This is a genomic window from Sorangium sp. So ce363 (assembly GCF_051520435.1).
Taxonomy (GTDB): domain Bacteria; phylum Myxococcota_A; class Polyangia; order Polyangiales; family Polyangiaceae; genus Sorangium; species Sorangium cellulosum_B.
In genome coordinates this window covers 4,184,559-4,242,229 of sequence record NZ_CP150333.1, presented here as the reverse complement: position 1 = coordinate 4,242,229, position 57,671 = coordinate 4,184,559, and the positions used below count along the sequence as shown (strand labels likewise).

Here is a 57,671-nt window from a genome sequence, read left to right as displayed (position 1 = left end):
ATCCGTTCGTGGCTCGAGCTCATGCCGCGCACCGAATTCGGTGCCGACGCCGTGCTGCGAGGCAGCCAGCTCACGGCGAGCTGGGTCCCCGGGCGCGTCGCGGCGGATCTCGACTTCGTTCTCATGGGCGACTGGAGCCTCGACCGCGCCACGCGCGTCGTGAATCAGCTCCTGGGTTCGAGCGAGCTGCCGGCTGAAGGCGTCGTCGCTGACCTCTGCGTCAAAGCGTGGGGCATCTGGCTCGAAACGCCCTGGCCTGGCCTGCGGCTCGAGCTTTCACGCGGGGAACGAAGGCTACAGGTCGACTTCGGTTGGGGCGAGGTGCTCGGCGTCGCTCCGCGCCCTTTCGAGCTAGAAGGTTTCACGCTGCCGGCCGTCGCACCCGAGGTGATGTTCGCCTGGAAGGTTCACTCGCTGGTGGAGCTCGGTCCGCGTGGTCGCTGGCACCCGAAGACGCTCATCGATCTGGTGCTCTTGGCTCGGCACTGCACGCTCGATCCCGTGGCCACCAAGCGTTGCGTCGAGAGCGCCTTCGCCAGCCGCGAAATGAGCCTCAGCGCGCTCGACGCTTTCTTCACGGCCGAGGATTGGGGGTCCGGCCGCAGCAGCCGTCACAAGTGGAAGAAGTACGTGGCAACGGCGCCGTGGGTCACCTTCTCGCGCGCCGACGCCATCAGCGAAGCGCGCGAGGTAGTGCGGTCGTTCCTGCACCCCGTCAGCTGACGAAGCCGCGCCCCCCGTGTCAGGGAAGGTGTCGCCGAGGGACCACGCGCAGCGACATCTCGCGAGCTCCCCGGCTCGCCTCCAGCAGGTGGATATCGCTTTCCCTTGCGTCTCTTGCGCTCTTGCGGTGTCCTCTCCATGGATCACGTCGTTGGTGGCGGGGGATCGCATTGGAGGACGAGCATGGAGAGCTTCTCGCGATGGTCAATGGGGGTGTCTGGGCTCGGGATGGTCGTGGCCCTGACGGGAGCCGCCGGCTGTTTCGGCATGGCCGAGGGGGAGGACGCAGCGCTGGCCGAGCCGATCGCGGCGGGGGCGCAAGCGCTGACCGGGTGGCAGTGCGCGGCGTGCGTCAGCGGTGAAACCACGCACTCCGTGTCGCTGAGCCAGGGCAGCGCGCTCGGCTGCGCGAACGGCGAGGCCTACCGCTGCGAGCTCATCCCCTGGGCCACGCGGGCGTCCTTCGCGCATTGCGGCGCCTCCGTCGCCTGTCCGCCCGGCTGGTACGTGAGCGGCTCTCAGAGCGGGCCGAGCTACTGCGCCGGGATCTACGACCGGATCTCGTGCGGTGCGGTGCCGTACCCGAGCGGGACCTACGCGACGTGCGACCCGATCTGCTACCCCGGCTTCACCGAGACGGTGGTGAATGCCGGCGTGCCGAGCTGTGATTACCAGGACAAGCGCACCTGCGTGAAGTGAGCGGCGGCGCCACCTCCCGCCGGCAGCCCGAGCAGGCGACCGATCGCCTCGTGAACGACCCGGGCCCCCACCTCATCCCCGAGGGCGACGGCGCGGCTCAAGGTGCTGGCGAGCGAGGCGACCACCGCGGCCCGACGCGACGTCTCGGTCCGCCTCCGCGGAATCGTCCCGCCAGGGATTGCTGACGCGCGGACCAGGGCGGCCGCGAAGCGGGATGCTGGGAAAAAATCTACAATCGCCGGCGCGCGCGAGGGCCCATGGTGAGCGCATGACCCGACACGACCCCCACGCTTTTCTTCTCTCCGACACCTACGTGCAGCTCCTCGACGGCGGCGCCGCGAAGCTGGTCCCTGTGGACGCCGAGTTCTGGGCGAAAATCGGCGAGCGCAAGGAGCTGCACGCCGGCCGCATGGTGGGCCTCTTTCACATGGATGAGAGCCCCGATCACCGCGAGGTCCACCCCCGTGGCGACGAGGTCCTGATCCTGCTCTCCGGCTCGGTCGACGTCGTGCTGGAAGACGAGGGCGGCGAGCGCGTGATCGAGCTGCGCGATCAGGGCACGTGCATCGTCCCTCGCGGCGTCTGGCACGGGCAGATCGTGCGCGCGCCGAGCGTGATGATCTTCATCACGCCCGGCGAGGGTACCCAGCACCGCGCGTGCTGATCGCACGCGCTCCGCTCGTCGTGGGCGTTGCGCCCATCCTTGGATGTGACTATGGCGTTCGCCGAGCTGAACGACTTCGCATGACCCACGATGCTCCGCCTGGAGCGGTGAGCGACCGCTTCGACATGTTCACGCGCGCAGAGCGCCCGGATCTCGGCGCCCTGATGGATGTCGTCGTCGCGCAGGCATGGGCCGCGACGCCGTTCATCTACTCCAACGACGTCGAGGACGCCTATCTGGAGATCCTACGGGAGGCCCCCGCGTTCACGTTCTGCCTCGTCGAGAGGGCGACGGGGCGCCTGGCCGCCGTCGGCAACGCCGCTCCGATCGCCGTGCGGAGCGACGATCTGGCGGCGCCGCCCGACAGCGGCTGGAGGTGGCAGGTCCTCCGTGCGAAGGCGGTCCGCGACGGCGAGCCGCCAACGCACCTGGGCGCCTTCACCGCCTCGGTGTCGCCGCTGTTCCGCGGCCAGGGCGTGAGCGCGCTCGTTCTCGCCGGCTTCAAGGCGCTGGCGCGGCGATCGGGCCTCGCCGGCGTGCTCGCCCCGGTGCGCCCCCCGTCCAAGGCATCCTGCCCAGGCATCGACATCGAGGAGTTCCTCGATCGCGCCCGCGAGGACGGCTTGCCCACCGACCCGTGGGTCCGAACGCATGTCCGCGTTGGGGGCCGGATCGCCGGGACTCCCCGTTGCGCCCTCGTGGTCGACCTGGAGCTCGATTTCTGGGAGGTCTGGCTCGGCAGGCCTATCCTGCCTTCCGAGCGGTCTTTCGAGATCCCCGGCGGCCTTGCCCCCGTGTACGTCCAGGGTCGGCGCGGACGTTATGAAGAGCCAGCCGTCTGGATCGTTCACTCGCTCTGACCCAGAGCTGCTGGACCCGACTGGCGATGTGGATTTCGGGCCCTATGGCCGCCCAGCACAGGCCTCGTCGCTGTCCCATCGGGGGAGTACCAGCCGCTCGGCGGTCGCAACCGTGCCTCGCGCGTCGGTCACCACCCCCCTGATCCGGAGCGGTTGGCCGATGGCACAAGCTGGCTCACGGAGCACGGCCGGCCATCCGATGAACTCGCACCGGCCGTCCTCGAGCTCCTCGAGCGCGATCCTCCCCCGGCTGGTCGTCGCCGAGGACGGATCGTCGATCACGGTCGTCGTAACCTCGAGCTGGGCGCCTTCGGGCTCCAGGCCGAGCGTCCTGACGCTCGTCCACACGTGCCAGCCGCCCTGAGCGCCGTGGGCGAGCTCGACCTCCTGGCCGTCGGCCAGCGGCTCGAACTGCCACTCGCCGGTGCCGAGCTCGGCGATGCCCTGCGCCGGCGACTCGTCCCCGCCAGCGCAGCCGGGAGCGAACGCGAGGAGCACGGCGAAACCCGCGGCGGAGGTCGAGCTGGCCACGGCGTGGACTCCTACGAGCGCCGGCGGCGGCGCGCGGCCGCCAGCAGCCCGAGAAGCGCGCCGCTGAGACCGACGGCGCTGCCCGCATGGCCGCCGGCGTTGCAGCCTCCAGAGGCGGCCGCGACGGCGGGCGGCGGCACATCGACCGGTCGGCCACCCGGCAGCGAATCGGGCAGCTGCGGGACGCGCCGGTCGTAGAAGGACGCGGGGACGGGCTCGTCGGGAAGCACGCAGGTCGACGTGCGGCTGCCGTCGGCGTCGATCGTGCCTACCGCCACATAACCGGTCGAGCAGCGGCAGGTCGGCGTCATGTTCATCGGCACGCACTCGCCGTTCGCGCCGCAATCGAACGTCGCACAAGGATCCGCGAGCGGCGGCGCGTCAGGAAGTGCGCGGTCACCCGGGTTGAGGAACGACATGCGGAGGTCCTGGCAGGTCACCGTCGGCCGACCCGACGGATCGAACGTGGTGCGGGCGGTCGTCCCGGGCACACACGCGCAGGCGGCGACGGGCTGGGTGCCGTCTGCGCCCTCGACGACGCGGCACAGGCCGCCTGCGCCGCACGCCGCGAAGTCGCACGGCGACGCGGCGCCGGCAGCCTCGGCGCCCGGCGCGACGCACAGGTCGCGGTCATCGACGTAGCGCGGGAGCAGGCGGGTGTTCGACACCACGGGACCGTCGGTGCGCCGGAAGATCGGATCGACGGTCATCTCCTCGGGCGACAGGCGCGTATAGAGCCGGGTGATGGTCGCGTTGCCCTCCAGCAACGGCAGCAGCGCGTCGCGCGCGGCCAGCTGATCCTCGTCCGAGGTCATCGTGTTGCGGACCTGCTCGGCGATGTCGGTCGTCGGTCCGCTCATCTCCGTGACGAAGCCTCGGCCGCCGGCCTCGTCGACGCCGCGCGCGACGAGCGCCGTCCAGTTCGTCTGCACCGGCCACTGGTTCGCGCTCCAGACGATCTGGTTGTCGTCGATCTCGACGTCCGGCCAGTTGGCCGGCCCATAACGCCGGTCGCCGAGGATCATCACGGTGATGCCCATCTCCGGCTCGGCCGCGATCGCCGTCAGCCGGATCGGGATCGACGGCGACCCCGACGGAAGCGTGAAGCGGAACGGCTGGATGTCGGTGACCTCGGCGTCCGGCTGGAGCCGCAGCGCGAGGAACTTCATCCCCTCGCTCGTATAGATGCGGATGTACGGCACCATCGCGTCGTTGACGCGGAAGTTGTTGTCGCGAAGCCAGCCGACGAGCGCCGTGGGATCGGTCGACTCGACCACGGCCACGTCGTACGGCCCGACCTCTTCCCGGATGTGCACCGTGACGTCGCCGTCGTCGGTGCCGCCCGCGGTGGGCCCGCCCCCCGCGGACTCGGGGAAGGCGGGGTAGCAGTTCGGGTCGTCGGGCCACTGGAACTGCGGGCCCGTCGCTGAATCGAGGGCGGTGAGCGCAAGCTGCGGGAACACAGCGAGGCTCTCCACCGCCGGCACCTCGGCGAGCGGAACCACCCAGGCGAAGTCCGGCGCCGCGCCCGCATACTGGATCTGCGTCACCATCGTGACCGAGCCGTCCTGGTTCGTCGCGAACAAGATCCGCTCCGCGGTCTGGTCCACCGGCTGTCGTCCGCAAAAGAATCCGCCGCACGCCTCAGCGGGTCGTGGCGCAGTCATCAGCGCCGCCGCCGCCATCACCGTAGCCACCCATAGCTTGCGCATGGTCTACATCCTCCTCGCCCGACCGATCGGGCGAACGCCCCCAGGCAAACACAGTGCCATGCACAAGAAAAGGCGATTCCTGGGTACGACCACGCCGCCCTCGCGGAGCCCGCTTTCGAGAGCGCATCCGCTCGCCCTTCGGGGCCGCCTTCGGAGATAGCGTCGATTCATGACAAGCGTACTCGCGATCATCAGCGCCGCCGCGCTCGCCGGCCTGGAGAAGCAACACGGGGCGTGCGAGCCAGGGAGCGTCCTGCCCCTCGATCGCTACCTGAGCCGACACCGCGCCCTCGAGCCCCTCTCCGAGGGAGGCACGCTCTACCTGGCCACGGTGCGCCAGCCCGGAGAGCGCCTCTGGCTCGTGGCCGCGCTCCGCTTCCCCCAGGCAGAGGCCGAGATGTGGACGGCGGAGGCGAACGTCGCTCCCATCACCGACATCACCGATCTGGTCGGCAGCCTGCGCTTCTCGAGCGGCAAGGGCCTGACGGCGGCGCCCGGGAAGCTCGCGATGTCGCTCCAGACGCCCCGCGCCCTGACCGAGGACGACCAGGTCTTGCTCGAAGCGCGCGTCAGCCCGAGCGCGCGCGCTGCGTACGAGGCCGCCAAGCGAGACGCGCTGCCGCCCAGGAAGGCCGCGAAGCCCGCGGTGAAGCCCGCCAAGAAGGGCCAGCCAGACGCCATCGCCGCGCCGGCCCCCGTGGACGACCTCGATCTCGTCGCCGCGCTCGCGAACATCGACGACTGGCGGCGCCTGTCGAAGGGCGGCAAGGAACGCGTGCTCGCCGAGCTCGTGGAGCGCCTCGCCGCGGAGGCTTCCGGACCGAGCTTCGAGCTCGCGGCGCCGCACGTGGGCAGCGACGGCCTCGGCGTCCTGCGCGACACCGAGACGGGGCACGAGCTCGTGGTCGTGCCCGGCGGCGTCGCGCGCGTGGGCTTCGCGCCCGACGACATGCTCACCTGCTGGGCCGCGGCCGACCTCGGCGACGTCGACGAAGCGGCGTTCCAGGACGGCTTCCGCTCGGCGCGGCCCCCGCGCTGGTTCCGCCTTCCGCCGTTCCTTGTCGCGCGCCGCGGCGCTCCGTGCGCGGAGGACGAGCGCGACGATTATCTCGCCGCGGCCGCCCGGCGTGGCTACCGCGAGATCCGTGAGGTGGAATGGGAATGGTGCGCCCAGGAGGGCGGCGCCGTCTCGTTCGTGGGGATGGCGCGGGGTGCGCCCGACTTCTCGCCGAACCAGGAGCCCGCGCCCCTCGATCCCACCGGCCTCGGGCTCCACGATTTCATCGACGAGCCTTGCCGCATGGCCGACGCCTTTCACCCGACCTGGGACGCCGCGCTCGAGACGGGCGACTTCCCGCCGGGCCCGGGCGACGCCCCGCGCGCCCTCCGGCTCGCGCACACCCAGTGGCAGTCCCGCGAGGAGCTGATCGCCTGGCACCGCGCGGCGCGAGCCTGCGAGTCGGAGCACACGCAGGGCACCCTCCGCCTCGTGCGCGACTTGCCCTGCAAGGACGCGGCGCTCGACCTGCTCGCCCGGGTCGCTCTGCCCACCGAGGCGCCCATCGCTCGCCTGATCGAGGCGATCGGCGGCAAAACGCCCGACAGAAAGCGCGCGCTCCGCGTCCTCGACGTTCTCGCCACCGACCCTGCCGGTGCGCCCGAAGCTCCCGCGCTCCTCGCCCACCTCGTGAAGGGCGACCCGGCGTGGGATCCGAAGGTGCACCTCCACGCTCTCCGGCTCGGCGTCCGGCTGGCCGAGGACCGGGGAGCGCGCGAGGAGCGCCCCGGAGCGCGCGCCGCCGCGCGCGCGGCCCTCGCCAGCCACGAGCCCACGCTCGCAGCGCGGCTCCGGGACGCGGCGCCGAACGTCCGCGCGCACGCCCTCTACGCCCTCTCCCCCATCGCGCCGTCGAGCGCGACGCGGGCGGCCGTGCTCGAGCTCGCACAGCGCGAGAAGCAGGAGCCGACGCGCATGGCCGCCTTCCTCTGCCTCGGCGCGTGGTTGGCGCGCGAGCAGGACACCGAAGCGCACGAGCTGCTCGCGGGCGCCGTGAAGGGACGCTCGGCTCCCCTCGCCTCCGTCGCCGCGCTCGCGCTCGCGCTCGGCGCCCCGCTCGAGCGACTGCCCGAAGGAGGGCTCCTGCGCCTCTGCCAGGCGCTCGGCCTGAAGTCCAAGGCGGCCGACGCCCTGCCCTTCTGGGATGGAAACCTCCGTGAGCGAGCCTTCGCGATCCTCCGGAACGCGAGCGAGGCCACCCGCGAGGAGGCCGCGCGCTCCCTGCTCGCGCCGCTCGAGGGCCCGGACGCCCCCTCCGCGAGGATCGTGGCGCTCGGGCTGGCGCTCCTGTTCCCGCGTCGGCCGAACGAGCGCGAGACGGTCCGCCCCGAGGCGCTCTCCCCCATGGCGCGGCGCCTGCTCGAGCTCACCGCCGAGCGCGAGGTCGACGCCCCCGTCGACTTCGGATCCTACGCGGTGCCCCCGTCCCTCGCCCTGCGCCGCGCGCTGATCGGCCTCGGCCCCCGGCTCCCGAGCGATCGGCTGGTGCGCCTCCGCTTCGGCGAGGAGGACGTGGAGCTCCCTCTCTGGCGGGCCAGCGAGCGCATCGACGCCGAGGACGACGACCGGGCCAGGGAAGCCCTGAAGAAGCTCGTCGCCGGCCTCTCGCCGCTCGAACGGCTCGCGCTCTGCCTCGACCCCCGCCGGCTCCGCGACCTCGACCTTCCCGGCTCGAACCAAGGCCAGCGGAAGCTCATCGCCGACGCGGAGGCCCAGGACAGAGGTGCGACCGTGGCGCTCGCGCAGGCCGAGCTCGCGCGCCTCGACGACCTGCGCGCGCGCGGCGCCGAGGTCACGTACTCGACCGTGCTCCGGCTCTTCGCCTGCCTCGTCGAGCCTGGAAAAGAGCTTGATCCGAGCCTCCTCGGCCACCTCGATCTCACGCTGAAGGAGTCCGAGTCGCTGCCCGAGGAGGTGTGGCGCACGCTGCCACGGGCCGCAGCGCACGAGCTGCTCGAGCGCACCGCCACGGCCTTCCTCGACGAAGAGCTCGCCGATTTGCAGACCCTGCGCACCAGGTCGCGCGGCGAGAAGGTCGTCGACGCGGCGCTCCTGCTCAAGAGCTTGCGCGGGCTCAAGCTCGGCCTCCTGCTCATGGCCCCCTTCGGTGCACGCTGGAAGGCCGAGGAGATCGAGCCCACGCTCGGCGCCTGGCCGGAGGCGAAATCGTTCGTGGCCACCTTCAACGCCGATTACGCCAAGGTGAGCAGCGTGCGCGCCGCCGTCGACTTCATCATCGCTCAGCGCCCGAACCTGGGAGTTTGAGCGACGGCCGCGCTCCGCCTCCGCGGGCGATGTGGCGCAATGCACTGGAAACGGGGACGAGGAGCCGCCCAGCGTGTCGTGGACGGGCTCCTCAGATGCTTGGATGAGTTGCGGATCCAGCATCACCATTCCGGTCGGGAGCGGTTCGCCCGGGTTGAGCAACTGGGTTGGCGCCGCGCGCCGCCGCGTTGGCATGGAGCGCGCTCGGCCCCCTTCGGACACCGCAGGAATAGCGCTCTTCTCGGCCTGGAGAACAGCGCCCTCACTGGTACGCGTGTTGCCAACACCGCCCGTGATGTGGCAAATGAGGACTCTCCATCTCACATGGTTGACGCTCGCCGCCGTGGCGTGCGGCACGGAGCCGGTGGCGGTAGACCCCCGGACAACCTCGCAGCTGGTCCTCGACGGAGGGCTCAGCGGGGAGCGCCCGCAGGTCATCGTCCTCGTCGTCGATGACGCGGACACGGCCGAAGCGGCGCAGCTCCGTGAGCGCGTCGCCCAGAGCGTGCGCGCGAGCCTCCTCGCCGTGATCGAATCGCGGTGGGGAACCTGCGGCAGCGCGGATCCGGCCCAGTGGCACCCCGGCGAACTCCGGGTGGTCGTCGCGCGGCCGAGCGCGCCCGACGCTGCCGCGCTCGTCACCTCGAGGGAAATCCCCGCGCTCGCGTGGACCACGCAGACCTCGCACGAGGAAGAGATCGAGCCGGTGATGGCAGGCGTGACAGAGGCGCTGGGACAGCGGCTCGCCGAGCCTGGGGAGGAGTACCACCCGCTACGGACGGCCAGGCGCGCGCTGGAGCTCGTCACGGGCGCGCGCCCCCCCGTGGGGGAGACGGAGGTAGCCCTCGTCAGGTCGCTGCCCCAGGACAGGATCGCGAGGCTGCTCGTCGCGAGCACGCGCGACGACGAGGGGCCCGGGCTCGTCGCCGACGAGGTACCCAGCCAGACAGCGCTGTCGATGACCCTGGACACGGAGGTGGTCGGGCCTTTCACCACGCCCGATTGGACCTGTCACGCCATCGACGAAGGCAGCGGGCGACTCGCGGCGTGGAGCGAGCTCGTGCGAGCGGAGCCGATCGCCTCGAGCTGCGACGATCAGCACACGTGGGACATGCTCCTTCACCCGGGCTTTGCCGATTGCGGCTTCATCTGCCAGGCCCACCCGCTCGCCGTGGACGCCGGAGGCGTGGTCGCTTGCAAGGTCATGATCGATCAGGCCGATCTCGAGCGCTGCGATGCCGCGCGAGGTCGGCGCGATCCAGGCGGGCAGCCCACGCTCGTCGAGCACCACGGCGCAGAGCTGCGCCGCTGCGAGGTCGTGCAGCTCGCCGGCGCCGACCTGGAGAGCTGCCGGCATTCGCTCGATTGTCCAGGATGCCCGAGCGGCTTCTGCGCGACCGAGGTGCCGGAGCTCGTGTCGCAGTGGCGCTGCATGCCCTCGGAGCACCCATGGCCGCTCCGGTTCATCGGCGGCGCGATCGAAGGCCGTCGAGGGTGGCTCAACATCACCTGCAGTACCGAAGCAGAGGAATGAGAGACGACATCGCGCGGTCGCCGTGCCCGGTCGTCGATACCTCGTTCCGAAGCTGACAAATCCTCTCATTTTGTTGACATCATAGCGAAGAAGAAATTGAACAGGGAGGCGAGGAGGCAAGGAGATTGGTGGGATTCCACTCCCCGTCTCCCCGCCTCCCTGTGAATTCTCCCGGAAAGGAACCAGCAGGGTCGGGTTCAGTCGAGGAGGGTCCAGGTGGCCTTGGCGGTGCAACCGTAGGCGTCGAGCGCGCCGGGGTGCGAGAGGGGGACGAGCTTGGTCTGGCCCTTGGCGAGCGGCCCGGTCACCGAGCGGGTGTAGGGCCCAGGATCGCCGTAGTAGTGCGTGACGGTGAAGGTGATCTTCGCATCCTCCGGAACGCCAAAGAGCGAGGTGTTCTTGATCGCCGCGTTCGGGTTGAAGATGCTGGGATAGGTGATCGAGCACGAGAGGTTCACGGTCTTCGTCACCGTGCCGCCGCCGTCGTCCCCCCCGGGGCCGATGATCGCCTCTGCGCCCTCACCCACGACCTCGGCGGCGTCGCTCGCGCCCTCATCGGCGCTGTCGCCGTCGAGCGGCTCGGCGATGCAGGCGACGAGCGAGAAGGACGAGATGAGCGAGCAGAGGAGCAGGTTCTTGATGTTCATGGTGGTGTGTCCTTGGGTCGGGGTTCACGCTCACGAGATCGCGTGTCGGCGGCCTCTGGCGAGTTCGAGTCGCCTGGGTGGCCCTCGTCGCTGTCTCGCGGCGTCGCATCCCGATAGAGCAATCGGCAGGCCAGGTTGTCGAGGCGCTTCGAGCCGCCCCCGGCGCGCCCAGGATCCACTGGAAAGACGGCCTCTTTCGGGGTTTTCGCGCTCCACCGCGCGGCGCCGGGGGGGCGCCCGCGCGGCGCGGTGGAGGTCAGAGCCCCCACGCCGACGGCGCGAGCCTCCACCACGTGTCCTCTCAGGTGCTCTCTGGCCCGGGAGGACGCGGCCGGCTCAGGCTATGTGCTCGTTCGACGGGTCGGCGCCACCCACGCCGCCCGCGTCCCGCAGGCTGTGAAGGGAGCGCGGCGCCTTCGATGCACGAGCCCGAGGAGTCGAGCGCCCGTCCGTCGCGATCCGGCGGCCTCCTTGACGGCGATCGGCGCCCCATGGGATCGTCGGACATGCAGACCGAAGCGCGTTTTTCCGAGGCGCGCAGCGTGCAGCGCGGTCCTCGACGTCCAGGTGGTCCTGCCGCAGGCGGGGCGCCTCGGTGAAGCTCAAGGAGCGTTGATGCTGGCACCGGGCGATCATCCCCGCTCTTTCTTCTCGGACCCTCCGAGGGGTCACGCCGCGTGCGTGGGGGTCCTGGTTGGCCCCTGCATCGCACTCGCCATCCTCGCGGGCAAGCACGTGGCCGTCCCCTGGTTCGTGGTGGAGGCGGGCTTGTTCGTCGTGCTCCTCTGCGTCGCCGCCGCGACCCGCAGCCCTGCGCTGCGCGTCTCTCTTCCCCTCTTCGTCCTTCCGCTCGCGTACCTTTTCTTCCGCGTGACCCGGGATGCGATGACGTGCCCCGACATCCCCCCTTCCTGGCACGTATGGCGAGAGTGGCTGCCGGGCATCGGGAGCGTGTTCGGGCTCATGTCCGCCCTCGTCGGCGCCCTCGGCGTGGTGTTCTTCGCTGCCATGGCGAGCACCATGGTCCGCGTGCCGCCGCGCGCTCTCCACGCGGCGAGCGTCGCCGTCCTCGCGCTGGCCACGGGCCTCATTGCCATATCGACCGCTCACGCCGTACGAGAGCCCGATCCGGAGGATCACATCACGTCCCTTCCGAGCATCGGGGTCGTCCCGCCCGTCGAGGGGGAGCCCTCGATGATCGCCGAGGGCCCGTCGGACCCGTCCGGACCGCCCCTCGTGACGCGCATCCACGACGTGACCATCGGCCGGCTGGGCGTGCGCCGGTTGTGCCCGAGCCTGTCCGAGAGGTGTTTTCTCGATGTGGAGGAGGCCGGGAGGCCTTTCGACGCTCACCTCGTGACGTGGCTGTCTCAGCGGGGCATTTACACGATGGTCGACCCCGAGGCGTGCTGGCAGCAGCCGGGTTGGATCAACCCCCGCGATTCTCTCGTCATCCGCCAGGCGTCGCCGCTCGTTCGCGAAGCGTCTCTGTTCGCCAAGCACCGCGAGCGGGGCGAGCTGCTCGTGCTCGACGGAGCGATCCTCGATGTCCATCGCGGCGGCGAAGCAGGTCCGGCCGTCGTCACGGCGCCGCGGTTCTTTGCGACGGCCGTGTCCATGCGCCTCATCGCCGACATGCTCGGCGCGCACCGGCGCGCGATCGCCGTCGCGACCTGCGGGACGCTGCTCTCCGCGGCGCTGCTCGGGTATCGCCGGCGCGCCCGCCGCGCCCTCGCGCGGATCGCGGGGGCGAGGGTCGCGGTGATCGAGCAGAACGGCTGGCTCGACTTCGCGGACGGCTCGCCTCCCGTGCGCGCCGCAGACCGCGGCTTGCCGCCCGGACCGGTCGTGGTCCTCGGACCGACGTCCGCAGGCACGTACCGCGGAGGGGCTCTCTCCGGCGCCGAGATCGTCGCCGGAGAGCAGGCAGGGCTGCTCGAGCGAGGGCGCGCACGGATCGCCCAGATCGACGTCCTCGTCTTCTTCGTCGCGGTGCTCACGCCGCTGCCGCTGCTGACCCTCGCGGTCACGCTGAGCCTCTGGTAGCGGCCGGCGCCCTGCCCGCCGTTGCGCGCCCCATGCGGGTGCTAGGGTGGCGCTCATGTCGAACGCGCTCCGAGCGACGCTCCTGAGCCTCTTCGGCAGCCTCGCCCCCGGCTGTGCCTCGCCGGGCCAGCTCGCCGCGACGGCGGCGCCCTCGGCGCCCGCCGATCTCGTGATCACCGCCGGCGTCGTCCGGACCATGGACCCCGGGAACCCGCGCGCCGAGGCGGTCGCCGTGCGCGGCGAGCGGATCGTCTTCGTGGGCAGCGCGGCCGACGCGAAGGCCTTCGTCGGGCCGGGGACGCGCGTCGAGGAGCTGCCGGGGCGCGCGGTCGTGCCCGGCCTCGTCGACGGGCATGCCCACCTCTACGGGCTCGGGGTCGCGCTGGAGACGCTGAGCGTGCGCGGCGCGAAGAGCGCCGAGGCGGCGGCGGCGCTCGTGGCCGAGGCGGCGAAGGCCCGCCCGAAGGCCGAGTGGATCACCGGGCGCGGCTGGGACCAGAACCTCTGGCCGGGCGCCGCGTTCCCCACGCACGCCCCGCTCGACGCGGCGGCGCCGGAGCACCCGGTGGCGTTGCGCCGCGTCGACGGGCACGCGCTCTGGGCGAACGCGGCGGCGATGCGCGCGGCCGGGGTCGGCCGAGGCACGCAGGATCCGCCGGGCGGGCGCGTCCTGCGCGACGCCGCGGGCGAGCCGACGGGCGTCTTCATCGACAACGCGATGGGCCTCATCGAGGCCAAGGTCCCGGCCGACCCGCCCCCCGTGCGCGAGCGGCGCATCCTGCGCGCGGCCGAGGAGGCGCTCTCGTCCGGGCTCACGGGCGTGCACGAGATGGGCATCGACGACGAGACCGCGGCCGTCTACCGCGCGCTCGCCGCCGCCGGGCGGCTTCCGATCCGCGTTTACGCGTACCTCGCGGGCGATGGGAACCTCGATGGGCTGAAGGCGCGCGCGCCCGACGTGGACCCGACAGGCACGGCGATGTTCGTGCTGCGCGGGGTCAAGCTCTTCGCGGACGGCGCGCTCGGCTCGCGCGGCGCGGCGCTGCTCGCGCCGTACGCGGACGAGCCCTCGACGAGCGGGCTCCTGCTGATGGATCGCGAGGGGCTCGCGCGCGCGGCGCGGCTCGTCGCGGACGCGGGCTTCCAGCTCGCTGTGCACGCGATCGGCGACCGCGCCAACCGCGCCGTGCTCGACGCGTTCGAGGCGCTCGGCCCCGGGCGGGCGGCGGCGCTGCGGTTCCGGGTGGAGCACGCGCAGATCCTCTCGCCCGACGATCTGCCGCGCTTCGCGGCGCTCGGGGTGATCGCCTCGATGCAGCCGACCCACGCGACGAGCGACATGCCGTGGGCGCCCGCGCGGCTCGGCGCCCATCGCCTGAAGGGCGCGTATGCCTGGCGGTCGCTCCTGTCGTCGGGCGCCCGCCTCGTGTTCGGCTCGGATTTCCCGGTGGAGGACGCCTCACCGCTGCTCGGCATCCATGCCGCCGTGACCCGGCAGGATCTCTCGGGCCACCCCCCGGGCGGGTGGATGCCCGAGGAGCGGCTCGACCTCGACGAGGCGCTCCTGGCCTTCACCGAGGCGCCCGCGTACGCGGCCTTCGCCGAGGGCCAGCGGGGCCGGATCGCGCCTGGCTACGTGGCCGATCTGACCGTCCTCGGCCGCGATCTCTCGCCCGATCGCTCGCTCGTCGACACGCCGATCGACATGGTGGTCGTGGGCGGCCGCGTGGCGCGCGCGCCGGCGCCGCGGTGAGCGGCGCGCGTCGCGCTTCGTCCGGACCGCCATGAGACCTCACGGCCGACGCATGCAAACGACGAACGAAAGGAGGGATGAGCACCTATGCTTGCACGCTACCAGATCGTCCGCGGGCGCCGTCGGGAGGACGATCCGCTGCCAGAAGGCAAGCGGTACGACACGCGCAAACACACGCACCACGTCCTGAGGCCCACCCCGGAGATCGTCGAAGAGTTCCTGTCGGATCCCTCGCAAGCTGGCTTCAAGAGGTTTCGCGCCGCCTACTTTGCGGTACTCGACAAGCGGTTTACGGAGCAACGGGAGCACTTCGACGCGCTGGCGCGGGAGGCCCGGCAAGGCGACGTGTTCCTCGGCTGCAACTGCCCCACGGCGCGCCAGCCCGACGTCCGGCACTGCCACACGTGGCTGGCGCTGGAGTACTTCGCCCGCAAGTACCCGGACCTGGACGTGAGGCTCGATGCGCGGTGAGCGGCGTTCACCCATGCCCACGGCGAGCGGGGCCGCTCGCGCGCCGCGCTTTCGCCGAGAGCGGCGAGGGACCCGCGGCTCAGCGCCGCATCCGTGAGCAGCAGTCGTCCGCCTCGGGAGCGGCAACCGCGGGCCGCGCGCCGCTCGAGTCGGACAGGTCCTCCTGCTCGTCGGGGTAGCGGATGCGCTCGTCGCCGGCCTTGGCGCCCAGCCCGGTGCTGCGCCCCTTGGGCTCTTCCCATTCCTCCTGGCGCCCGAGCGCGGTCAGATCGAGGAAATAGTACGAGCCGCCCGTCGACTCGGTGCCGCGCCCGTAGGTCGAGTAGGTGTGGTACACGCGCTCGCCGTCGCGCAGGAAGCAGCTCAGCCCGTGCAGGTCGAAGGGCTGCTTGCCCCCCAGATAATAAGCGGAGCCAGCCTGCTCGTGCTCGGCGGGTGTTCGGTAGTTGTACTCCACGGGCGCGACCGACTCGTCCAGCGTGACGTGGTAGTCGTGGTTGAAGCGGCTGCCCGCCGACGAGTACCAGGGCACGGGCCAGCCCATACGCGCCTTGAACGGCGCGATCTTCTCCCAGGGAGCGCGCGAGATGAACGCGAACGTGGTGCCGACGTTGTGCCAGTGCCGCAGGTGGCCCTTCGAGATCTGATCGGCGTAGCCCGAGCAGCTCGGGCAGCCGCGATCCTTGGGTGTGCCGTCGTCCTCGAACAGCCACATGAAATGATAAACGATGAGCTGCTGCCGGCCCTCGAACAGATCGAGCAGGCGCAGCTTGCCGTGGGCGCCCGAGAACTCGTACGGCGCGGTCACCTCGACCATCGGCAGGCGCCGGCGATCCGCGTTGAGCCGATCGCGCGCTCTCGTGAGCTCCTTCTCGCGGGCGAGCAGCGCCTTGCGCGCCTCCAACCACTCGGCGCGCGACACGACGCGGGGCAGTTCGATCCGGGTCATGGGGACATCTCCATTGTCATCGGGAATGGGCCTCGCCCGATGCGGGCGCTGCCGCGGAACGGGTTCGGAAGGTCGACTGCTGAAGCGCGCGGAACTCATCGCTGCATCCGACAAAAAAACGTCGCCGGCCGCCGCCATGCCTATGGCATGAGCATTGCTTAACCACACCGACAGCGGCCCAGGCGGGCGCTTCGGGGGGCGAGCGCGGTAGCGCCGGCCGACCCCGAGGGGGTGGTCACGAGGGCCTTGGTCGGACGGACACCGCGCGGCGTGCCCCCGCCTGGCGCCGTCCGTCGCAACATTGGCGCCCGACGCCGCTGCCCCAGCGGCGCGGCGAGCCCATCCTTGCGTCGATCCCGGCGAGGCGCCGCGCGCCCCCGGGATCGAGCCCCCGCCGAGGTACGCCATGAGCCAGTTGCCCCGAGGCCCGCGCAGCCGACTTCTTACGACCTACAAGTTCCTCACCCGTCCGTTCGAGTTCCTCACGCATTGCGCCGCCACCTACGGCGATGTCTTCAACGTCCCCGTGGTCAGCGGCGACGTCGTGATCGCCGGAGGCCCCAGGACGGTGCAGGACGTGATGACGGCGCCGCCCGAGACCTTCCTTCCCTTCGCCACCAAGGCGATCGCGCCGCTCGTGGGGGAGCACTCGCTGCTCATGCTCTCGGACGAGCGCCACAGGCGCGAGCGGAAGCTGCTGACGCCGCCGTTCCACGGCGATCGCATGCGCGCCTACGCGGCGGCGATGGCGGACACCGCCGCCCGCAGGCTCACCGAGGCGGCGCGCGCGCCCCGCGCCATCGCCCAGGAGCTCACGCAGGCGATCTCGCTCGACGTCATCATCCGCGCCGTCTTCGGCGTGGAGGAGCCGTCTCGAACGAGCGCGTTCGCTCGGGCCGTCGTCGCCATGACCGACGCGCTGACCCCGGCGCTGACCTTCCTGCCGCCCTTGCAGCGGGAGCTCGGCGGCCTCGGCCCCTACGCGCGCTTCCGCCGGCGCGTCGGCGACCTGGACGCCCTGTTCCGGGCGCAGATCGAGCGGGCGCGCGCGGCGCCGGGCGACGACATCCTGAGCCTCATGGTCTCGGCCCGTTACGACGACGGATCGCGCATGAGTGATCAGGCCATCTTCGACGAGCTCCGGACGCTGCTGTTCGCCGGGCACGAGACCACGGCGCTCGCCCTCGCGTGGGCCCTCGATCACGTGCACCGCCACCCCGGCGTCCTCGCGCGCCTCCGCGACGAGATCGACGCCCTCGGCCCGGAGCCCGACCCCGAGCGCCTGGCTGCCCTGCCCTACCTGGACGCCGTGTGCAAGGAGGCGCTGCGCGTCTATCCGATCGTCACCGAGTCCCCGCGCCTCCTGGCGCAGCCGTTCCGCCTCGGCGAGCACGAGCTCCTGCCGGGAACGGGGGTGGCGCCCTGCATCCTGCTCGTGCACCACCACCCCGAGCTCTACCCCGAGCCGTCCCGGTTCAGGCCAGAGCGCTTCCTGGAGCGAAAGTTCTCCCCGTTCGAGTACCTGCCGTTCGGCGGCGGACACCGCCGCTGCATCGGCGCGGCCTTCGCGATGTTCGAGATGAAGATCGTGCTCGGCGTGGCGCTGTCAGCGTGGGAGTTCCGCCTGCTCGACGAGCGTCCGCCCCGCCCTGTGCGCCGCAATCTGACGCTGAGCCCCTCGGGCGGCGTCCCGCTCGTCGTGCGCGCCCGGAGCCGCAGCCGCCTCCATGCCGTCGCCGCCTGATCCTGGCGCGAGGAGGCGCACGGGAAGCCCCAGCACGGGAGTGCGCCACCGTGGATGCGACGACACGGCGGACATGGAGGAGAGAGAGAAGATCACGACATAAAACCTCCGTGCTCTCGGCACTTCGGCGATCGTCAGGGGTGGTTCTGGAATAGAGGGGCTCCCCCGCTTGCCGCATCGCCCCCATGCTGAGACGCCTCCTCCGCTCGACCGACGCCTCCTCTCCCTGTGCATCTCTCTCTGGACCGGTCGTGCCGATCGGCGCGGCCATGGGCGCCCTTCGGCAGCGCGCCCCAGGCCCATCGCGTCACGGGCGGCCGCTCACCCGGCTCGGATGGGCTGCCGCGCTGCTCCTGGCGGCGCCCTCGTGCGAATCGGTCACCCCCTCGGTATCGCCGCGCCCCTCCGCGGCGGCGCAAGCAAGGCTGGAGCTGCACGCCGGCGATGCCGACGTCTGGGCCTTCAGCGCGCGCGTCCAGGGCGCCCTCGCCGGAGCGGGCACGCTGGAGGACTGCGCGATCCGGGTGGGCGGCGACGTGTTTCCCGCGGCGATCGAGCAGCAGCGGTTCTTCGCGGACGTCCCGCTGCTCGAGGGCGAGAACGAGATCGTCGCGCGCTGCCGGGAGGCGAGCGCGGGCGACCTGGACTCTCCGCCCGTCACCTACCGCGTCCGGCTGGAGGACACGCCGCGCGCCCGCGCCCGCGCCGCGCTGGCCGGCGGCAAGCTCGTCCTCGACGCGACGAGCAGCGAGCCCAGCGAGCGCTCGCGCGCCGAGATCGTCGCCTTCGACTGGTTCCGGCTGCGCGGCGGCGCGGCGCCGGAGCCGCTCGGGCAGGGCGCTCGCCTCGAGCTGCCGGCGCCCGACGCCGGCGATCAGGCGCTGGTCGAGCTCAGGGTGCGCGACGAGCGCGGCCGAGGCGACGCCGCGCGCGTCGCGCCGCCGCTCGAAGCCGCCTCCGGCAGGGCCGCGCCGGCGTGGATCGACGACGCCGTCCTCTACGGCGTCGTGCCGCCGTTCTTCGGCGATCCGCCGCTCCAGAGCGTCCGCGCCGCCCTCCCCGCGATCGAGCAGCTCGGCGTCACGGCGATCTGGCTATCTCCCCTCTTCGCCGCGCCCGAGGGCGACTTCGGGTATGCCGTCACCGATTACTTCAGCGTGCGCCCCGACTACGGGACCGAGCAAGATCTCCGCGAGCTCGTGGACGACGCGCACCGGCGCGGCCTGCGCGTGCTGCTCGATCTCGTGCCCAACCACACCTCGGCCGAGCACCCGTATTTCCGGGAAGCCGAGCGGCGCATGCGCCGCGCGCACAGCTTCGCCTTCTACGATCGCGACGACGGCGGCGAGCCGACGCATTACTTCGACTGGGAGCACCTGCCGAACCTGAACTACGACAGCGCCGAGGTGGCGCGCTGGATGCTCGAGGCGTCGCTTCACTGGGTGCGCCGGTTCGACATCGATGGCTATCGCGTCGACGCCGCGTGGGGCATCAAGCAGCGGCGGGGCGAGCTCTGGTCCCCCTGGGCCGCCGAGCTCCGGCGCGTGAGCCCGCGTGTCGCGCTGATCGCCGAGGCCTCGGCGCGCGATCCGTACTACCTGCAGAACGGGTTCGACGCGGCGTATGACTGGACCGAGGAGCTCGGACACTGGGCCTGGAAAGACGTGTTCGGCGCGCCGCGGGGCATCGCGGCCCGGCTCGGCGCGGCGCTCGCCGCCACCGCGGCGCGCGCCGAGCGCCCCGAGCGCACGCTCAGGTTCATCAACAACAACGACACGGGCGCGCGCTTCGTCACCCGCCACGGGCCGGGGCTGACGCGCGTCGCCGCGGCGGCGCTGCTGACCCTGCCGGGGATCCCGTGCGTCTACACGTTCGACGAGCTCGGCGCCGAGTACGAGCCTTACGGCGGCCTCGCCCCGGTCTCACGGCCCCCGCGCGGCCAGCTGGCGCGGCATTACGAGCAGCTGATCCGGCTCAGGCGCAGTGTCGCGGCGCTCCGGTCGCCGGGGCACCACACGGTGCACGCCGGGGGGCCGGACGACGAGGTCTTCGCCTATGTCAGGCACGGCGACGACGCCTCCCGCTTCGCGCTCGTGGTCCTGAATTTCAGCGAGCGATCGGTGAGGAAGCGGCTCACCGTCCCGGAGCCGTTCGCCGCCCACGCGCGAGGCGGCCTGCGCGACGCGCTGAGCGGCGCCGGCGCACACCTCCGGGCCGGCGCCCTCGCGCTGGACCTCGCGCCCTGGGACGTCCGCGTCCTCGTGCCGCGGTAGGACGCTGGAGTCGGAGCCGAAGCACGCCGAGGTCGCCCGCGCAAACCTCGATCGCGCTGGGCTGGCCGACATCGTCGAGCTGCGCCTGGGGCGAGCGCTGGACACGCTGCCAAAGCTCGCCGCGGAGGGCCGCGGCCCGTTCGACCTCATCTTCATCGACGCCGACAAGCCGAGCAATCCCGACTACTTCGCGTGGGCGCTCAAGCTCTCCCGCCGCGGCAGCGTCATCGTGATCGACAACGTCGTGCGCAAGGGGGCGGTCATCGACCCCGAGAGCGCCGATCCCAACGTCCAGGGGGTGCGCCGCCTGAACAAGCTGCTCGCCGCCGAGCGACGCGTGAGCGCGACGGCGATCCAGACCGTGGGCAGCAAGGGATACGACGGCCTCGCGATCGCCCTCGTTACCGAGGATCCGTAGCCGCAGCAGCCGAGCGTCTGCCGGGCGCTCCTCGCGCCCTCTCACGCCGGCCCACAAAAAACAGAGCGCCCATTCGACGGCGGGGGGGGAAGCCGTCACGGGCGCTCTGCCGTGGTTACCTAGCAGGACACGGGCCAGGGCTTCTCCGTACTTGTTTCAAGGACTTACCCATCAGGAAGTCCCTGAAGCTTTCGATCCTGAGATGGTCGCTTGCAGACCTGGTAGATGCGCTCGCGCGGCGGCCCCAGGGCCGTGCGGCGGCGGTCCAACGCGATCACCGCTCGTCGTCGCCGGGATCGACGCCCTCCGTCGCCTCGGCTTCCGGCTCGCCCTCGGCGGCCGACTTCTCGAAGGTCGCGGCTACCCGCTCCTGGCGAAGGCGCTCCGGGCACGGAACCACCCACAGCGCTGGGTGCCTCATCGCGCATGCGGCGGACGTCGCTGAGAATCTAAGATTTCAACGCAAAGGCGCAAAGGCGCGAAGACGCAAAAAAGCGCAGAGAGAATGCAGAGCATCCATCGTGTGCTCAATGGATAGCAAGAATAGAACTACACGCCCCTCTCGTGTCTTTTTGCGCCTTTGCGCCTTTGCGTTCAATTCTCCGGTCTCCCGCTGCGCGTCGACACGTCCACGCACCGCCTGTGCGAAGCCGGTCGGGGAGCAGGCGACGCGTCCCACGGATGCCCTCGACGCATCGCTCAGAAATGCGATGCGATCGGGCGCCTCGCGGATGCCCGCAAGTCGTTCCGTGCTTGCTCGGCCCGTGCGCCCACAGATTGTGCGGGGGGAGCCCTAAAAAAAAGAGCGCCCATTCGACGGCGGGGGGGGAAGCCGTCACGGGCGCTCTGCCCTGGCTACTTAGCAGGACACGGGCCAGGGTCTTTCCGCACCCTTTTCAAGGACTTACCCGTAAGGAAGCCCCTGAAACTTTCGTTCCTGAGATCACCGCTTGCAGACCTGACGGATGGACTCGCGCCGCGACCGCAGGGCCGAGGTGCGCGCTGGGCTCCGCGCGAAGAATGGTCCACCTCGCGACCAGCCCGCCTCGGCGAGCCGGACGCGGTCCGGGCGGCCGAGGAAGGCGATGCCGCGCTCCAGCATGAACTCCGGTCCGGAAACAGGCCTGGCGCCATGGCGACGAATCAGCGCTTGAGCCCGGTCCGCGCGAGCCCCTCCACGAAGTACCGCTGCGCGAACAGGAAGAGCACCACGAGCGGCAACATCGCGAGGGAGGCGCCCGCCATGAGCACGGCCGGCTCGCCGCCGTAGGCGTTCTGGGTGCCGGCGATCATCTGCTGGATGTTCATCTTCTGCGGAGAGGTGATGTAGACGAGCGGCCCGAAGTAGTCGTTCCAGGCGGCCTTGAGCCCGAGGACCGCGAGCGTCGCGACGGCCGGCCCGGCGAGGGGGAAGATCACCCGCGTGAACGTCTGGAAAGGGTTCGCGCCATCCAGCGTCGCGGCCTCGATGAGCTCGTCCGGAATGCTCGCGAAGTACTGCCGCATCAGGAAGATCGCGACCGCGCTGCCCGTCGCGCCCGGCACGATGAGCGGATAGTAGGTGTCGATCCAGCCGATCCGGGCGAAGCCGACGAACTGCGGGATCAACGTGACCACGCCGGGCAGCATCATCGTCGACAGGAGCGCGGCGAAGATCGCGTCACGCCCAGGAAAACGGAGCTTCGCAAAGGCGTAGCCGGCGAACGAGGCGGTGAGGAGACCGCCGAGGGTGGAGGGGACGGCGATGAGGAGCGTGTTCCAGGTGCCGCGGAGGATGTCGATCTCGGCGAAGGCTTGCCGGTAGTTGGCGAGCGTCGGGCGGGCCGGGATCCAGCGGATCGGGACCGCGTAGATCTCGTCCGCCGGCTTCACGCTGGTGCTGATCATGAACGCGAAGGGCGCGAGCACGAAGACGGCCACCAGCGCGAGGACGGCATAGGAGAGGAGCCGGAGCGCGCGGCGCTCTCGGGACCTCCGGCCGCTACTCATCGTGCACCCAGCGCCGGGCGAGGCGGAACTGGAGCACGGTCACGATCATCACGAGCGCGCCGAGCACCCAGGCCATCGCCGACGCATAACCCATCTGGAAGTACTGAAAGCCGGTGAGGTAGAGATAGAGCATGAACGTCGCCGAGCGGAACTCCGGGCCGCCGCGCGTCATCACGTAGACCTGATCGAAGCTCTGCAGCCCGCCGATGACGCTGGTGACGGCGATGAAGAACGTCATCGGGCTGATGGCCGGCAGGGTCACGTGCCGGAAGCGCTGCCAGGCGTTCGCCCCGTCGAGCTCCGCGGCCTCGAGGAGCGATCGCGGCACGCCCTGGAGCGCGGCCAGGAAGAGGACCATGTTGTAGCCGAGCCCGCTCCAGATCCCCATCACGACGAGCGCGGGCTTGACCAGGCGCGGGCTCGAGAGCCACGCGGGCGGGTCGGCGACGCCGAGGGCGCGGAGGTACGTGTTGATGAGCCCGTAATCGGCGTTGTAGATCCACTTCCAGAGCAGCGCCGCGGCCACGATCGAGCACACGGAGGGGATGAAATAGACGGTGCGGAAGAACCCCTCCAGCCTGAGCTTCTGGTTCAACAGGAGCGCGAGCAAGAGGGAGATGGCGATGCCGATCGGGACGCCGAGGAGGTAAAAGGCCGTGTTGGCGAGCGTCCGCCAGACGAAGAAATCCCGGGCGAAGAGGCGAGCGTAGTTATCGAGGCCGACCCAGCGCGGCGGCGTGAGCACCTCGAAGCGGGTGAAGCTCAGATAGAGCGACGCCAGCATCGGGCCGAGCGCGAATACGACGAAGCCGAGCACGGGGACCGCCACGAACGCACAACCCCAGCGCGCCTCGGCGCGGGCGCGCGGTATCTGCTTCTTCAACGCGCTGCCTCCGGTCCGGGGTTGTTCTCCCGCATGGTTTGCTCGACGACCGGCGCGAGGGCCGGGAGCAGCTCGCGCGCGCGCCGTTCGCCGCGCCATACCTGGGGGATGAAGCTCGAGAAGACCTCGTGCCAGAAGGCGTTGGGCAGCTCGGTCTCGGGGCTCGGGCGGCTCGTCTCGGCGGCGCGCAGGAAGACCTCGGCGTGGGCCGGCCGCTGCCCGGGCTGGAGGAAGGCGGCGGTCGCGGCGACCGATCGCTGATTGGGCACCTGGAGCCCGGATCGGGCCAGCTCGCGTTGTCCCTCGGGGCCGGCCAGGTACTCGATCAACGTGAACGCCTCGGCGATGCGCCGGCTCGCGGCGCTGACGGCGAGCCCCACGGAGCCCGACCAGCTCACCGAGGTCATGCCCGGCTTCGGGACCGGCACGGGCGCGACATCCCAGTCGAAGCGCATCCGGCGATAACGCGGGACCATCCAGCGACCATCGATGTGCATGGCGACGAGCCCGGCCTCGAAGAGCTCGCTCTGCCCGGCGCCGCCGCTGCGGGCGAGGTTGGGCGCCACGTGATGGCGGAGGGCCAGATCCGCGCACCACTGCACCGCGTCCATCGACACGTCGGCGTCCATGAGCCACCGGCGCGGCGGCGCGTCCACGATCTCGCCGCCCGCGGACCACACCGCGGCTTCATAGGGATATCCGCTGATCCCCCAGTGCTGGACATACCCTTCGCGGTACGTGAGCGCGCGAAAGGCAGCGATGGCCTGGTCCCAGGTCATCGGCACCTCGGGATCCGGCGCGGGGACGCCGCGGCGGCGCAGCGCGTCCTTGTTGTAGTAGAGCACCGTGGGGCCGATGTCCTTCGGCAGCGCGTAGAGGCTGCCCTCGTGGAGGACGCGGCCATTCCAGCGATAGCGGTCCAGGGCGGTCGGCCAGATGTCGGCGAGGTCGAGCGTCCGACTCTCCTGCACGAGACCGTCGATGTCGCGCAAGACGCCCTGACTGACCATCTCGCCGAACGCGCCGTCGGGCACGTAGAAGACATCGGGCGCGCGCTTCGCCACGATCATCAGCCGGAGCTTGTTGAGGTAGTCGTAGCCGACGCCGGGCACCTGCGTGTACTCGACGTGGATCTCGGGGTGGATCCGCTCGAAGGCGGCGAGCGCCGACCGCATGATGGCCCGCTCCTCCGGCATCCCCCAGCCGACGAAGGTGATGGTGGTGCGCGCGACGCGCGAGGGGGGATCGGCCTTCGAGGCGCATCCGGCGGGCGAGATGGACGCGCACCAGACCACGAGCCAGAGCGCGCGACGGGCCACCTCAGACCCGCTCCTCGGTGCGCGGATCGAACAGGTGGACGTGCTCCGGCGCGGCGGCCAGCGTCACGCGCGCGCCGACGGCCGGCGTCGTGCCGCGATCCAACCAGCGGGACACGATCGCGGCGTCGCCGACGCGCAGGTGGACGTACGACTCGAACCCCATCGCTTCGACCATCTCGACATCGCCCTGCACGCCGAGCGACGCGCCGGCGGGCGCCGGGCCGAGGTGCTCGGGCCGGACGCCGGCGATCACCCGGCCCTCGCGGTGCTCCGGCGTCCTCGGCAGCGCGAGCCGCACGCTGGACGCCGAGAGCACCGAGGTCGGGCCGTCGAGGCGGAGCTCGGCGGGGATCAGGTTCATCGGGGGTGCGCCGATGAACGTCGCGACGAAGACGTTGGCCGGCCGGTCGTAGAGCTGCTGCGGGCTGTCGTGCTGGAGGAGCGCGCCTCCGCGGAGGACGGCGATCCGCTCCCCGAGGGTGAGCGCCTCCGTCTGATCGTGGGTCACGTACACGAGCGTCGTCCCGAGGCGACGATGCAGGCGGCGGAGCTCGGCGCGCATCGAGCTGCGCAGCGCGGCGTCGAGGTTCGAGAGCGGCTCGTCCATGAGCAGCACGCCCGGCTCGCGCACGATGGCGCGCCCGATGGCCACGCGCTGCTGCTGGCCGCCCGAGAGAGCCCGCGGCTTGCGCTCGAGGAGGTGATCGATCGCCAGCGCGCGCGCCGTGGCCTCCACGCGGCGCTTCACCTCGTCGCGCGGCACGCGGCGGAGCGCGAGCGAGAACGCCATGTTCTCGAAGCACGTCATGTGCGGGTAGAGCGCGTAGCTCTGGAAGACCATGGCGACGTCGCGCTGCTTCGGGGGCACGTCGTTGACCACGCGGCCGCCGATGGAGAGCGTCCCGCCGTCGACGTCCTCGAGGCCCGCGATCATCCGGAGCGTTGTCGACTTGCCGCACCCGGAAGGCCCGACGAGCACGAGGAGCTCGCCGTCCTCGATGCGCAGCGACAGGTCCTCCACGATGGGCGCGCTCCCCTGGTAGCGCTTGTACACATGCTCGAACGCGATCGCGGCCACGCTTCCGCCTCCTCGGCGCCGCTGCTCGTGAACCGCGGCGTGGGCGAGATCAAGCTGCCGGGCGAGCGCCGCCTTCGCGTCGCCGGGCGAGCACCCAGCTGAACGCCGAGCCAAGGATCTCGGCCAGATCCGCGACGTCGTGACCGCGCGCGACGAGCTCTTCGGCGATCACGCTGCCAATGTAGCCGGCTCCGCCGGTGACCAGGATGCGCATGAAACCTCCTAACTTTGTGGCCGGGGGTCACGCTCCGCGACGTAGCGCGCGAGCGCGTCGTCGAGCGACGGCAACAAGAGCCCGCGGCCGCTCCCGAGCGCGCTGTACCGCGGGCGCGGCGCCGCCAGGCCGAGCGCGCGGCTCGGGCAGCGCACGAGCCGCGTCGCGGGGACGCGCGCGAGCGCCGCGCTGCGCGAGGCGAGCTCCGCCCAGCTCGTGGCGTCCCGGTTGGCGAGGTGCCAGATGCCGCGCTCGCCGTCGATCAGCAGATCGAGGGTCACGTGCACGAGATCCGGGACGTAGGTCGGCGAGACGATCACGTCGTCGGCCGCGTGGAAGCTCCGGCCCTCGCCGAGGGCACGCAGCGCGGCGCCGACGAAATTCGCTTCGTCCCAGGGACCGAAGAACGCGGCGGTGCGCACCACCAGCGCCTCCGGGAGGATCGCCAGGACGTTCCACTCCGCCGTCGCCTTGCTTCGGCCGTAGACGTTGAGCGGCCGCGCGGGATCGGTCTCCACGTACGGCGAGCGCTGCGCGCCGTCGAAGACCAGATCGGCCGAGAAGGTCACGAGCCGCGCGTCACGCCGGCGACACGCGATCGCGAGCACGGCGGGCCCCAGCGCGTTCTCGCGCTCGCAGCGGTGCGGCTCGCGCTCGGCCTCGTCGACACGCACGAACCCCGCCGTGTTGACGACGGCCCACGGGGCGAACCGATCGAGGGCGCGCTCGACCGACGCGGGATCGGCGATGTCCATCTCATCGCGCCCGATCGTGCGATGGGGCAGGCCGCGCAGCGCGCACAGGCGCGCGAACGCGCGGCCGAGCGTCCCCTTCGCGCCGGTGATCAGGATGGGCGGGCCGGCGGCGGCAGCCTCGGGCGCGGGCGCGACGGCCGCGACCGGACCGTACGTCAGCCGCCCCGGGCGCCGCCACCAGCCCGGCGGGGCGAGCACGGGATGATCGAAGCGATCGCCGCGCGCGAGCGCGGAGACCAGCCGCGCGAGCGCCGTGGACCGCGGCTCGGGGCCGCGCACATCGAACACGCCCGGCTCGTAGTGCCCGCGCTCCTCGGTGACGAGGCAGCTCCAGTCGAAGCAGCCGAGCAGCGACCACGCGGTGACCGCGCGCACGTCCGCGCCCGCCGCGCGCGCCGCCTCCGCGGCGCGGAACGCCTCGACAAGCCAGCGAAGCTGCTCCTCGCGCGGCCCCCCGAGGTGCACCTCGCTGATCGCCACGGGCCGGCGGTAGCGATCCCAGACCTCCTGGAGCCGCGCGCGGTGCCCGTCGATGCCCTCGGCGACCGCGCGCACGGCCTCGACATCGGCATACGCGTGCTTGCCGTTTCCGCCGTGCGACCAGGCGGGGTAAGAGGCCAGCCGCTCGTCGAGGAATCGCTCGCTCGTGATGTAGTAGTTGATGCCGAGGATGTCCGGCGGACATGGATCCTCGACGAACCACGCGAGCTCGGCGGGCGAGGCGCCCCACCCGAGGAGCAGCGGAAAGAGCGGGTGATCGCCGTTCACGCGCCCCGTGAGCAGATCGAAGCTGAGCCAGCGCCGGTGATTCTCGTGCTCGGCCTGGTAGGCGAGCAGCGGCGTGCTCGTCGTCTTGCCGACATCCTCGGTCTGGATCAGGCGCGCCCGGGGGATCACCTCCCGGATGGCGCGCATGGCGAGCGCGATCGCGCGGCACTCGGTGAGCAGCGCGCGCACGAACATGCGCGGATCGCGGCCGTGCGGGTACCAATGCCCGTAGAGGCCCGAGAAGCGGGCCGTCGTGAGCGGCTCGTTCACCGGCGTCCAGTCGGTGACCCACGGATAGCGCTCGGCCGCCGCGCGGGCGAAGCGGGCGAGCCCCTCGGAGAAGCCCGGATCGACGAGGCTCGTGTAACGCGGGCCGCTGCCGTGGTGGACGAGCCCGATGATGGGCCGCACATCGAGCGCCCGAAGCCGCTCGATCCGCGCGTCGGCCCAGCCGAAGTCCAGGCGCTCCGGCCGATCGGGCGCCGTCTGCTCCCAGAGCACGGGCATGCGCAGCGCCTGGATCCCGAGCGCGGCGAAGTGATCGAGATCATCGAGGCGGCGCGCGTGCCCGCTCCGATCTAGCTGGTGGTGGTACACGTCGCCGACGCGGTTGACCGTGCACTCCACGCCGCCCCAGATCTCGAGGGGCGCCCTCGCCTCGTCCGCCATGGTCAAGCCGCCTTGGCCGCGGCGAGCTGTCGGTTCGGCACGCCGGCTAGCTTGGCATAGAGGGTGAGCGCCTGCGCCACCACCTGGTCCATGTTGTAGTAGCGATAGGTCCCGAGCCGCCCGGCGAAGTGGACGCCGGGCGTCTCCTTGGCGAGCTCCTCGTACCTGCGGTAGAGAGCCGCGTTCTCCGGCCGCGGCACGGGGTAATACGGATCGCCCTCGCCCTTCGGGATCTCGTAGACGATGGTCGTCTTCGGGTGCACCTGGCCCGTGAGGTACTTGAACTCGGTGACCCGGGTATACGGGTTCTCGTTCGGATAGTTGATGACCGGCGCGTCCTGGTACCTCTCTTGATCCTTGGTCTCGAAGTGGAACTCCAGGGATCGATACGGCAGCTTTCCGAAGCGATAGTCGAAGAAGGCGTCGACGGGGCCGGTGAAGATCACCTCGCGATGAGGGATCTCGCTCTGCATCTCGCGAAAAGAGGCGTTGAGCAGGATCTTGATGTTCGGGTGATCGACCATCCGCTCGAACATGCGCGTGAAGCCGTGGAGCGGCATGGCCTGGTAGGTGTCGGTGAAGTACCGATCGTCGCGATTGCTCCGCACCGGCACGCGCGCGGTCACGGCGGCGTCGAGCTCGGACGGGTCGAGTCCCCACTGCTTCCGGGTGTAGTGCTTGAAGAACTTCTCGTAGAGCTCGACGCCGACCTTGCTGACGATCACGTCCTCGCTGGTACGGATCTGCTCGCGTCGCACGGCCCGGGAGGCGAGGAACGCCTCCACCTCGGGTGCGCTCAGGCGCAGGCCGTAGAGCTGGTTGATGGTGTCGAGGTTGATGGGGATGGGGACGAGCTGCCCGTCCACCCAGGCGCGCACGCGGTGCTGGTACGGGCGCCACGCGGTGAACTGCGAGAGGTACTCGAAGACCTCCCGCGAGTTGGTGTGGAAGACGTGGGGGCCGTACCTGTGCACCAGGACGCCGGCGGCGTCGTGGTGATCATAGGCGTTGCCGCCGATGTGGGGGCGGACATCGCAGAGCACCACCTTCTTGCCCGAGCCGCGCGCGAGCCGCTCGGCGAGCACGCAGCCGGCGAAGCCGGCGCCGACGATGAGATAGTCAAACATCGGCGCCCTGCCGCGCCGCCGGGCGCCGGCCCACCCTCAGCACGCCGTCGAGGAGCTTCTCGATCTTCGACCATGTCGCGTCCCACGATCCCTGTGCGAGCAGCGCGTCGGCCCGCGAGAGCCGCGCGGCGTGGTCCTCGGCGAGGTACGCCTCGACGGCGGCCACGAAATCGCCCGCGGTGTCGGCGATGCGCGCGAGGCCGAGCTCGCCGTAGGGCCGGACGACATCGCGGATCGACGTGGAGACGACGGGCTTGCCGCCCGCGAGGTACTCCGGCGTCTTGGTGGGGCTGATGAAGCGCGTGGCCTCGTTGCGCGCGAACGGAAGGAGCGCCACGTCCCAGCCCGCGAGGTAGGCGGGCAGCTCCTCGTAGGTCTTCTTGCCTAGATAGTGAATGTTGGGCGCGCGCGGCAGGCTCGCCGGATCGATCTTCACGACCGGACCGACGAAGACGAGGTGCCACCCAGGCCGGGCGGCGGCCACGCCGGCGATGAGATCGAGATCCATGCGCTCGTCGATGACGCCGAAGTAACCGAGCCGCGGGCCCGGAATCGTGGCCTGATCGGCGGGCGGCGCGAGCGGCCGGCGCGCCGCCGCGAAGTGGGCGATGTCGACGCTGCTCGGGAGCAGGTGCACGTTCGCGTGCAGCGCCCTCTTGGACTCGTAGAGGCTGCGCCCTCCCGTGAAGACCACGTCGGCGCGGCGGAGCAGCTCGGCCTCGTGATGCTTGAGCGCGGGCGGCGCGCCGGCGAACGCGGAGAGCTCGTCCATGCAGTCGTACACGACCGCGCTGGCCGCGAGGTGCCGCGAGAACAGGAGCGCCATCGGCGTGTAGTACCAGAGCACGTGATCGTCGATGCCGAAGCGATCGAGCATGGCGTCGACGAGATCGCGCTGTAACGCGTGGATCCGCGCATCGTCGAGGCCTGGTGGCAGGTGCGGCGTGACGACGCGCACGCCGTGGCGATCGACGTGCGCGGCCTCGATCCGCGGCGGCCCGTCGCTCCACACCGGCTCCTCGAAGAAGAACACGCGTCGCGTGCGTGCGCAGCGCGAGAGGAGGTGTTGCGGGCGCTGGAAGACGAAGCTCCAGCGCAGGTGCGAGAAGCAGACGACGTCCGGCCGCCGTTTCGGGCTCATGCTTGTCCTCCTCGATGGCGGCCGCGGCGCGGCTGATGTGCACGAGCGTGCCGCCGGGGAGGGGCAATACAAGGAACGTACCTGACAGGAAGTACGTGTCACGAACAGCAGAGCTCGCGAGCGAGTGCTCACGCCCTCGAGATGAGCACCTCGGGGTGAACCCGGATCGGGCGTCGTACGCCCGCGCAACGCGCTCGGCCACGGCGCAACCGGATCCGCGCTTCGCGAGGATCACCACCGCGCCGCCGAAGATGGCCCGCTCGATCGCCCGAGGGCCACCTCCATCGCGGAGCTCGGCCGCCTTTCAACCGTCCGGTTTGGCGAGGCTCCGTTTGAACATCACTCCTCCCCGGCGATCACCTCGTCCATGATGATGCCTTCTTGGCGCGGGCCGGCGCACTCCGCGAGCTCCATCGGGTCGGGGTGCACCTGCCCGGCGGCCCGGCCGCGCGTGGCGGCGGCGATGGCGTCGATCAGGAATTTCGGCGTCCGATCGGCGTAAAGCAGCCCGTTGGCCTCCTGGTAGGTATCGGTGAGCTGCGTGTAGCAGAAGCCCGCGAGCAGCGGTGTCGCGCGCACCACGGCGAGGAGGCGCTCGTACGCCCGCTCCAGCGCCGCTGGGTTGTCGGCGGAGGTGTATCCCCACGTGCCGGGGCGGCGGAGCGCGATACCGCCCATCTCCGAGAGCACGATCGGGTGCTCCAGCTTGCGCGAGTGGCCGTCGAGCACGAGCACGCGGCCGCCCGGGCGCTCGCGCCGGAAGAGCCGAGGGCGACACTCGCCGCCGTCGTAGCGCTGGGCGATCCGGGCCGGATCCGGATCGTAGTCATGAATACCGATGATGTCGGTGGCCACGGCCTCCCAGCCGTCGTTGCCGATCACGGGGCGCGTCGGGTCGAGCGTCTTGGTGAGGTGATAGAGCGCCTTGACCCCGTGCCGCTCGCGCGGGCTGTCCGGCAAGTTGGGCACGCCCCAGGACTCGTTGAAGGGCACCCAGGCGATGACGCACGGATGGCTGAAATCGCGGTTGATCGCCTCCGTCCACTCGCGCGTCAGGCGCTCGATCGAGAGGGGCGTGAAGCGGTAAGCGCTCGGCATCTCCTCCCACACGAGCAAGCCCAGCCGATCGGCCCAGTAGAGATAGCGCGGATCCTCGATCTTCTGGTGCTTCCGTGCGCCGTTGAACCCCATGGCGCGCGTGAGCTCGATGTCGCGCCGGAGCGCGTCGTCGTCGGGCGCGGTCATCCCGGTCTCGGGCCAGTAGCCCTGATCGAGCACCATTCGGAGCACGAGGGGCCGCCCGTTGAGCAGCACGCGGTCGCCCTGCACCGCGATGGATCGGAGCGCGGTGTAGCTGTGCACGCGATCGATCGTCTCGCCGTCGCGGGTGACGAGCTCGATCTCGGCCTCGATGAGCGTGGGTGACTCCGGGCTCCAGAGCAGCTGGTTGCGCGAGTCGTCGATGCCCGGATCGGAGAGCGCGATCCGGCGGTGGACCTCGCCGAGCACGACGGCGTAGCTGTCCTCGGCGAGCAGCGCGCCGTTCGCGGTGAGGCGCAGGCGCAGCCGCAGTCCGTCCCGGCGCTCGCCGCCGATCCGGGCGTAGAAATCGAGCTCCCATCGGTCGAGGCTCGACTGCCAGCGGAGCGCCGCGATCGAGCTCGCGGGCACGCGCTCCATCCACACCGTCTGCCAGATGCCGGTCGTGCGCGGGTACCAGATGGAGTGCGGTTCGAGCTGCCAATCCTGCTTGCCGCGCGGCTTGGCGAGGTCGAGCGGATCGTCCTCTGCGCGCACGACGACCTCGACGGCGCGCGCCGAACCGACGAGGTCGGTGATGTCGACGCTGAAGGGGGTGTAGCCGCCGGCATGATGCGCCGCGCGGCTCCCCGCGATCCAGACCGTCGCGTCGTAGTCGACGGCTCCGAAGTGCAGCATCAGCCGCTCTCCACCGCGGAGCTCCGGCACCGCGATGGTGCGCCGGTACCAGACGGCGCGGAAGAGGCCGCGCGCACATACGCCGCTCCGCGGGGTCTCCGGCGCGAAGGGGACCTCGATGAAGCTCTCCCAGGCGACGTCGGCGGGCTCCCGGAAGCGCGCCTCGGGATCGAGCGCGAAGCTCCAAGTACCGTTGAGTGATTCCCACCCGGCGCGCCGGAGCTGCGGCCGCGGGTAGCCATGCGCGCGCCCGCCGGCGATGGAGAGGTCTGCTCCGGGGGACGGCTCGGCGGTGACGGACGGGCGGTTCATCCTTCGAGGTGCTTCCTTTGCTGTACGGCGGGGCAGACCTTACAGCGCCTCAGGCGTCACGCCATGCCGCCAGCGCGGGTTTTGATCCGCGCGGTGGCGCAGATCTCGCCGACGCACGAATCACCGGACAATAACCGTCTCTCCATGAGTCCGCGAATTCCGGCGTTCCGAGCGGGCCCGGCGGCAAGCGGGCAAGTGGCCTCGAACGGTGGGCTGGATCTGACAGGGAAGCTGCTTGCCGCGAGCTGGTCGAGCCTCACTCGGCGTAGACGGCCACCGTCGCCGTGCACGAGGCGTTGCCGACGCAGCCGGCGCGGAAGGTGTAGTAATCCGAGAGCGCCGCGACGTGCGTCGTCTTCGGCATCTCGGAGCAGCCGATCGTCTCGGCGGAGTCCACGGCGACCTGGACGCCGTTGCGATCGAAGAGGCGGATGTACGACATCCCCGAGCGGCTCGCCCCGTAGAGCACCGCCGCGCAGGTGCCGAAGGAGATCGTCTCTCCGGCGGTGAAGAAGTACGCCTGGTCGACGTAGTTGGTCGTGGCGTAGTTCGTGCTGCTCCTCGAATACGAGAAGGTGCCTTTGCCGCGCGCGATCGCGACCGTCCCGCTGCACGAGGAGAAGCCGTCACAGCCGGCCCGGATCTGGAAGGGCCAGCCCGTCGACGACGTCGTATAGCGGATCTGCGCCGAGATCGACCCCGAGGGGCCGTCGTTCGCCGAGGCCACCTGCACGGGCGACCCGGAGCTCAGGTCGAAGAGGCGGAGGAACGTGTCGCCCGAGGAGCTGGCGCCGACGATGCCGGTCGTGCCGATCATCACGCGCCTGCTCGGGTTGATATTGAGGTTGAAATTGGCCGTGTTCACGGTGGCGTTGTTGGTCGCGCTCCGGCTGAAGGAGAAGACCGATATCGCCTCCTCCGCCTCGCCCACGACCTCGCTCTGCTCCTCTTCGCTCAACGCCTCGGCCGCGCAACCGGCCGAGAGCGTCATCGTGAAGGCCAAAAGGACTCGTTCAAACCAGCGGGTGTTCATGTTCTTCCTTCGCTGCCTTTCTCTGGGGTCGCGCGGGCGCGTGAGCGGATCTCGCGGGCGCGCGCGTGCGGGGACTCGGTCCCTTCCTGCGCGGGCGGAGCCCGCGGTCGCGTCAGGGGACGCCATCTCGAGAGGTGTCGCGTGGCCTGCGCGGTAGCTCGATCGGATTCAGCGTACCGCCAAGCACAGCCGTAGCAAAGCCCTTGCCTGGCACAGAGAGAGCCTTTGCACCCCATTTTTGCGCGGCGCTCGACCCTCCTCGGGGGGACGCGAGGCTCGCGCTGGCGCTCGGACCCGCCAGCAGTGGAGGCTCTTCCCTCCACCCGCCAGCGCGACGAAGGAAGCGCCGACGCGCTGCCCGCCGCGCAAGCCGAACGCGCGGGTGGACAACGCGATCACCCGACCAGCGGGCGAAGGAAGTCTTCGAGCTGCTCGAGCGTGCCGGAGGAAGCGCGCCATCCGATGTAGCCGTCCGGGCGGACCAGCACGAGCGCATCGCCATCGACGTCGTAGCCGGCGCGCGCGTGCCCGTCCGTGTCGACGAAGGCGCGCCGACCGGCTGGCTCCCCCGGCTGCACCACGGCGCGCGCGTGCACGGCGGGGCCGTACCGGGCGTTCACCCGGGCGACCGTGTCCCCGTGGGCCGCGCCGAAGGCGAGCAGCGTGAAGTGCGGGCCACGGAACACATCGAACAGGCGGACGGGCGCGCCCTCGGCGTCATGACAGGGCGCATCGGGCGCTCGGTCCCCGGCGAGGACGCGCGCCGGCGCGCCGTGATCGTCGCGGGCCTCGTCGCGGGCCAGCGAGCTCCCGCGGTAGCTGATGTCGAGCTGCTGCGTCTCCGGGCCGCGCCGCACCTCGCCCGGGCTTCCCTCCGTGGTCCGGCGATGCAGCCTCGAGGTGAGGCCGAGCATCGCCGCGGCGACGGGAAGCCGCTCCTCCTCGTAGGTGTCGAGCAGCGCCGCGGGCGCTCCCGCCAGCACCTGGCCGAGCTTCCAGCCGAGGTTGTAGGCGTCCTGGATGCCGGTGTTCAGACCCTGCCCGCCGGCCGCGGGGTGCACGTGCGCGGCGTCGCCGGCCAGGAACACCCGGCCGGCCCGGTACCGGTCCACCATCCGCACGCTGGGCCGGTAGAGCGACAGCCAGCTCGCGTCGTGCAGGCGGACATCCGAGCGCCCCGTCCGCTCGTGGAACAGCCTCTCAACGGCCTCCACCGTCAGCTCGGGCGCCTCGTCGCCGTCGATCGGGATCAGGATCTGGAAGCGCTCGGTGCCGGGCAACGGGCACAGCGCGACCGGGCCGCCGCGCGCTTTCGGCCAGGCGTGCCAGCGCTCGCGGTCCAGCCCGTCGGCGCGGACGTCGCCCACGAGCGCCCGGTCCGCCTCCAGCGTCTCCCCCTGAAAGCCGACGCCGAGCGCGCGCCGCACGAAGCTGCGCCCCCCGTCCGCGCCGACGAGGTAGCCGGCGCGGACCCGCTCCGTCTCGCCCGCCCGGATCAGCGTGGCGGTCACGCCGTCGCCGTCCTGCTCGAAGCCGGTCAGCTCGGTGGCGAGCTCGACACGGACGCCGTGCTCCGCGAGCCGGGCGCGCAGGATCTCCTCCGTCCGCCATTGCCCGAGGAGCAGGATGTTCGGATAGGGCACGTCCGGCGTCGTCGCGCGCCGCTCGAACATGGCCCAGTCGCCCAGCACCGCGCCGCCGTCGTAGGCGCGGATCAGCGGGTAAGGGGCTCCGGCGGCCATCGCCGCGTCGATCACCCCGAGATCGTCGAGGACCTCGAGGGTGCGCGGCTGCACGCCTTTCCCGCGAGAGCCGGCGAAATGGGCTGGTGCCTTGTCGACGATGCGGCACGCGACGCCGCGGCGGGCCAGATCGCACGCGAGGGTCAGGCCGGTGGGCCCCGCCCCCGCGATGAGGACATGCGTGCTCAGCGACGGATTCATTGGCTGTCTCCTGTCAGGTGAAGTCACCCCATCTTGGAAGCTGTCGCTTGCCTCGTCAGCTTGTGTTCTGCCAGCATGGATCCATGCGCAAGCGGGACGCCGCCACGCCGAGGAAACAGCCGACGCAGGACCGGTCGCGCGCCACGGTCGAGGCGCTCCTGCAGGCGACGGCTTACATTCTGGTCCGGGACGGGTACGCGCGGCTGACGACGAACCGCGTGGCCCAGCGGGCCGGGGTGAACGTCGCGTCGCTGTACCAGTTCTTTCCGGGCAAGGAGGCGCTCGTGGCCGAGCTCCACCGCCGGCACATCGAGCAGGGCCGCGCGGCCGCGGCCGCGGTGCTCGCAGCGCATCAGGGGCAGTCGCCCGATCGGGTGGTCCGGACGATCGTGGAGGCCGGCATCGCCGCCCACGCCGTGGAGCCCGAGCTGCACCGCGTGTTCCTGGAGCAGATGCCGCGCATCAAGGCGACCCGGTCCGCGGCGAGCGAGGGCTTCCTGCTCGAGGAGGCAAAGCAGCTCCTCGCGGCGTGGGGTTGCCCGGCGCCGGACGTGGAGCTCGCGTGGTGGATCACGCAGACCGCGGCGCACGCGGTCGTGCATCAGGCGATCGTCGAGCGGCCCGACGACCTGCGCTCCGGCGCGCTGGCCGAGGAGCTCGTGCAGCTGCTCGAGCGCTACCTGCGCGGGAAGCAGACCCCAGGGCCCTGCGCCGGCGCGGGGCGGGAGGACATGTGATCTCGCCGAGGGCGCCGAGGGCGACTGCCCCGCGTAGCCTCCGCGCGCTCAGCCGGGCGAGACCATCTCGTCGTAGCCGCGGCCGCTGAACTGGAGGAGGCAGACGCCGTGGCCGAAGGGATCGGCCAGGCGGAGCATGCGCCCCCACGCGGCCACCTCGATCTCGGCTTCGGGGACCGCGCCTGCCTCCTGCGCGCGGCGCGCGGCGGCCTCGAGATCGTCGACCACGAAATCGAGGTGGACCGGCGTCCAGTGACGCCGGTAGTCGCGCGGGGACGCACCGGCGGCAGGCTCGCTGCCGGCCGGCTTCACCAGGAGGTAGATGGGAGCCGCCGCGCCGAGGAGCTCGACCCCGGAAGCACCAAAGCGCCGCCCGACGCGCAACCCGAACGCACGCGTGTAGAACGCGATGGCAGGATCGAGCGCCGGTACATCGATGTTGACGAGCAGGTCGGACATGCGATGAGGATAGCAGCAGGGCACGTCGCGACCCAGCATCCGGTTCACGGCCGCCTCTCGGGTGATCGCCATTCGGGGAGCGCGCCGGCGACCTCGTGAGGGTGTTCCACTCGGATTCGCTCAGATGGGTGCCTCGTCCAGGGCCGCCTCCGCGATCTCGTCGGAATACAGCTCCGCAAGGGCGGCGAAGCCGGGCTGGCACGCTTCCATCAACGCCCGGCGCTCTCCGGGCGCGAGCTCGCTGAAGCGCGAGCGCGCCGGACGCACGATGCCCGCCATGCGTTCGATCCAGACGTCATCTACGTCGACGCCGATGAACTCCATCAGGCGAGCGATGGTCGGGCGCGGCGCTTGACCGAAGTCCTCGTAACGAAGCGTCAAGAGCCGCCCGGGCGCGACGCCCGAGAGCTCGTCGAGCCCCGTCACGATCTCGCCGGACCAGTAATGACCGCACAGCGGCAGCGGCGTCTCGTAGCGCAGGAAGGCCTCGCGATCGAAGCGCTCGGGCAAGAACGGGAGCAGCTCCTCGGGCACGTCGTCCACGTACGCGCGGTCCCTCGATTCCCACGGGTCGACGCCGAGGATCTCGGTCAACTGAACCGCGATCAACGCCATGCGAAACCCGAGGTGACGGCTCATCGAGATGGCGCAGGTGCGGCCGTCGCGGACCAGGTGCACGAAACGAGCGTCGGGAAAGTTCTTGATCAGCCGGCGAACGAGCCGCAGCGAGCCCCCGGAACGCTCGACCCACGCTCGCTTGCCGAAGCGGTGAGCGAGAAACCCGAACACCTGGGTCTCTTCGAGGACCTGAAAGTACCACTGGCAGAGCTCCACGAGGGGCACCTCGGCGTACGCAAAACGCTCGCACCCCCGGAGCGCCGCGTCCGTCCGGATTCGCTCGAAATGCTTGTGACCGATGATGTACGAACCGTAGAAGTCCATCCGCTTGTCGAGCTGCTGATCGAGCCAGGAGAAGTCGTCACGCCGGTCGATGAAGATGGGCGCGTGCATACCGAGCAGCTCGAACATCGCGCGCACCGTCGCGCCGGTCTTCCATGGGAATGGATGCGTCAGATGAAACACACCCTCACATGCGTCCTGGAGGGCGATCGCGACGGCCTCCTGGACGACCGCATCGACCGGAACGACGTTCAGGTCGCCATCCGGGTGGACCCTCATCCGCACGGGGGACCGCGAGAGCAAGCCCTTCTGGGTGCGCTCGATCATCCCGCGGAACTGCACGAGCTGGCGAAAGAAACCATAACAGCCCGAAAACGAGGTCGCCCCGAGCGTGCGGCTGTGTCCCACCACGATGCTGGGGCGAAAGATACGAACGCGCCCGTTCGCCCAGGATGTGACGAGCGTCTCGGCGTCGATCTTGCTTTGCTCGTAGTGGTTGTTGGTCGCGTTGCCGCGGCTCTGCGCCTCGGGGATCGACCCCGTCGCTCGCCCTGCAACGTACGCCGTGCTGATGTAATTGAATGTCCCCGCCCCGAGCTGCCCCGCGAGGGTGAGGACGCGGCGGGTGCCTTCGACGTTGGTCGCCCTGATGACGTCCACGTGACGATTCTCATATTGCAGCGAGCCGCCACATGCCACACCTGCGCGACGCGAGCACCGATCGGCTCGCGGATGCCGCAATCTCGCTCGACGACGTCACCGGCGACGACACGGCACCTGTCGAGCTTCGCGAGCACATCGGTCGCTTCGTAAAGCCTTGCAGCATGGTGGATGGACTGGCGGAACCTCTCGACCGCCCCGGTGTCGCCAGGTCGGACCAGCGCCACGATGTCGTCATCGGTCCGCCGCAGCAGCTCCAGGACGAGCGCGCCGCCGATAAACCCGGTCGCCCCGGTCACGAGATGCGCTTCCTTCATGGCGGACAGCGAGCGTATCGCGTGGCCAAGGCGAGCGGAAGGGCCCTTCCCCTCAAGCCGTCATCGCGCTCTGGGCCGCTCCGTCCGGGCGCCCTGCCAGGAGCAACCTCGACGCCGGCCGCACGATCTCCTCGATCGCCCGCGCGGCCGCCTCGCCGCGCGCCGTGGCGCCGAACCGCCCGTGCGCCGCGAGCTGCGCACCTCCCGCGCTGTCGCCTCCCCCGAGCTCCGCGCGCCCGAGCCCCGCGAACACCTCTTCCACCGCCGCGCGCACCCGCTCGCCGCCCGCGCGGATCGCCCACGCCACCGTGCCCCACGCGAGCTCCGCGTGCCGCGCTTCGTCCGCGGCGATGATCGCGAGCGCGCTCCGCACCGCCGGGTCCTCCGCGGCGCCGAGCTCCTCGGCCGCGATCACCGCCGCGATGGTCTCTCCGATGCACCCCTCCTTCGCGGCGCGCGCCGCGATCGACGCGAGATCTGCCTCGACCTCCACCCGCCCGTCGAAGGGAAACGCGCCCGGCGCGATCGCCTCGCCCGCATAGGCGCTCGCGAGGGCAAAGCAGAGGCGCGCGTGGCGGGCCTCGTCGAGCGCCGCGCGGTGCGCCTCCTCCACGAGATCAGCCGGCGCGCCCGCGGCGAGCAGCTCGAGCGCGAAGCGGCCGAACGAGGCCACGGACGCGTGCTCGAAGAGCGCGTCGCGCGTCCACGCCGCGGCCAGCGCCGCCCGCAGATCCGCGGCGAGATGATCGATCCGCGGCGCGACGGCCTCCGCCGCGCCCCACCCGGCGCTGCCGCGGGCGCGGACGAACGGCGCTGTCCGCGCCGCCTCCTCGACGAGGTACGGGCGCCCCTCGCACATCGGGATGAAGTACGCCTGATAGCAGCACTGGCCGTCCTGCAAGGCTCCATCGCTCTTGACGCTGTGCGATCCGAAGCCGGACCGATTGAGGATCTCCTGCGCCTCCGGCCGCGAGGGGCACGCGACAGGCTCGCTCCCGCCGGCACCTCCGCCGCCCCCGGCTCCCCCCTCGCCGCCAGCATCTCCGAGGCCGTCAGCATCGTCCTGCGGCCACGCGAAGCAGGCCACCTTGGAGACGGGCTCGGGATCCTCGGGACAGCTGCTATAGGCAGTGGTGCAGCCGGCGGCGCCCCCCGCAACGGGGAGCGCGAGCAGGGCGAAGAGGCGATGGGCAAGCGTGCGGCGGAAGGCATGTGCGGTGTTCATCGGGCACCTCGTGGATGAAGAGCAGGTCTGGACGCACTTGCACGACGCATGCCTCCACCGAATTCAGGCCAACTTCGAGCTCCCGCGCCGGCAGAGTATGGTCGGGCAGTCATGGGGGTGGCGGGCCCGAAGGCGGGGCCCCTCCTGAGGCCGGCCCCTCCACTCCTGTTCATGCATCGTCGCCAGACTGGCGGGGAGAGCCGCGGACTCCCGGGCAACCTGACCAGCTCCCTTCGCCCACGCCACGCTCACGCAGCTTTACGCCCTCTCGCGGATAGGGCACGTCCCTTTCCATGGAGGAGCCTCGAACCCCGACCGACGCGCAGCCCCCCGCCCCCGAGGCCGAACCGCCGGAGTCGCTCGAGGCGCTCGTGCCGAAGCGCAGGCTCTGGCCGGTCTTCGCGGTGCTCGGCCTCGTGATCGCGGCGGCGGGCCTCCTCGCCTTCCGCTCGATGACGGCGACCGATCCGCTGCGCATCCTCGTGGCGATCGATCTCGACGGGTACTGGTGGGAAGGGTCGCAGCCCGCGGCGAGGCTGGCCGACGAGCTCGGCGAGCACCTCGCGGAGCTCGGGTTCGATCCCGTGAAGGGCGGCGACCCGAAGGTGATGAAGGCGCTCGAGAGCGCGAAGGACCCGAAGGAGGCCGCGAAGGCGCTCGGCGCCGGCTTCATCATCGAGGCGCGCCTCGCGCCCGAGATCGTGGAGCACCCCATCAAGGAGGGTTACTTCGAGCTCCGGGTCGACGCGCCGGTGACGCTCACGTTCCTCGACAAGGGCACGTCGACCGAGGGGCGGATCCGCGGCTACTCCGGGGCGACGAAGAAGGACCGCGCGATGGCGCTGCTCGCGAACTCCATGGCCTCTCAGGCGCTCGACGCGGTGATCGCGCAGCTCATGGACCACCCCTCGGTGCGCGAGATCACGGAGGGATCGGACATCAAGCTGCTGGAGCGGCTGGCGTCGGCGCGCAGGTTCGTGAAGGACCGCGCCGCGAACCTCGACCGGGCCGCCGGCGCGTACGCCGCCCGCGCGAAGGAGATCGAGGCCGAGGAGCAGGGGCGCGTGACCTTCCTGTCGCCCCAGGCGGCGGAGGACCTGCTCGTGGGCACCGCCGAGGGCGGCTATTTCGTCAAGACGGCCGATGTCTCGGTGTTCCACTCGGTGAGGTCCAGGGACCTCGCCCGCAGCGAAGCGCTGGAGACGCTCGAGTGGCGGCCGCTCGATCCGCCGGCCGTCCCCACGACGGATCCCGGCGCGGTCAAGCCGATGTGGAGGGGGTATCACGTGTACTCGTACCCGTCGTCGCAGCGCGACGGCGACCGGGTCGCGCTGGTGGAGGACTTCTTCGGCTGGGCGAAGACGATCACGGTCGTCGACCGATCCGGGCAGAGCAAGCGCGTGCGCGTCGATCCGGAGCACCGCTTCGTCGACCCGAAGCTCGCCCCCGGCGGCAGGTTCGTGGCGGTCTACGATCGCCCGGAGGAGGGCGCGCAGGCCGATCTGATGGTGCTCGACACCGACGGCGGCAAGGAGGTGTTCGGCCTCCACACCGAGAATGAGTCGCTCGGCGGGTTCGCGTGGCTCGACGAGACGAGGCTCGCGTTCGTCTACGTGCCCGACGCGTCGGAGGGCGACGCGCCGCACCTCGCGGTGGTCGACGTGGGCAAGCAGCCGCTGTCGATCGAGCGCCCGTTCCGCGCGAAGCCCGGGGAGGATCTGCGCAACCCGGCGGCGTCGAGCGACGGGACGAAGATCGTGTGCGTCGTCGACGGCGCCGAGCCGGGGATCGCGGTCATCGACACGGCGACGTGGCGCCGGAAGGTGTACGCGGCCCCGGGCGGGGCTTCGTGGCCCGCGTTCTCGCCCGACGCCGCGCGCGTCGCGTTCGAGGCGCGGGGCGCGGGCGGTACGGACATCGCGGTGCTGGCGCTCTCCACCGGCGAGATCAAGAAGCTGACGGTGGGCTCCGCGACGGAGCGGGTGCCGCGGTTCTCCGCCGATGGGAAGCGCGTGCTGTTCGAGGTGCGGTACCGCGACCCGGTTTTCCCGCAGAAGCGGTCGATCTCGCGCATCGCGAGCGCGGCGGTCGAGCCGTGAGCGCGCCCCTCCCCCCTCCGCAGCACGGCGCCAGCGCCCCGCAGAACGCCGGCGCCCCGCCGCCGGACGCCGCCGCTCCTCCCGGCGAGGAGAGCGCCGCGACCGCGATGTTCTACCGCATGTCGGCCGAGCGCCTCCGCGCGCGCTGCCTGTGGAGCGGCCTCGCGCTCGCGCTGTCGGCGCTGGTGCCGTACGAGGTCGCCTACGGCCACGGGATCTTCGTGTGGAGCGTGCTCCCCGAGCTCGCGCCCGCCGCCCAGGTCGCCGCGCTCGCGCCCGCGATCGCGGGCCTGTGGCTGCTCTTCCTCGGCGCGCGCACCGCGCGGCGCGCGGGCCTGCTCGTCGAGCGGCCGACGTCGCGCGCCATCGCCGTGCTCGCCGCGTTCGTGGCCGTGAACGTCGCCGTGTGGATCGGCCGCCGGAGCTCGGCGTGGGACATGCTGCCGCTGCCGGACAGCCTGGTGACGCGGCCGGCCCCGTTCCTCGCGGTCTTCGCGTTCACCGCGGCGGGCGTGGTGCTGCGCTTCCACGCGCGGACGCGCAGGGGCGGCAGCGCGCTGCTCATCGCGTCGCTCGCCGCGGCGCTCGTCTTCTACTTCTGGCCGTCCCGCGGCGAGATCCCCGCGCAGACGATCGCGCGCGCGGCCGTGCTCGTCGCGACGCTGCCCGACGCCCGCTTCCAGCTCGGCTACGGCATGGTCCTGCTCTTCGTGCTCGGCCCGCTCGCGATCGCCCTGCTGGGCCTCTCGTACGCGCGCAGCGTGCCCCGGCGCGAGCACCCGGGCCTCGCGATCGCGGCCGTGTGGGCCATGCCCGGCCTCATGCTGCTCTTCGTGTACCGCGCGTTCCTCTCGGGCGGCTGGGGCGTCGAGGCGGGCACCGTCGCCTTCTTCGCGCTCCTGCTCGCCGCGGTCGTGGCGGCGCTCGCCTCCGCGATCGAGGTGCTCGCGCTCGGCGTGATGGTGCCCGAAGCCGAGCTGGAGCCAGGCATCGGGGCCAGCGCGGGCGGCGCCCGGCCGATCATGGCGGCAGGCGCGGCCGCGGCCTCGGTCGCCGCGCTGCTGGGCGCGCTGCTCGTGCTCGGCCGCCCCGCGCCGAAGGGCGTCGACTGGAGGCTCGGCGCGCCCACGGCCGAATGGGACCGGGTGTACGGCGAGCTCTTGCCGAGCTGGGAGCGCGCGCGCATCGCCCGCGACGCGCACGCGCGCAGCGGACGCGCGCAGGGCACGGGCGCGGAGGCGCAGGTGCTGACCAGGGCGCGCAGCCGCGAGATGCTCGCGGTCGCCAGGGCGCAGCCCGACGGCGAGGACGTCGCCGCGGCGCTCGCGACGCTGGCCGCTCAGGTGGACGATCTCGAGCTCTCCGGCCGCGCGTTCGGCCGGCTCGTCGCCGAGGCCAACGACGCAGCGCGACGCGCCGGGCTCGGGTACTACCTCGACGCGGCCGTCAATCTCAGTGTCTCGGCCGACGGCGCCACGCGGCGCTTCTACACCACGCCTTACCGGGTCAGGGAGGTCCACGCCTACCGCGTCGGCGACGACCGCTTCGCGACGCTCCTCGTGGAGCCGATGACGGGCGAGCGCCGTGTCCACCTCGGCTTCTCGCGCGACCAGGATCCCTTCGCGCTCGTCCTCGGCTCCGAGGTCCGGTCCTATGCCGAGCGGTTCGATCAGGAGGGCGCGACGTGCCACGCGGCGGCGGACGGCGCTCACGCCGGCGCCCTCGCGCGCTGCGACGCCGCGCTGGCGAAGCTGCGCGAGCGCCTGGGCTCCACGCTCGAGCGGGCCGTGCTCGCCGGCACCGAGCGGCACGAGCTCCAGCACCAGATCGACGGCCCTCACCTGCCCCTCTCGCCCGCGGTGACCGAGCTGCTCGCCGGCTTCTCCGACGAGGCGCAGGACCGCGTGAGCCGCGAGCTCTCCGCGTACATCGCCGAGATGACGGCCGGCGACGCGCCGCCGCAGCTCACGCTCGTGCACCTGTTCCCCTTCGGCGTCGTGGCCCGCGGCGGCGCCGAGCGCCGGGTGGCCACGCTCGTCCTCGAGACGCTCTCCGGGAAGAAGCTGCGCTTCGGCGCGCGGGAGGTCGACCCAGACACGTACGCGCAGGCCTTCGAGGAGCAGGTCAGCCGCGGCGACGACGAGCTGCGCGAGGCCGCGCGGCGGGGCTACCGCGAGCACTTCGGGGTGGATCTGCAGGAGCCCGTGCGGGAGTGACCGCCCCTCTCGCCTGGAAGCGCCGCCGCGGCAGCCAGCCCCGCTCTCCTGTGCGCCTCAGGGCAGGACGCGCGTCTCCCGCGCCGCCGACAGCGCCGCGCCGCCGGCCCACGGCTCCATCCGGTCTCCCAGCGAGGCGCGCACCTTCGCGACCTCGTCCCGCGTGATGGCGGGCGCGCTGTTCCCCCAGCTCGACCGGACGTAGGTGAGCACCAGCGCGACGTCCTCGTCCGACAGCGTGACGCCGAGGTTGGGCATCACGTCGTTGTAGAGCGCGCCGTTCACCTCCATCGGGCCGGCGGCGCCGAGCAGCGTGATCCGGATCGGCGTCTCCTTGTCCTCGAGCAGCCATGAGGAGCCGGTGAGGGGCGGATAGCGGCCCGGCTTCCCCTCCCCCCTGGCCTGGTGACAGTTGGCGCACGAGCGATAATAGATCTTGCCGCCCTGGGCGAGGTCCTCGGCCGGGACGCCGGAGGCCGCCACGCCGCCCGTCGGCGTCCGGGCGTCCAGCTTCCGGAGGACCATCCACGGCAGCGCGAGCACGCCGAAGGCCACGATCAGCATGATCACCACGACGTGCGCCGTGCTCTGCGCTCCGTCTCGAGCGTCGTCGCGCTTGCTTGTTGGACCCACGGGGTGCTCCTCCGCCGCAGGTGAAGCGCACACGTCCGCGGCCGTCAAGGATCCCCTGACGCCCGCGGACGCGCCTCGGCTCGGCGCGACTACGCGGTCGCCGTGGCTACGGCGATCCCGGCGCTCTCGCTCCTCGCGGCGGCGGCGCGCGGCGCCTTCTTGCGGGTGACGCTGCGCCGGCCGTCGATGCTGACGGGCGCGTCCCCGTCCACCGTCACGCGGCGCACCACGCGGACCTGATCGCCGTAGTCGTTGATCGCGTAGTGCTGCGTGGCGCGGTTGTCCCAGACCGCCACGTCGCCCGCGGCCCAGCGCCACCGGACGGTGTTCTCGAGGCGCGTGACGTGCTCCTGGAGCACCTGGAAGAGGTGCGTCGAGTCGTGGGACGAGACGCCGAGCAGCCGCTTGACGAAGTGGCCGAGCACGAGCGACCGCTCCCCGGTCTCCGGGTGGACGCGCACGACGGGGTGCTCGGTCTCGTACACGGTCGACGTGAACACCTCCTGATAGCGCCGCACGTCATCCGCCGACGAGTTCGGCTTCCGCGCCTGGTAGTCGTACTCGTTGCTGTGGACCGCCCACAGCGTGTCCGCGAGCGCGCGCAGCGCGGGCGGCAGATCCTGGTACGCGGCGACCGTGTTGGCCCAGACGGTGTCGCCACCGTACGCCGGGATCACGAGCGCCCGGAGGATCGAGGCCCTCGGGTAGGCGTCCACGAACGTGACGTCGGTGTGCCAGGAGTTCGCGCGCCCGCCCTCCCGCGAGTCGAGCTCATGGATGTAATCGGTGCCATTGACCACGGGCACCGTCGGGTGCGCGACGGGCTTGGCGCCGAACAGCGTGGTGAGCGCCTCCTGCGAGCCGTCGTCGAGGTGGTGCTGGCCCCTGAAGAAGATGACCTTGTATCGCAGCCAGGCTTTCCGGATCTCGCTCACGGTGGCGGCGTCGAGATCGCCGCTGAGGCGCACGCCGCGCACCTCCGCGCCGATCCGGCCAGCGACGGGGACGATCTCGAGGACGTTGTTGCTCTGGTTCTGTGTAGCGCTCATGCGGAATTCTCCTCGTGGCAGAGAAAGCGAAAAGGGTGCTGGGATGGCGTCGCGGTGCGGTGGTCGGCCATCGACCTGTCAGCTCAGTGCGACGCCGGTTTGTGTGCGATGGCGAAGAGCCGCTTCCCCTCGAGCCGGATGCCCTCGGGCGTCCGGAAGGCCTCGAGCTCGCGCTGGATGTCCTCGATGGCCTGGCTGCGCAGCGACTCGGGCAGGTGGCCGAGGAAGTTGCCGAACGAGCTTGCCTGCGAGAAGGCGATGGCGGCGCGCCCGTCCGGCTGATGGTGCACGTTCTCCTGGGCCTCGATCTTCTGCACGGTGAAGCCGGCGCCCCCGAGCAGCCCGGCGAGCTCCACGGCGGTGACCCAGTGGGGCGTCCCATCCCGGGACTCCGGATAACGCGCGTAGGGCTCGCGCGAGAGCACCTCCCGCTTGATGGCCTGCAGGCGGTTCGGGTGATCCTTCGCGCCCGTGGCGAGCCCGATCCGGCCCCCCGGCTTGAGCAGGCGGTGGATCTGCCGCAGCGGCTCGGTCTTCTCGGGGAGCCAGTGGAAGACGGCGTTGAGGTACACGACATCGAAGCTGCCGGAGGGGAGCCCGTCGAGCGCGTAGGCGTTGCCGACCTGGAAGGAGAGGTTCGCCTTCGCCTTCTGCTGGGCGATCTCCACGCGCAGCGGCAGCGGGTCGATCCCGAGCACCTTCCCGGTCGGCCCGACGAGGCCGGCCACGTGCTCTGCGAGCAGCCCGGTGCCGCTGCCGACGTCGAGCACGTGATCGCCGGGGCGGACGCCGAGCTCGGCGATCAGCCGCTTTCCATGGCGGAACTGCCGATCGGCGCTGCGCACCTCGTAGTCCTGCGCGAGCTGGGGCGTATCGAAGACGAGACTGAGACCACTCATGCGACGGCTCCGTGAAAAGGTTGTTCTCGGGCGCGCTCGGCGGGGTGACGGCCCGGGCGGCGCGCCGCCGCGCCCTCCGTGCCGGGTCGCTGCTCCGACGCGCGCCGTCGTCGTCGGCGGCGTATCGCACGCGCCGTGCCAGGCATTTCCACGCGTTTCGGCCGGACTGCGCGCGCCAGGTGCTGCGTCACGAGCACGCGGTCAGCAGCGCCTGCTGCCGAGGCCGCACCGCGCCCGCCGCGACCGCGCGAGCATGGCGCCGGAGCGGCGCAAGAGCGCGGCGGACAGGCCATGCCGGGTGTCCAAGCCGTGAACGATCCGGCGCTGGACGCGCGGTGTACAGCAAGAGTGGACCATTCGATAGGTTCACCTTTTTCAGAGGGCGCCCTGCCCTCATCGGGCTCTGTCGGCTCCACCGCTTCTGTCCGGCCGATCGTCGATTGATCGACGTTCACATCCCTGCGAAGGCAGACGACCGGTGACCGGATGAAGCGCGCGACGCGGGGCGATGCGCGACGCGGCATGGCGAAGGCGTGACTCCACGCTCCCAAGCGCTCCTCTCCTGTGGCAGACTGCGCGCATGCTTTTTCATGTCGTGAGGAACGGTTCACTCGCCGGCGCGCTGCTGCTCGCGGCGGGATGCAGCTCGGGCGGCGGGCAGGCGCAGCCCGAGGGCGAAGGGGGGTCGGGCGCCACGGTGGGCAGCGGCGGATCGGGCGCGCAAACGAGCGGCGCAGGCGGCGCTGGTGGCGCGGGAGGCGCGAGCTGCGCAGAGTTCGCGATGCCCACCGACGTGGACTGCGCTGCGCCGCTCGACGGCGTGCTGCCAGTGGACCTGCGCTGTACGGGGCTCTACGGGAACTTCGATCAGCGCGAGCTCGCGTGCGGTGTGCTCGAGTACAAGCCTGCCGTGGAGCTCTGGAGCGACGGCGCCGAGAAGCGGCGCTTCGTGTCGATTCCGAAAGGGCAGCAGGTGGACACGAGCAATCCGGACGCGTTCATCTACCCCGAGGGGACGCAGTTCTGGAAGGAGTTCAGCGTGACGGGCGCGGGCGGCGCGCAGCGCCTCGCGGAGACTCGCCTCCTGCGCAAGACGGCCGCCGGCTGGGTCTACACGAGCTATGTGTGGTCCGAGGACGAGAAGCAGGCGATCCAGATGCAGAACGACTTCGGCGTGACCGATCTCTACGGCACTGGCCACACGGTGCCGAACCGCGATCAGTGCAAGGAGTGCCACGTCGGACGCGTCGATTACGTCCTCGGCTGGGACGCGCTGATGCTCGGCTCTGGCGCCCAGGGGATCTCGGCCGAGACGCTGGTCGAGCTCGGCGTGATCGCGGACGCGAGCCATCTCGCCCTCACGATTCCTGGCAACGAGGTGGAGCGCCAGGCGCTCGGCTACCTGCACGCCAACTGCGGCGTGAGCTGTCACAACGACCTGCCCGAGGCGGCGGCCCACGATACCGGCCTGTACCTGCGGCTCGAGGCGAGCGAGCTCGGCGAAGTGATGGCCACGGACGCCGCCCGGACGGCCATCAACAAGCGCCCCGCGGAAAACGCGAAGTACGAGGGCCTCACGAACCCCGACCCGGCCAACTGGTACGACATCCGGCCGGGGGACCCGTCACGCAGCTTGCTTGTCGCCCGCCAGGTGCTCCGCGGCTTCGAAGGGCAGATGCCGCGCATCGGGACGCACAAGGTCGACGAGACGGGCGTGGAGGTGGTCTCGCGCTGGATCCAGGAGATGAAGGAAACCTACCCGCCGCCTGGACCCTAGTACGGCCTCGCCCAGGTCCGTCTCCGGTTGCGTGCAAGGTAGTGCCGAGCTGCCCGGCCCCGTGGAGGGCCCCTCACAGGCGGCAACCAAGCCCGTTCGGTCACGCTCAAGGCACGAAGCCCGTTCCACCCCCACCATCGGTCACCGACGTGAACGTGAACATGAACGTTTACGTGAACATGAACGTTTACGTGAACATGAACGTTTACGTGAACGTGAACGTGGTCGTGAACGTGGTCGTGGTCGTGGTCGTGGTCGTCAACGGTAAGCCGTAAACGACCACGACCACGACCACGTAAACGTTAGGATGTAGGAGAATGCGGCGCGAAGCGTGGTTAACGCCTATGCCACGGGGCGGGCAACGGGATCGATGTGCGGGAGGCGGAGCGCCCTGGGCACTTCTGACGCCTGAGGGTGCGTGGCGGAGGGCGCTGATGGCGCCCCCCCGAGCCCCGAATGTCGTGAGGCCGGCAGCTCGGATTCCCGCCGACCTCAAGCGTTCGCCAGGATCAGGTCGGTCCCGGGGCGCCGTCCGCGATCCATTTACGCAAGATCTCGAGCTGCGCCGGGCTGACCGTCGGCCCCCCCGTGCTGGGCGGCATCACGCCCGAGATGCACTGCGCCGTGGAGGACTGCTGGCAACCCGCGGCTTCCGCCTTGCCGGCGGCCTTGAGGTAGAGCCAGCTGTGGTCGGGGTCGCCCGGGACGACGAGCTTGAACTGGCCACCGCCGCGGGAGGCGACGTTGACCAGACCGTCGACGATCTCCTTGGAGCTGAGGCGCCCACCGAGCGACAGCCCCGCATTGGGGCCCGACTCGGCGTGGCAGCCGCTGCACAGGTTCGTCGCGCTCTCGAAGATGGGCCGCACCTTCTCGTGGAAAACCCCTGACTCCACCGGCAAAGGCGCATTGGGATCCCTGACATCCTCAGGGTCCAGGTTCTCCTTGATGATCTTGATCTCGGTATCCATCTCGCGGCACTGCGCGACGAGATCGTCCTTCAGCTTCTGATCGGTCGGCAACATCCCCTTGGCGCGCCGGTACTTCTCCCACACGTTGTCGATCCAGCCGTGGAGCTTCCAGAACATGTAGTTGTCGATGTTCGCGTTGGTGTTGTTCACACCGTGCGTCGTGTTGCCCGGCCGCGCCCACTTGGCGTGCAGCACGAAGTGGAGACCCACCCACGGCATGTTGGTCGCCCCCGCCAGCTTCTGCCCCACGTTGCACTGAAGCCAGAAGCCGAGCTCGCCTTCGTCCTTGAACCTCGCGAGGTTCTCGGGCTTGTCGATCTCATCGCCGATTTTCCCGGCTTCGAGGGCGGCCGCGTCCCAGTTCTTCCACGCGGAGCGCCACTGGGACGGCACATCTTCCGCCTTGGTCGGGAACTTGGTGAAGCCCGTGAACTGCTCTTTATGATTGGGCCAGAGCTGCTGCAGCGCCTGGATCATGTGGCGGTGGAACACAAGGAACTGATAGCCGTCGCCGGCGCTCTGACAGTTCTGATCCTGCGGGACCAGCTGCTTGAATTTGCAGATGCCCACCTTGCTCCCGGCGCCCCCGAAGTTGCAGGCGCGGATCGCGTGCCACTCGACGTGAGCGTCCTGCCACCTGTTTTCATACATCCAGTCCAGGACCTGGGGCTGCACCGTCGTATCGACGATGTCCGGACTGTTGTTGCCGGGCGGAAAGAACTCCGCCGGGCCGTCCTTCATGTTGGGATCCGAGTCGCTCGGGTGGGGCATGTACCCGCTCACGCAGTGGTCGTACGCAGGATGGTCGTCCGGACCGCCGCCGACACCGGCACCTCCGGTGCCCGCGCCCGAGCCCGAATCCGCGCCCGTGCTCGCCTGCGAGCCCGCACCGGTGCCCGTGCCCGCGCCCGCGCCCGAGCCTGAGTTCACGCTCGATTGCGAGCCCGCGCCGCCCGTCCCGCCCGTCGTGTCGGGTCCTCCCGCGCCGCCCTCCGACGCGCCGCTCAACGAGTTGCCATCGTCACCGGCGCACGCGCTGAGCAACAACGCGGCCAGCGCGGCGAGCGTGGCCAGGCCCCGCCGGGATGTACGGAGGTCGGTTGCAGAACCCTGGTGCAGGTCGATAAATCGCATGTCGCTCTCTCAGGCTCTCAGGCCGTTAGGCTCAGTCCGTCAGGCGCAACCCGCCTCACCTCGGGCAGGTAACACCACTCTACCAGCGGCACGCGAACTTCGTCAACAGTGTTAACGAATGTACTGTACTCGTGTATTTATAAACCTTGTGAACGCTCACAGGCAGGCTGTGCAGTGAGGGCGGCCGATTCGACGCGTGGTGACTCGGTAGCCAAGCCATCGGCTTCAGATATCGAGTCGAACGAGGCGACTCGCTAGCGCCGGTGTCTCAGCGGACGTGGATATCGGGCTTCGGCGCCGCAGCCATCCCCTCCCCGATATGGAAGCTCGGGTGAGGCGGCTGGTTGTAGGCGCCGTTTTGCCACGAGATGGCAACGCGGTACTGCGGATCGTGCATCAAGGTGTAGATCCGGTTCGTCGCGACCTGGTTCGTGGTGAAGATGCGGATGGAATCGCCGCAGCGGAAGATCACCTCTTCACGCCAGTCGCCCAGGATATCGGCGCTGAGCGTCGGCGTGCTCTTCGTGCCGTTGTTCGAGGTACACCCGGCGGCCGTGAAGTTCCCCCCTTGGCCGTCGGCCTGGCGGATGCCGTTGCCGTCGAGGAGCTCCCGGCTCGGGTCAGCGTCCCACCAGATGAGGAAGTTGCTCGACGCAGGGCGGCTCCCGACGCCATCGCCGTCCGAGCCGCGCAGCAGCTCGCTGTTGTTGACCCACGCCTCGCTGCCAGGGCTGCGCGGGTCGACATCCGCCGCCACGCCCCGGCCAGGGCCCTCCTCGCCGCCGTTGCCTGGCCCCTTCCAGAGGACCTCGCACGTGCGGGCGTCGCGCATGGCGTAGGCGGGTGCGTCGCCGCTCTCGTACGGCTGGAACACCTCGAGACCAGGGCGCGACGGGACGTGATCCGTGACGTGCAGCGCGTCGCCGTGAGCGTAGTAGTCCACCGCGCAGAGGCCCGTGCCGTCGTTGTCGAACGTGGCGCCGCCGTTGATGATCTCCTGCTGCGGGTCGTCGTCCACGTTCGCGACGCTGATGGAGTGGCAGCCCTTGCCGCCGAACGCCTCGTTGGCGCGGCTCGAGCTGGAGTCGAACGTCCAGAGGCTCGAGAGCGCGCCGTCGCGGTAGTTCCAGGCCGAGAGCGTCGTGCGTGCGTAATAGCCGCGCCCGAACACCACGCTCGGGCGCCCCGTGTCGTCGAGGAACGCGATGGTGCCGACGAAGCGGTCGACGCGGTTGCCGTAGCACTCGTTGTTGCCCCAGCTGCACGGGTCGCCGCGCCCGACCTTGAACTCGGTCGTTGCGAGCTCTGCGCCGGTGTCGCCGGCGAACACGGTGAGGTACTCCGGGCCGGTGAGGATATAGCCGTCGTTGTTGCGGTAATCCTTGGAATCGTCATCGCCGGCCGCGGGCCCCTTGCTCAGGTACTCGCCCCTCCCATCGCGCGTCCCCGGCGCCGTCTTGACGGCCACCTCCGCCTTCCCGTCGCCGTCGAGATCGTACACGAGGAACGGCGAGTAGTGCGCTCCGGCCCGGATGTTCACGCCGAGATCGATGCGCCAGAGCCGCTTGCCGTCGAGCGAGTAAGCGTCGAGGTAGGTCTTGCCGGTGCGGCCGGCCTTCGAGTTGTCCTGGAGGTTCGACGGATCCCACTTGAGGATGATCTCGTAACGCCCGTCGCCGTCCACGTCTCCCACGCTGCCATCGCCGCTCGAGTACGTGTAGCCGTCCCCTGCGGGCGGCGGTGTCGTCGGGATGGACAGGGTTCCATCCTTCCACACGGGCGCGGACTCCGACTCGCCTTGCTCGACGCCGCCGATGACGGGGCGCACGGTGTAGACCGAGCTCGGAGAGCCGTCGCGGTCCACGAGGTTCGTGGAGTCCGCGAGCGGCGCGGCGTTGACCTTGGCGCCGTCGCGGTAGACGTTGAACGCGATGTCGTCGGGGTCGTAGCCGAACAGGCGAAAGCCCACGTACGTGCCGCCGTCCGTGGGCACGGCCACGACACCGCGGTCGAGGTCTTCCATCTGCGCGAACCCCGTCGGCCCGCCGGCGCCCGCGCCGCCGCCCGAGCCGCCGCTGCCGGTCGCGGCGCTGGTCGCAGCGCCGCCGCTGCCGGACGCAGCGCTGGTGCCCGCGCCGCTGCCGCTGCCGCTACCGCTGCCGCTGGACGCCGCGCCGGTCGCGCCGCCGCCCGTCCCGGCGCCCTCCCCGCCGGCGCCGTCCAAGCCGGTTCCGGGTTCACCGCTCGATCCGCATGCCAGGTGAGCGGCAGCGAGCGAAAAGCAAATCAAGAAAATAGGTCGTCTCATGCATACCTCGCGCGGCCCCTCATCGTCCGGTCGGCGCCTCGCCTCCCGGCCGTGAGCGGAATGGTGGCCTCGTTTCTCACCCAGGTTGTGAGAGCAGGACGAAGTCAGTCACAAGAATTGCACGGGACGCACGATTTCTCGGGCATTGAAAATTTACCGCCCCGCACCTGAGGACAACGGGCTCGACTGGCCCGAGCCCCATCAGGGCAGCAGGAGCTCGCGCTCGAACGGCTCGCCGCGAGACCTGTCGTGGCGGGGATTGGGGATGGCGCTGCTGCCGTGAAGGCGCGCGCGGCGCTTCTACAGCGGTTTCCGCCCACCTCTGCACCATCCAGAGCAGAGCGGCAGCAGAGCGGCGGTCTCCCGCACAGGAGACGGGCCCAGATCGGCGTTTTCGGCGCGCAAGCGCACTCCGGTGCGCTGAGCACCGAAAACGCCGAGGTGGGCCCGTATCCGAAGCGGGCGACCGCCGCTCCGCTCTAGGTCTGACGAGCGACCGTGAGGACGCGGAACGTCTGGTCGGCGGCGGCGCCCGGCTTGCGCCGGGTGCCCCACCCCACCGCGGCCCGGTAGCTCCCGAGCAGCCCGGACGCCTCGAGCCGTTCCTCGTCCACGGCGACCGGTCGCTCCGCCTCCGGGGCCACGTAGAGCGCGTCCACCGGGCAGTAGGCCTCGCACATGAAGCACGTCTGGCAGTCGCCCTGCCGGGCGATGACAGGCGCGCCGCCCGGGACGCGCTCGAACACGTCGGTGGGGCAGACCTCGACGCAGAGATCGCACCCGATGCACCGGGCATCGCTGACGAGCTCGATCATGGCGCCTGCGCCTCCGCCGCGGCCGCGCCGATCGACGCCGGCGCGGCGGACTCGGGGCGCACCCACACGTGGTCCAGACCGCCGGTGATCAGCCGCCGCTGCTGCGCCGGATCGAGCCCGGGATGGTCCGTGTGTTTGTGCATGCCGCGCGTCTCGGTGCGCGCGCGCGCCGCGTTGAACATCCAGCGCGCGGTGGCCACCATCGCGGCGCTCTCCCGCGCCCGCACGGCCCCGCGCACCGCCGCCTCGGGCGAGGCCTGCCGCACCTCCCGCCACAGCCCATCGAGCCTGTCGAGCGAGGCCGCGAGCCCCCGCGCGGTGCGGAAGAGGTTCTTGTCGTACGGGAACACCTCGTCTTGCACCGACCGGATCACCCCCTCCGCGTCGAGCGGCCTCGTCCCGCCCGCCGCCGGGATCGCGGCGCGGCCGGCCCCCTCGACGACCCGCCGCCCGGCGCGCGGGCCGACGCTGCGCGCGAACAGGGCTGCTCCCTCGCCGGCCCACTGGCCCGAGGAGATGGCCCACGCGGCGTTGTGGCTGCCGCCGCCCGTGAATCCGCCGCAGATGAGCTCTCGCGTCGCGGCGTCTCCGGCGGCGTAGAGCCCCGGCGCCGATGTGGCGCAGCCGTGACTGGTGATGCGGATCCCGCCCGTGCCGCGCACGGTGCCCTCGAGCCGCAGCGTGACGGGGAACCGCTGCCGGAAGGGATCGATGCCGGCGCGATCGAAGGGAAGGAAGAAGTTCGGCTGGGCCGTGCGCATCCACGCCTGGAGCGCCTCATCGGCCTTGTCGAGCTGGGCGTAGACCGGCTGCGTGAGGAGGGTCTCCGCGATCACGGACCGGCCGCGCTGCGAGCCGGCCCCCTCGATCACGCGCCCGTCCTCGTAATAGAACGTCGCCCAGTTGTAGAAGAGGGTCTTGGTGACCGACGCGAAGGCCGGGGCGATCGCGTAGGCGTTGGAGAACTCCATCCCTGACATGTCGGCGCCCGCCTCGGCGGCCATCAGCCCTCCGTCGCCGGTGAGGACGTTGGTGCCGAGCGCCTTGCTCAGGAAGGCGCAGCCGCCGGTGGCGATGACCACGGCCCCGGCCCTCACCACCCACCTGTGCCCGAGCTGCCGGCAGATGCCGGCCGCCCCGGCGACCACGCCGCTCGCGTCGACGAGGAGCTCGATCGCGGGGCTGTGATCGAGGATGCGGACGCCCGCGAGCTTCACCCGCTTGCGCATGAGGCGCATGTACTCGGGGCCTTGCAGGCTGCGGCGGACGGGCTGCCCGCTGTCGTCGACAGGAAACGGATAACCCCAGGTCGCGAGGTCGTTCACGCTGGCCCACGTCTTGTCGAGCACGCGGTCCATCCAGCCGCGGTCCGCCAGGAAGCCGCCCAGCCCCTCTCGGCTGGCCTTGGCCGCCTCGCGCATCTCGGGGACCGGGGGCACGTACCACACGCCGACCCCCGAAGGCGCCGTGGCGCCGCTGCTGCCGCAATACCCCTTGTCCGCGAGCACGACGCGCGCGCCCTTCGCCGCCGCGGCGAGCGCGGCCCAGGTCCCGGCGGGCCCGCCGCCCAGCACCAGGACGTCGGCCTCCAGCGCCAGCGTGTCGCTCCCGTCGAGGACGCGTCCGACCTCGCCCTCAGGCTCCAGTTCCTCGCTCATGATGGGAAGGCTCCCTTGTTCAGGCCAGCTGTCTTGTCCGCCCCTCTTCACTTCACTGCGATTGCAGCCGACATGCCATGGCCCGTTTCCCTGCGTCGATCCGGCGGGCGGTGCCCTCGTTGCTGGCGAGGCACCAGGGCCTGCTGCCCCGGTGCTGCTCCGGGCGCACCTCCGCGGGCCCCGCGCGCGCCTCCGGGCGCACCTCCGCGGCCGCGCGCGCGCCTCGACCCCTGGGCCGCGGCTACTGCAGCCGGAAACCCATCGCCAGGAGCGCCGCGCGCAGCCGGTCGCGCCCACGCAGCGCCTGGGCCGACTCGACACGCGCGGCCGAGTGGCGGCTCCAGCTCCCCTGCACGCCCATGCGCTCCTTCGAGTAGAAGCGCTCCATGAGCTGGTCGTAGGCGTCGAGCGCGCCCACGCTTCGCTCGAACGCGCCGTACTGCTCGCGGTGCAGGACGACCTCTTGCGGGAGCCGCGGCTTGATGCTCGCCGGGGTGGCCGGGTCGGGCCAGCCCACGCACAGGCCGAACGTCGCGAACACCTGGGGCGGCAGGCCGAGCTCGGCCGCGACCGCTTCGGGGTGGTTCCGCAGCGCCGATATAGACCGTGCCGAGGCCGAGCGACTCGGCCGCGACGAGCGCGTTCTGCGCGGCGAGCGCCGCGTCGACCACCGCCATGACGAACATCTCGAGGTAATCGAGCCCCTCGTGCCCCACGCCGCGGTGCTTCGCGAGCTCGCCGAGCCGCCGCAGATCGGCGAGCCAGACCAGAAACAGCCCGCACTCGCGGACGTGCGCCTGGCCGCCGGCGAGCTCCGAGAGGCGCCGCCGCCGCTCGGCGTCCTGCACCGAGAGCACGCTCCAGAGCTGCAGGTTCGACGAGCTCGGCGCCGACTGCGCCGCGGCCACGAGCAGCTCGAGCGTGCCCTCCGGGAGCGGCTTCGGCGCGTAACGCCGCACCGAGCGATGCCCGAGCAGCGCCTCGATCACCTCGTTCCACTGCGCGAAGCGGGGCGCCGGTCCCTCGCTGCCGTACCGCTCGCCGAAATACCCCAAGCCGCGATCACTCATCGGTCTGCTCCTTGCCATCCTTGCAATCGATCGTCTCTCGCAGCGCGGGACGTACTCCCCTGCCACGATGCCAGGTCGTTCCTTGCGCGCCTCGGTGCCGCGAGCGCACGGCGCGACGATCCCGGGGAGCCGTGCCGGCCAGGCCGATATCCGTTATAACGGACGAATCATCCGCCAGAAAGAGCAAAACCGCTGTGTTCGCCGGGTGAGAGGAAACCCGTGCGGGCGCGGGACCGCTTGCGGTGAGCCGATCGTGGCCCAACGCCAGACTTATGAAAATTTCCACTATAGCTATATCCGGACTCGGCCTCGCGGCGCTGGCGACGGGGTGTGGCAAGGAGGAACGTGCGCTCGCGGAGGAGCGCCCGGCACAGCCCGCCATGGTCGAGCGGCAGCCCGCCGAGCCGCCGCTCGTCGCGACCGAGGTGCCCGTGCCTGGCGATCTGCCGGCGTTCGTCGTCACCGGGCCTCTCGGCGCGTGTCCGCGGATGGTGTTCCTTCACGGCATGTGCGGGCATGGGCTGGGCTACGTGCAAGCTTTCGCGAGGGCGGCGCGGGAGCACGGCGGTGTGCTCGGGCTCCAGGGCAACGTGCCCTGCGGCGCCGGCGGGGTGTTCAGCAAGTACTCGCCCGACGCCGAGGAGCAGGACGGCCGCATCCGGAGCGCGCTGGCGGCGTGCGGCGGCGAGGCGGAGGACCTCGTGGTCATCGGTTACTCGCAGGGTGCCTATATCGCGGAGCGGCTCGCGGAGCGGTGGCCGGAGCGGTACTCGCGGCTGGTGCTGCTCGGCGCGCCCACGACGCCCTCGGCCGCGCGCCTCCGGGACATCCGGGGAGCGGTGATGATCAGCGGCGAGCTCGACGCCACGTACCGCATGAAGGAGGGCGCGAGCGGGCTCCTCGCCGCGAAGATACCGGCGGTCTACCGGGAGATGCCCGGCGCGCACCACGGAGAGCTGCCGGACGCCGAGCGGGTGATGGACGAGGCGCTCGACTGGCTCGACGAGAACGCGCGGCCCCGCCTATGACCGGGGGCCCGGCGCGCGTGTGTTATGGATCTCGCGCAGAGGGTCGAGCGCGCGCCCTCCGAGGCGCCGCGGGGCGTGGCAGGCAAGGAGAGCAGCCGTGGAGCGAAAGAACTATCCTGCGCTGGGTGATCCGGCGGGTCCGTACGTTCATGCCGTCGAGCACAACGGCTTTCTGTTCCTTTCAGGGCTGACGGCCTTCGG

The 57,671-nt window shown here is 71.1% G+C and carries 43 protein-coding genes and 3 pseudogenes (2 of these 46 cut by a window edge); 18 read left to right on the top strand and 28 right to left on the bottom strand.

What is annotated here, in order from left to right:
- From WMF12_RS16170 to WMF12_RS16155, 4 genes are all read left to right on the top strand, one after another.
- Positions 1-723 carry the 3' portion of a nucleotidyl transferase AbiEii/AbiGii toxin family protein gene (locus WMF12_RS16170; RefSeq protein ID WP_437872419.1) on the top strand. 9 nt of this gene lie to the left of the window's left edge, so the window shows 723 of its 732 coding nt (coding positions 10-732); the start codon falls outside the window, past its left edge; the stop codon is at positions 721-723.
- A gap of 183 nt (positions 724-906) precedes the next feature.
- The gene (locus WMF12_RS16165; RefSeq protein WP_437872418.1) at positions 907-1,422 is read left to right on the top strand and encodes a hypothetical protein; all 516 of its coding nucleotides are present in this window, start codon (positions 907-909) and stop codon (positions 1,420-1,422) included.
- A 268-nt stretch (positions 1,423-1,690) separates the two neighbouring features.
- Positions 1,691-2,086 carry a cupin domain-containing protein gene (locus tag WMF12_RS16160; protein WP_437746551.1) on the top strand — a complete coding sequence of 132 codons (396 nt, stop codon included), beginning with the start codon at positions 1,691-1,693 and terminating at the stop codon, positions 2,084-2,086.
- Positions 2,087-2,166: 80 nt separating this feature from the next.
- The gene (locus WMF12_RS16155; RefSeq protein ID WP_437872415.1) at positions 2,167-2,946 is read left to right on the top strand and encodes a hypothetical protein; all 780 of its coding nucleotides are present in this window, start codon (positions 2,167-2,169) and stop codon (positions 2,944-2,946) included.
- 42 nt (positions 2,947-2,988) lie between these two features.
- On the opposite strand, the gene WMF12_RS16150 is transcribed toward WMF12_RS16155, so the two are convergent.
- Both WMF12_RS16150 and WMF12_RS16145 read right to left on the bottom strand, forming a co-directional pair.
- The gene (locus WMF12_RS16150; protein WP_437872414.1) at positions 2,989-3,477 is read right to left on the bottom strand and encodes a hypothetical protein; all 489 of its coding nucleotides are present in this window, start codon (positions 3,475-3,477) and stop codon (positions 2,989-2,991) included.
- Between the two features lie 11 nt (positions 3,478-3,488).
- Positions 3,489-5,189, bottom strand: coding sequence for a DUF2330 domain-containing protein (locus WMF12_RS16145; RefSeq protein ID WP_437872413.1), 1,701 nt, complete (start codon positions 5,187-5,189; stop codon positions 3,489-3,491).
- A gap of 169 nt (positions 5,190-5,358) precedes the next feature.
- Between WMF12_RS16145 and WMF12_RS16140 the strand changes: the two genes are divergently transcribed.
- Positions 5,359-8,511, top strand: coding sequence for a hypothetical protein (locus WMF12_RS16140; protein ID WP_437872412.1), 3,153 nt, complete (start codon positions 5,359-5,361; stop codon positions 8,509-8,511).
- Between the two features lie 304 nt (positions 8,512-8,815).
- Positions 8,816-10,045 (top strand): hypothetical protein, encoded by a 1,230-nt coding sequence (locus WMF12_RS16135; protein ID WP_437872410.1) that lies wholly within the window; start codon positions 8,816-8,818, stop codon positions 10,043-10,045.
- Between the two features lie 197 nt (positions 10,046-10,242).
- Here the strand turns inward: WMF12_RS16135 and WMF12_RS16130 are convergent, their stop codons facing one another.
- Entirely contained in the window at positions 10,243-10,692 is a 450-nt protein-coding gene (locus tag WMF12_RS16130) for a hypothetical protein (protein WP_437872409.1), read from the bottom strand.
- 681 nt (positions 10,693-11,373) lie between these two features.
- Here WMF12_RS16130 and WMF12_RS16125 point away from each other — a divergent pair.
- The 3 genes from WMF12_RS16125 to WMF12_RS16115 all read left to right on the top strand — a co-directional run bounded on the left by WMF12_RS16125 (position 11,374) and on the right by WMF12_RS16115 (position 14,962).
- The gene (locus WMF12_RS16125) at positions 11,374-12,738 is read left to right on the top strand and encodes a hypothetical protein (protein ID WP_437872408.1); all 1,365 of its coding nucleotides are present in this window, start codon (positions 11,374-11,376) and stop codon (positions 12,736-12,738) included.
- Positions 12,739-12,793: 55 nt separating this feature from the next.
- A complete protein-coding gene (locus WMF12_RS16120; protein WP_437872407.1) occupies positions 12,794-14,491 on the top strand; it encodes an amidohydrolase in 1,698 nt (565 codons plus the stop codon).
- 87 nt (positions 14,492-14,578) lie between these two features.
- A complete protein-coding gene (locus WMF12_RS16115) occupies positions 14,579-14,962 on the top strand; it encodes a hypothetical protein (protein WP_437872406.1) in 384 nt (127 codons plus the stop codon).
- Between the two features lie 79 nt (positions 14,963-15,041).
- Here WMF12_RS16115 and WMF12_RS16110 read toward each other — a convergent pair whose 3' ends face one another.
- Positions 15,042-15,911 (bottom strand): DUF899 domain-containing protein, encoded by an 870-nt coding sequence (locus tag WMF12_RS16110; protein ID WP_437872405.1) that lies wholly within the window; start codon positions 15,909-15,911, stop codon positions 15,042-15,044.
- Between the two features lie 406 nt (positions 15,912-16,317).
- Between WMF12_RS16110 and WMF12_RS16105 the strand changes: the two genes are divergently transcribed.
- From WMF12_RS16105 to WMF12_RS16095, 3 genes and pseudogenes are all read left to right on the top strand, one after another.
- Positions 16,318-17,655 (top strand): cytochrome P450, encoded by a 1,338-nt coding sequence (locus tag WMF12_RS16105; protein ID WP_437872404.1) that lies wholly within the window; start codon positions 16,318-16,320, stop codon positions 17,653-17,655.
- Between the two features lie 185 nt (positions 17,656-17,840).
- Complete coding sequence (locus tag WMF12_RS16100; RefSeq protein WP_437872403.1) at positions 17,841-19,928, top strand: alpha-amylase family glycosyl hydrolase; 2,088 nt, start codon at positions 17,841-17,843, stop codon at positions 19,926-19,928.
- Positions 19,921-20,346: pseudogene (locus tag WMF12_RS16095) on the top strand (O-methyltransferase); the annotation flags it as partial. The gene WMF12_RS16100 and the pseudogene WMF12_RS16095, both read left to right, overlap by 8 nt.
- Before the next feature lie 274 nt (positions 20,347-20,620).
- Here the strand turns inward: WMF12_RS16095 and WMF12_RS16090 are convergent.
- The 12 genes from WMF12_RS16090 to WMF12_RS16035 all read right to left on the bottom strand — a co-directional run bounded on the left by WMF12_RS16090 (position 20,621) and on the right by WMF12_RS16035 (position 35,515).
- The gene (locus WMF12_RS16090) at positions 20,621-20,767 is read right to left on the bottom strand and encodes a hypothetical protein (protein ID WP_437872402.1); all 147 of its coding nucleotides are present in this window, start codon (positions 20,765-20,767) and stop codon (positions 20,621-20,623) included.
- 722 nt (positions 20,768-21,489) lie between these two features.
- Positions 21,490-22,335 carry a carbohydrate ABC transporter permease gene (locus WMF12_RS16085; protein ID WP_437872401.1) on the bottom strand — a complete coding sequence of 282 codons (846 nt, stop codon included), beginning with the start codon at positions 22,333-22,335 and terminating at the stop codon, positions 21,490-21,492.
- Positions 22,328-23,218, bottom strand: coding sequence for a carbohydrate ABC transporter permease (locus WMF12_RS16080; RefSeq protein WP_437872400.1), 891 nt, complete (start codon positions 23,216-23,218; stop codon positions 22,328-22,330). Before WMF12_RS16080 ends, WMF12_RS16085 begins: the two co-directional genes overlap by 8 nt.
- Entirely contained in the window at positions 23,215-24,537 is a 1,323-nt protein-coding gene (locus WMF12_RS16075) for an ABC transporter substrate-binding protein (RefSeq protein ID WP_437872399.1), read from the bottom strand. The genes WMF12_RS16080 and WMF12_RS16075 overlap by 4 nt, the downstream gene beginning before the upstream one ends.
- A 1-nt stretch (position 24,538) precedes the next feature.
- A complete protein-coding gene (locus WMF12_RS16070; RefSeq protein ID WP_437872398.1) occupies positions 24,539-25,615 on the bottom strand; it encodes an ABC transporter ATP-binding protein in 1,077 nt (358 codons plus the stop codon).
- 49 nt (positions 25,616-25,664) lie between these two features.
- A complete protein-coding gene (locus WMF12_RS16065) occupies positions 25,665-25,829 on the bottom strand; it encodes an NAD-dependent epimerase/dehydratase family protein (protein ID WP_437872397.1) in 165 nt (54 codons plus the stop codon).
- An 8-nt stretch (positions 25,830-25,837) separates the two neighbouring features.
- The gene (locus WMF12_RS16060; RefSeq protein WP_437872395.1) at positions 25,838-28,021 is read right to left on the bottom strand and encodes a sugar nucleotide-binding protein; all 2,184 of its coding nucleotides are present in this window, start codon (positions 28,019-28,021) and stop codon (positions 25,838-25,840) included.
- A gap of 2 nt (positions 28,022-28,023) precedes the next feature.
- Positions 28,024-29,148, bottom strand: a complete 1,125-nt coding sequence (gene glf / locus WMF12_RS16055) for a UDP-galactopyranose mutase (protein ID WP_437872394.1) — start codon at positions 29,146-29,148, stop codon at positions 28,024-28,026.
- Positions 29,141-30,289 (bottom strand): glycosyltransferase family 1 protein, encoded by a 1,149-nt coding sequence (locus WMF12_RS16050; protein ID WP_437872393.1) that lies wholly within the window; start codon positions 30,287-30,289, stop codon positions 29,141-29,143. Before WMF12_RS16050 ends, glf begins: the two co-directional genes overlap by 8 nt.
- 339 nt (positions 30,290-30,628) lie before the next feature.
- The gene (locus WMF12_RS16045) at positions 30,629-32,539 is read right to left on the bottom strand and encodes a glycoside hydrolase family 2 protein (protein WP_437872392.1); all 1,911 of its coding nucleotides are present in this window, start codon (positions 32,537-32,539) and stop codon (positions 30,629-30,631) included.
- Between the two features lie 256 nt (positions 32,540-32,795).
- Positions 32,796-33,572: a hypothetical protein gene (locus WMF12_RS16040; RefSeq protein ID WP_437872391.1), complete on the bottom strand. Its 777-nt coding sequence runs from the start codon at positions 33,570-33,572 to the stop codon at positions 32,796-32,798.
- Positions 33,573-33,967: 395 nt separating this feature from the next.
- Positions 33,968-35,515, bottom strand: coding sequence for an FAD-dependent oxidoreductase (locus tag WMF12_RS16035; protein ID WP_437872390.1), 1,548 nt, complete (start codon positions 35,513-35,515; stop codon positions 33,968-33,970).
- An 83-nt stretch (positions 35,516-35,598) separates the two neighbouring features.
- Here WMF12_RS16035 and WMF12_RS16030 point away from each other — a divergent pair, with 83 nt between their 5' ends.
- Positions 35,599-36,252 carry a TetR/AcrR family transcriptional regulator gene (locus WMF12_RS16030; protein ID WP_437872389.1) on the top strand — a complete coding sequence of 218 codons (654 nt, stop codon included), beginning with the start codon at positions 35,599-35,601 and terminating at the stop codon, positions 36,250-36,252.
- Between the two features lie 48 nt (positions 36,253-36,300).
- On the opposite strand, the gene WMF12_RS16025 is transcribed toward WMF12_RS16030, so the two are convergent.
- The 4 genes and pseudogenes from WMF12_RS16025 to WMF12_RS16010 all read right to left on the bottom strand — a co-directional run bounded on the left by WMF12_RS16025 (position 36,301) and on the right by WMF12_RS16010 (position 39,813).
- Entirely contained in the window at positions 36,301-36,711 is a 411-nt protein-coding gene (locus WMF12_RS16025; protein WP_437746514.1) for a VOC family protein, read from the bottom strand.
- A 120-nt stretch (positions 36,712-36,831) separates the two neighbouring features.
- Positions 36,832-38,310, bottom strand: coding sequence for an SDR family oxidoreductase (locus tag WMF12_RS16020; protein ID WP_437872387.1), 1,479 nt, complete (start codon positions 38,308-38,310; stop codon positions 36,832-36,834).
- Positions 38,295-38,588, bottom strand: a pseudogene (locus WMF12_RS16015) (SDR family oxidoreductase); the annotation flags it as partial. The pseudogene WMF12_RS16015 and the gene WMF12_RS16020, both read right to left, overlap by 16 nt.
- Before the next feature lie 52 nt (positions 38,589-38,640).
- Positions 38,641-39,813, bottom strand: a complete 1,173-nt coding sequence (locus tag WMF12_RS16010) for a ferritin-like domain-containing protein (protein ID WP_437872385.1) — start codon at positions 39,811-39,813, stop codon at positions 38,641-38,643.
- A 293-nt stretch (positions 39,814-40,106) separates the two neighbouring features.
- Between WMF12_RS16010 and WMF12_RS16005 the strand changes: the two genes are divergently transcribed.
- Positions 40,107-41,912: a hypothetical protein gene (locus tag WMF12_RS16005; protein WP_437872383.1), complete on the top strand. Its 1,806-nt coding sequence runs from the start codon at positions 40,107-40,109 to the stop codon at positions 41,910-41,912.
- Positions 41,909-44,128, top strand: a complete 2,220-nt coding sequence (locus WMF12_RS16000; protein WP_437872382.1) for a hypothetical protein — start codon at positions 41,909-41,911, stop codon at positions 44,126-44,128. The genes WMF12_RS16005 and WMF12_RS16000 overlap by 4 nt, the downstream gene beginning before the upstream one ends.
- Positions 44,129-44,185: 57 nt before the next feature.
- Here the strand turns inward: WMF12_RS16000 and WMF12_RS15995 are convergent, their stop codons facing one another.
- From WMF12_RS15995 to WMF12_RS15985, 3 genes are all read right to left on the bottom strand, one after another.
- Positions 44,186-44,761: a c-type cytochrome gene (locus WMF12_RS15995; RefSeq protein WP_437872381.1), complete on the bottom strand. Its 576-nt coding sequence runs from the start codon at positions 44,759-44,761 to the stop codon at positions 44,186-44,188.
- Positions 44,762-44,850: 89 nt separating this feature from the next.
- Positions 44,851-45,810 (bottom strand): TauD/TfdA dioxygenase family protein, encoded by a 960-nt coding sequence (locus tag WMF12_RS15990; protein WP_437872380.1) that lies wholly within the window; start codon positions 45,808-45,810, stop codon positions 44,851-44,853.
- An 83-nt stretch (positions 45,811-45,893) separates the two neighbouring features.
- Positions 45,894-46,709 (bottom strand): class I SAM-dependent methyltransferase, encoded by an 816-nt coding sequence (locus tag WMF12_RS15985; RefSeq protein ID WP_437872379.1) that lies wholly within the window; start codon positions 46,707-46,709, stop codon positions 45,894-45,896.
- A gap of 580 nt (positions 46,710-47,289) precedes the next feature.
- Here WMF12_RS15985 and WMF12_RS15980 point away from each other — a divergent pair.
- On the top strand, positions 47,290-48,486 hold the full coding sequence (locus WMF12_RS15980) for a hypothetical protein (RefSeq protein ID WP_437872377.1): 1,197 nt from the start codon (positions 47,290-47,292) through the stop codon (positions 48,484-48,486).
- 509 nt (positions 48,487-48,995) lie between these two features.
- Here the strand turns inward: WMF12_RS15980 and WMF12_RS15975 are convergent.
- From WMF12_RS15975 to WMF12_RS15955, 5 genes and pseudogenes are all read right to left on the bottom strand, one after another.
- A complete protein-coding gene (locus WMF12_RS15975) occupies positions 48,996-50,591 on the bottom strand; it encodes a hypothetical protein (protein WP_437872376.1) in 1,596 nt (531 codons plus the stop codon).
- Between the two features lie 268 nt (positions 50,592-50,859).
- Entirely contained in the window at positions 50,860-52,815 is a 1,956-nt protein-coding gene (locus WMF12_RS15970) for a rhamnogalacturonan lyase (protein ID WP_437872375.1), read from the bottom strand.
- A 563-nt stretch (positions 52,816-53,378) separates the two neighbouring features.
- The gene (locus WMF12_RS15965; protein ID WP_437872374.1) at positions 53,379-53,714 is read right to left on the bottom strand and encodes a 4Fe-4S binding protein; all 336 of its coding nucleotides are present in this window, start codon (positions 53,712-53,714) and stop codon (positions 53,379-53,381) included.
- On the bottom strand, positions 53,711-55,372 hold the full coding sequence (locus tag WMF12_RS15960; RefSeq protein ID WP_437872373.1) for an FAD-dependent oxidoreductase: 1,662 nt from the start codon (positions 55,370-55,372) through the stop codon (positions 53,711-53,713). Before WMF12_RS15960 ends, WMF12_RS15965 begins: the two co-directional genes overlap by 4 nt.
- 241 nt (positions 55,373-55,613) lie before the next feature.
- Positions 55,614-56,442 (bottom strand): annotated as a pseudogene (locus WMF12_RS15955) (NADPH-dependent oxidoreductase).
- 380 nt (positions 56,443-56,822) lie between these two features.
- Between WMF12_RS15955 and WMF12_RS15950 the strand changes: the two are divergent.
- Both WMF12_RS15950 and WMF12_RS15945 read left to right on the top strand, forming a co-directional pair.
- Positions 56,823-57,470 (top strand): alpha/beta hydrolase, encoded by a 648-nt coding sequence (locus tag WMF12_RS15950; protein ID WP_437872372.1) that lies wholly within the window; start codon positions 56,823-56,825, stop codon positions 57,468-57,470.
- Positions 57,471-57,567: 97 nt separating this feature from the next.
- Positions 57,568-57,671, top strand: the 5' portion of a protein-coding gene (locus tag WMF12_RS15945; protein ID WP_437872371.1) for a RidA family protein. The gene runs 268 nt beyond the window's last position; only the first 104 of its 372 coding nucleotides appear in the window; it begins with the start codon at positions 57,568-57,570; its stop codon lies beyond the right edge, outside the window.

Coding starts and splice junctions, on each gene's coding strand:
- WMF12_RS16100 (WP_437872403.1), top strand. CDS start 17,841: ATGCTGAGACGCCTCCTCCGCTCGACCGACGCCTCCTCTCCCTGTGCA.
- WMF12_RS16120 (WP_437872407.1), top strand. CDS start 12,794: ATGTCGAACGCGCTCCGAGCGACGCTCCTGAGCCTCTTCGGCAGCCTC.
- WMF12_RS15965 (WP_437872374.1), bottom strand. CDS start 53,714: ATGATCGAGCTCGTCAGCGATGCCCGGTGCATCGGGTGCGATCTCTGC.
- WMF12_RS16050 (WP_437872393.1), bottom strand. CDS start 30,289: ATGAGCCCGAAACGGCGGCCGGACGTCGTCTGCTTCTCGCACCTGCGC.
- WMF12_RS16110 (WP_437872405.1), bottom strand. CDS start 15,911: ATGACCCGGATCGAACTGCCCCGCGTCGTGTCGCGCGCCGAGTGGTTG.
- WMF12_RS16130 (WP_437872409.1), bottom strand. CDS start 10,692: ATGAACATCAAGAACCTGCTCCTCTGCTCGCTCATCTCGTCCTTCTCG.
- WMF12_RS15985 (WP_437872379.1), bottom strand. CDS start 46,709: ATGAGTGGTCTCAGTCTCGTCTTCGATACGCCCCAGCTCGCGCAGGAC.
- WMF12_RS16165 (WP_437872418.1), top strand. CDS start 907: ATGGAGAGCTTCTCGCGATGGTCAATGGGGGTGTCTGGGCTCGGGATG.
- glf (WP_437872394.1), bottom strand. CDS start 29,148: ATGTTTGACTATCTCATCGTCGGCGCCGGCTTCGCCGGCTGCGTGCTC.
- WMF12_RS15990 (WP_437872380.1), bottom strand. CDS start 45,810: ATGAGCGCTACACAGAACCAGAGCAACAACGTCCTCGAGATCGTCCCC.
- WMF12_RS16010 (WP_437872385.1), bottom strand. CDS start 39,813: ATGAACACCGCACATGCCTTCCGCCGCACGCTTGCCCATCGCCTCTTC.
- WMF12_RS16060 (WP_437872395.1), bottom strand. CDS start 28,021: ATGGCGGACGAGGCGAGGGCGCCCCTCGAGATCTGGGGCGGCGTGGAG.
- WMF12_RS16025 (WP_437746514.1), bottom strand. CDS start 36,711: ATGTCCGACCTGCTCGTCAACATCGATGTACCGGCGCTCGATCCTGCC.
- WMF12_RS16065 (WP_437872397.1), bottom strand. CDS start 25,829: ATGCGCATCCTGGTCACCGGCGGAGCCGGCTACATTGGCAGCGTGATC.
- WMF12_RS16040 (WP_437872391.1), bottom strand. CDS start 33,572: ATGAACACCCGCTGGTTTGAACGAGTCCTTTTGGCCTTCACGATGACG.
- WMF12_RS16145 (WP_437872413.1), bottom strand. CDS start 5,189: ATGCGCAAGCTATGGGTGGCTACGGTGATGGCGGCGGCGGCGCTGATG.
- WMF12_RS15975 (WP_437872376.1), bottom strand. CDS start 50,591: ATGCGATTTATCGACCTGCACCAGGGTTCTGCAACCGACCTCCGTACA.
- WMF12_RS16140 (WP_437872412.1), top strand. CDS start 5,359: ATGACAAGCGTACTCGCGATCATCAGCGCCGCCGCGCTCGCCGGCCTG.
- WMF12_RS16160 (WP_437746551.1), top strand. CDS start 1,691: ATGACCCGACACGACCCCCACGCTTTTCTTCTCTCCGACACCTACGTG.
- WMF12_RS16035 (WP_437872390.1), bottom strand. CDS start 35,515: ATGAATCCGTCGCTGAGCACGCATGTCCTCATCGCGGGGGCGGGGCCC.
- WMF12_RS16090 (WP_437872402.1), bottom strand. CDS start 20,767: ATGAGGCACCCAGCGCTGTGGGTGGTTCCGTGCCCGGAGCGCCTTCGC.
- WMF12_RS15950 (WP_437872372.1), top strand. CDS start 56,823: ATGGTCGAGCGGCAGCCCGCCGAGCCGCCGCTCGTCGCGACCGAGGTG.
- WMF12_RS16135 (WP_437872410.1), top strand. CDS start 8,816: ATGAGGACTCTCCATCTCACATGGTTGACGCTCGCCGCCGTGGCGTGC.
- WMF12_RS16105 (WP_437872404.1), top strand. CDS start 16,318: ATGAGCCAGTTGCCCCGAGGCCCGCGCAGCCGACTTCTTACGACCTAC.
- WMF12_RS15980 (WP_437872377.1), top strand. CDS start 47,290: ATGCTTTTTCATGTCGTGAGGAACGGTTCACTCGCCGGCGCGCTGCTG.
- WMF12_RS16045 (WP_437872392.1), bottom strand. CDS start 32,539: ATGAACCGCCCGTCCGTCACCGCCGAGCCGTCCCCCGGAGCAGACCTC.
- WMF12_RS16115 (WP_437872406.1), top strand. CDS start 14,579: ATGCTTGCACGCTACCAGATCGTCCGCGGGCGCCGTCGGGAGGACGAT.
- WMF12_RS16030 (WP_437872389.1), top strand. CDS start 35,599: ATGCGCAAGCGGGACGCCGCCACGCCGAGGAAACAGCCGACGCAGGAC.
- WMF12_RS15960 (WP_437872373.1), bottom strand. CDS start 55,372: ATGAGCGAGGAACTGGAGCCTGAGGGCGAGGTCGGACGCGTCCTCGAC.
- WMF12_RS16155 (WP_437872415.1), top strand. CDS start 2,167: ATGACCCACGATGCTCCGCCTGGAGCGGTGAGCGACCGCTTCGACATG.
- WMF12_RS16005 (WP_437872383.1), top strand. CDS start 40,107: ATGGAGGAGCCTCGAACCCCGACCGACGCGCAGCCCCCCGCCCCCGAG.
- WMF12_RS16085 (WP_437872401.1), bottom strand. CDS start 22,335: ATGAGTAGCGGCCGGAGGTCCCGAGAGCGCCGCGCGCTCCGGCTCCTC.